Genomic DNA, 56,968 nt, shown 5'->3' with positions numbered 1-56,968 from the left:
TGATATTGTTGCTGCAACTTTAAAAACTCTGCTTTTAAAGTGGCTAAATCAATATCGAGTGCTACAGGAAGATTGAACAACTCAAAATGATTCATGGGAGATAGAGTCCGCGATTAATATGCAAAAATGATTAAGCTTGATGACAATTAAAATAACTGCCTAAATGCAATTAAAACAGTGTATTTCACACTGTTTTAATGCTGAAAAAAGAGAATTATTGCTGCAATCAGACAGTGAATGACTCACCACAACCACATTCGCCTTTTTTATTTGGATTGTTAAATTCGAAGCCTTCGTTCAAGCCGTTTTTTACGTAGTCCATTTCTAGACCTTCGAGATACACCAGACTTTTTGGATCTACGAAAACTTTAACACCAAACTGTTCAAAGACCTGGTCATGAGTATCGACTTCGTCGACAAACTCAAGAACATAAGCAAGACCAGAACAGCCTGAAGTTTTCACACCAACACGAATGCCTTCACCCTTACCGCGACTTTTGAGGTAATTGCTGATATGAGTTGCTGCATTTTCAGTTAAGTGGATCATGAAAACTCCGTGAATCTTTCTTCAAAAAACGAATGATTAAGCTTTAGACTTCTTGTTGCGGTAGTCTTCAACAGCCGCTTTAATTGCATCTTCAGCCAGTACAGAGCAGTGTACTTTTACTGGTGGAAGAGCCAATTCATTTGCGATATCAATGTTTTTGATCGCTTGTGCTTGGTCTAAGGTTTTACCTTTTAACCATTCAGTCACTAATGAACTTGATGCAATTGCAGAACCGCAACCATAAGTTTTAAAACGTGCTTCTTCAATCACGCCTTCATCATTTACTTGGATCTGTAAACGCATTACGTCACCACAAGCAGGTGCACCGACCATACCAGTACCAACGTTTTCTGCATTTTTGTCTAAAACACCAACGTTACGTGGGTTTTCGTAATGATCAATTACTTTTTCGCTATAAGCCATGTTGCTTCTCCAAAACTCGGGGTCAGCCTTAATATAAATATGGGGATTAAAAATTTTTTATCAATGAGATAGCAGTGTAAATACAGCTATCTCAGAGTCAAAAATTAGTGCTCAGCCCATTCAACTGTAGAAAGGTCGATACCTTCTTTGTACATATCCCAAAGCGGAGAAAGTTCACGTAATTTCTCAACAGCAGCTTTAGTGATATTTAAAACGTGATCGATATCTTCTTCAGTGGTGTACTTACCAAAGCTGAAGCGAATCGAACTGTGTGCAAGCTCATCAGAAAGACCTAATGCACGAAGTACATAAGATGGTTCAAGTGTTGCAGATGTACATGCTGAACCTGAAGATACCGCTGCATCTTTCAGTGCCATCATCAATGATTCACCTTCAACAAAGTTGAAACTTACGTTTAAGTAGTTTGCAACGTTTTGAGTTGGGTGACCGTTCAAGAATACCTGTTCAAGATCTTGTAAGCCATTCCAAAGCTTGTCACGAAGTACACGTAAACGAGCTTGTTCAGACTGTAAATTTTTGCCTGCAAGTTCAAATGCTTCACCCATACCAACGATCTGGTGAGTTGCAAGAGTACCTGAACGCATACCACGTTCATGACCGCCACCATGCATTTGTGCTTTTAGACGTACACGTGGTGAACGACGTACGAACAGGGCACCAATACCTTTAGGACCATAGATTTTATGTGCAGAGAAGCTCATCAAATCGACTTTCAATTGAGAAAGATCGATTTCAACTTTACCCGCAGCCTGTGCAGCATCAACGTGGAAGAAAATCTTTTTCGCGCGGGTGATTTCACCAATCGCAGCAACATCAGTTGTCGTACCGATTTCGTTGTTTACCATCATCAGGGAAACAAGAATGGTATCCGGACGAATCGCTGCTTCAACCATTTCTGGGGTAATTAAGCCAGTTTTTGGTTGCGGCTCAAGATAAGTAATCTCAAAACCTTCAGACTCTAGCTCACGACAAGTATCCAAAATTGCTTTATGTTCAATTTTAGAAGTGATGATGTGTTTGCCTTTAGATGCATAGAACTGAGCCACACCTTTTAATGCAAGGTTGTCAGATTCAGTTGCACCTGAAGTCCATACGATTTCACGCGGATCAGCTTTTACTAAATTCGCCACTTGTTCACGGGCGTATTCAACTTTTTCTTCCGCTTGCCAGCCATAAGCATGTGAACGAGATGCTGCATTACCGAAGGTGCCTTCGAAAGTTAAGCATTCCATCATACGTTCTGCAACTTGAGGATCTACCGGAGTTGTTGCTGCATAGTCAAGATAAATCGGACGTTTCATGTCAAATACCTGTAACCGATAAAAGGGCTGAATCAATGTTTGCTGAATTTTGGCGTAATGACACGGTTTGAACGTTGTCACGGGCTACAAGGTCAGCAAGGGTGATTTTTGCGAGATAATCGGCAATGTGGTGGGAGAGTTCTTGCCATAAATCATGAGTCAAGCACATCGCGCCATTTTGGCAGTTGCCTTTATGGTCACAGCGAGTCGCATCGACTGTTTCGTTTACAGCTTCAATAATTGCTAACACAGTAATTTCATCTGCGCTGCGTGCTAAATGGTATCCACCATTGGCACCGCGAACACTCGAAACTAGACCATGACGTTTTAGTTTCGCAAATAACTGCTCGAGATAGGCAACAGAAATAGTTTGACGTGCTGCAATTTCAGCAAGCGTGATCGTTTGTTCAGATGGCTGCAAAGCTAAATCAAGTAGAGCAGTCACTGCGTAGCGACCGCGAGTGGTTAGGCGCATGATTCGATACACATGGTTAGACTAGATGTGTAGATTTTATGAATCCCGACTAAATTAGTCAAGTTATTTTTGTGAATGGCGAGCGTATTTAATTTTCTGAAAATGAAAGAATTACGCGCTGATCCAATTATACACTAATAACGCAATCAAAAGTACTGTGATTATACTAAAGACCATATTGATCCGCTTTTGACGGCGTTCCATACGTTTAATGCGGTTGCGATACTGTTTAACTTCAACTTGCAGGCTATTAATTTTAGAACGTTGATCTTCAATTTTCTTTAATAAAGGCGCAATACGTTTTCTTGATGAAACAATATCGGTCTCATCTGCTGGTGGTTCAGATAACCAGTGCTTCCAGTCGGACAATACTTTAGGTAAGGCAAATAAAGTCAGTAAATCCCGGAACTCGTCTTTTAAAACCTGATTACCGTCAATACGCATCGCACGAATGCTTCTGCGATTACCAAAGATAAAGATCTTAATCAGATCCATTAAAGTGGTACGAACATCCAGATCAATAACTCTGCCTGGTGCTTTATAGTCAAATAACAGCCCGTCTTTGGTAAATTGAACATAGAAATCAAAATAGGGAATATAACTATTGATTTTTATTGTAATATTCTCATCTACAAACTTCTTCGCCTGAAGAGCAACAACACGGTCATGTTTGAGAATGAACGTGAATATTGTTTCTAAAACGATCAAAGTCATCGTAAGCAACAAATGTGGTTGATTTTGACTTTGTTGCGATTCACTCATATATAAAACCAATCCTTACCTGAAAATTAAAATGAAAAAGCATCCTGCTGAGTAAAAGATTTCAGGGTTAAATCAAATTAGACTTGAAATAAAGTGCTTTGTAGAACAGTTTAGCAAATCTATCAAGCCCTTAATTTGCTATTATGCGGTGATTTTGTAGATAATTTTATGATATTTGCATAGAAAATAAGCAGGAGTCGTGTACATGGATAAAACAAAAACGACACAAGATACAGATCAGGAATTGATTGAAAAACCAGTGAAGAGTAAGTCAAAGTCTGCTTCAGAGCGACGTTCAATGCTGGACTTTCGTAAATATACCAAGCAGATCTGGTTGGCTGGTCTTGGGGCATTTTCCCGGGCAGAGGAAGAAGGCAATAAACTGTTTGACTCGCTGGTCAAGGTCGGAGAAGAGCTAGAATCCAAAACAGTCGATATTGCAGATCAAACTGTGGAAAAAGTCTCCGAAAAAGCACGCGAATCTGTGACAGATACCAAAGATAAGGTTGAAAAACTGATCGACAACTCTGTTCATCATTCCTTGAATCGTATAGGATTAGTCACACTGAAGGATGTACAACATTTGGAGCGTTTAATTCTTCAGTTGCATGCCAAGGTTGATGAATTGACCTTGCAGCAAGAAAAAATACAGAAAGAATTATCGGAAAAAATACACACAAAATGATTTTCTTCATAATTCAATGTTTTTTTCGCATATATTTTGAAAAAAAAGAGGTTTATAAGTATTGCGTTTATACCTAAAGCATTGCTATAAAGGCGTTATGGTAGTTTAAACAAATTCTTGGACCTTAAATAAACGATATTAAGAGGACGTAGTTTTCATGAATAAATCAGAATTAATTGATGCAATTGCAGAGAAAGGGGGATTATCTAAGGCTGACGCAGGTAAAGCTTTAGATGCTACAATTGCTTCTGTTACTGAAGCTTTAAAAGCGGGTGATACAGTAACTCTAGTTGGTTTCGGTACTTTCGGCGTTAAAGAGCGTGCTGCACGTACTGGCCGTAATCCACAAACTGGTGCTACTCTTGAAATTAAAGCAAGCAAAGTACCTAGCTTCAAAGCAGGTAAAGGCTTAAAAGACGCTGTTGCTTAAGCTGCTTCAATCCTAAAACGCGCCTTCTTTGGCGCGTTTTTTATTGATAGATTTAATTGTTTTGATTAACACATTCATTCAATGGGTTTTTTCGGTTAAAATCCTCTGCAAATAAAATATTGGAATACTTATGGAATCTTTTCGTAAAGTTATTAAGGGTTGGTTGGGCAAGGTCTTGCTCGTTCTGTTTTTAACCCCTTTAGCGCTTGTAGGTATTGAAGGATATTTTAGCGGCGGGAATTCTGATGCAGCAAAATCAGTCAATGGAACTGATATCTCTAAACAAGAATTAGAGTCACTGACAAAATCATTCAAACAACAATACTTAAGTTATGCCAATGGTGATGAAACCTTATTAAATCAAAGCTTCATCGATCAAAAAGCGATGGATACTCTGGTTGCGCGTACCTTGCTCTTGCAACAGGCTGAAAAACTGGGGATTAGCCTGAGTGACCAGCAAATTGCACAAATGATTTCACAGCAGCCTTCTTTTCAGGAGAATGGCAAATTTTCTAATGCTTTATATGAAAATTACCTGAAATCAATTGGCATGACCAACAATGCTTTAGTAGAAAGTTTACGTAAAGACCATGCATTGAAAATGCTGTCTTCTACTTTTATGGATTATCCACTAGTTAGTCCGGTTGAAATGCAGCAAATTGCAGATCTGCAAACTGAACAGCGTCATATTCATATCGCTAGCGTGAATCTGGACAGCTATAAAAAAGCAGTAAAAGTATCAGAAGCTGATATTGCAGCATATTATGAAAAGCACAAATCCCAATTCAAGCAACCAAGTAGCGTTGATGTGGATTATGTGGTGATCAAGCCGAGCAATATTGATACTGCCAATGTAGCGGTCACTGATGCAGAATTGCAGGAAGCCTATAATAAATTTGTGGCTGACCAGAAGCAGAATGTAAAACCAGAGGTTAAACATATTCTGGTGACTGCAGATAGTCGTAGCGATGCTGAGGCCAAAAAATTGGCAAGCGAAATTGCAGCTAAAATCAAAGCCGGTACCACTTTTGCACAAGCAGCAGCTCAATACTCTGAGGATCCTGAATCTAAATCTAAAGGCGGTGCTATTGCTGTCTATGAAAAAGGCGTGTTCGGTACTACATTTGATCAGACTGTTGCATCCTTAAAATCTGGTCAAGTTTCAGCGCCTGTTAAAACAGATTATGGCTACCATATTATTTCAGTCCAATTGCCTGATGTAGCAGTTCCATCTTTTGAATCTCAAAAAGCACGTTTATCTGAAGAAGTATTGGCAGCGAAAAAATCTAATGCATTCTCTGATACGGTAAACAGTCTGAATGACATGGTCGTAAGTGCGGACTCGCTAGATGTCGTTGCTCAGGAAGTGAAGGGTATTCAGGTTCAGAAAGCAAATGGTGTGACACTTGCGACACGTGATCCATTGCTAAGTGATGCAGCTGTCAAAATTAAACTGTTTAATGATGACGTGAAAAATGGCGACCGTAATGCATCTTCAAGCATTCAGTTAGCCAATGGTGATGTGGCTTGGGTAAAAGTTCGCAATTATCATGCAGCGGGTGAGCAGACACTGGCAGAAGCTAAACCAGCAGTAAAAGCGGAACTGATTCAAGATAAAGCATTTGCTGCGGCCAAAGCTGAAGTTCAAACTGCATTGAATGAGTTTAAAACCAAGCCTGCAGCATCCGTTGCGAAAGGTAAACTGGTATTTGAAGATGCAGGCATCTATACACGCGCAGAAGGTCTGCTTAAGCGTGATGTACAACGTGCAGCATTTAGCGTGCCAGCGCCTAAAGCAGGTCACTGGTCAGTAACGACAGTAAATATGCCAAATGAATTGGTGGTTGTGGCAGTTTCTGAAGTGAAGAAAAATCCGATCGATGTTTTAAGTGCAGAGCAACGTAGTGAGCTGGTGAAATTGTATCAACAGCTTCGTGGTCAACAAGAATTTGATGATTATACGCGTTACTTAAAATCTCACGCAAAAATCAAATAAGATTCGCTTTTAAAAAACCAGCCTACGGGCTGGTTTTTTATTTTCTTAAGTAAGAAATAATATCCAAAATAAGAAGAGAGCATATAACTCTCTTCTGAAATCCGGTCATTTTATTCCGCTCTAAAAATTAGCTCATAACCTGTATATTTACGGATATTAATCACACCAGTATCCAGAATCAGATATTGGCCTTTAATCCCTTGTAGTTTGCCTCGGATCACTGGAGTTTTATCTAAATTGTGAGATTTGATTTTTTCTGGATATTGCTCTATCGGATAGATGAACTCACGTGGTAATTCCTTATCCAAAACTTCAATATTCTCATTAAACTGCAAATTCTGATTAAACTCTTCACGGATAGTTTGGATTTTCGGTGCAAATTCTTCAATCAGCTGATCGCGAACCTCAATCAGATTTAAAGGTTCCGCTTCACTTTTGAGTAATTTACGCCAGTCGGTTTTATCTGCGACCTGAGTACCAAACATCACTTCCAGTTTACCGGAAAGACGGCGAGAACCCACTTTCATGATAGGAAGGGCTTGAGTTGCACCCTGATCCAGCCAGCGAGTCGGCATTTGATTGATCCGGGTAATTCCGACTTTCAATGCACTAGAATTGGCCAGATAAACAATATGTGGCTGGAAGCAGACATTCTGTGCAAACTCATCTTCCCGGCAAGTGCCTAAATGATAATGGCAGGTTTCCGGTTTCATGATACACATATCACATGAAGCTTTAGTTTTAAAACATTTAAAACAGTGGCCTTGTGAGAATGATTTAGAAGTTTTTTTGCCGCAAGAAACACAATAGATATTTCCTGTCCATTCAATCTCGATTTCCTGACCTAACTGGAATGGAAGGTTAATTTCTGATCCATCTAATATTAATTTGTATTCAACATTTGCCCGCTGGGTATTTTGATCAGTTACACTAAGGTCTGTAAGACCGACGTGCATTTTATGGCAAATGCCCTGAAGTTCCATAAAAAATTACTCACTTAAATCATAAGGATGCAGTCATGGCTGAACAGAATGTCATCACTTCAATGCTAGACGATTTCGCCAAGGAACAGCCAATTCATACTGCTATTTGTATCGGGCAGGATTTGACCCAATCTCAGTTTCAGCAATCTATTCAATGGCACTATTTTAACGTATCTGAGGTTTTAAATCTGCCTTTTCAACAGCGTTATGACCTGGCAGTAATGATGCTGGACACTCCTGAAACCTTAGCATTGTCAGAACAGCAGAAGAGTCAAATTCTGGTTAAAATGCGTGATTTATTTGCAAAACGTCTGGTTGTGGTGAGTCGCTTGCAGGATGAAAAACTGCTCAGGTCTCTAGGTCTGACCCAGTTGATTGACAAGACAGTTCATGAGGCAGATTTTGCACTCTGGCAATTCAATATTTTGACTTATAAACATGTGCCAGACTGGTTTAACTCTAAATTCTGGGCTAACCCTGAAAACTGGGATAAATATCGCTGGTAAAATTGGAAAGCTAGGAAGGACTTATATCAGTATTGCAAATATTAACAAAATCCTGCATGGAAAATATAAGCCCAGACTCTATTCTGTAGAGAAGGCGTATACAGGAATGAGTTATGACCAATCTTAGTAGTATTGTGGAAATGCTGGCCAAGCAAGCCTTGGGAAATAACCAGTCGCAATCCCAGCAGCGTTCATCCCAGCAAGGGGGATTGGCAGATATTCTGGGATCAGTATTGGGTCATATCAATAATGCCAGTCAGCAAAACCAGAATCCAAATCAGCAGCATCAAAACTCACAACAGCAAAACAAGCAAAATGGTCTAGGTGCAATTTTAGGTTCTGTACTCAGTCAGCTCGGAGGTGGGAGCCAATCTTCCGCTCGACCGAGTTCTGGACCGGGTGGCAGTTCAACGACAAAGACTTTATTGATTGCTGTCTTGCCCCTGGTCTTGGCCTGGATTCAGAAACAGGGCGGTTTGCAAGGAGCCTTGGACAAACTCAAAGGACAAGGTTTAAATAGCCAGGTCGATGACTGGGTCTCTACTGGCCCGGGTGAAAATGCCAATGTTGATCCGCAGCAGGTACAAAACCTGTTTGATGACCAGGAAGTAGAACAGGTCGCAGAACAGACCCATGTGCCTAAACAGGATGTCTATAGCGCCATTTCTCAGGTCTTGCCGCAGATTATTGATTCACTGACACCACAAGGTGAGCAAACCAGCAAGCAGGAAGCCAATAATGATATTCAGAATGTATTGAATATGGTCTCAGGCTTGTTTAAAAAATAAATAAATCTATCCAATAAAAAATCCCGACTTTTAGCCGGGATTTTTTCTATTGAATTCTTTAAGCTTCTTCCAGATTCAAGCTAAAGAGTCGGTTGGATTTACAGATCTTCTTGGCCACATAATGCGATTTTCTAAGACGGATTAAAATAATCTGAGACTGAAATTCCAGTTCGCCAAATTCAGGTTCGACCTGAACATAATGCAATTGACCATACTCATCCCGAACTCGCGCTTGGGCAGAAAAACCGGGACGGGCATTGCCGCTCGAAATTGTGGCTAAACGGCCTAGCAGGTTTACATCATTCTTTTTATATTTAGGTGGAATAACCTGATCCAGACAATGAATCATAAATACGGTAAAGAAAATCGCAATGATCAATGCCGGTAGAATGATGTAATAGGCAGGTAAGAAATGATATTCCTGTGAATAGATCAGAAACTGAAGAAAATAGCCGGAAAAGCTAAAATTCATCAGGAAGAAAAAAACAATCAGGGTTTTGGAAAATTTGACATTTAGCCATTCAACATTCTGAAAGTCATATGGAGAAATGCGTTCCAGGAGTTGACTGGGTTTAAGCTTAAAATAGAAGGCAACTGTTTTTGCCACGCCAAGCAGAATGATGAACAATAAACTGAGATGAAATGGCATCAGGTTATAGTCAAGTAAAAACTCAGGCATGGCAAAATCCGTTTTAGCTATTATTCTGAAAGATAAATTCCGCCATCAGAATGCACGGTAATATCAACTTTTTCAAGTGATTGGCCTTGACAAGGTCCAGAAATACATTCACCGCTTTCGACTACGAACAGCGCGCCATGAGTAGAGCATTCAATAAATTCCTGATCACGGTCCAGAAACTGGTTTTCCAGAAATTCCAGTTCTACCTGTAAATGTGGACAAATATTTTGGTAAGCATAAAACGAACCATCACGCTGGGTAATAAAAATTGTATCCCCATTCGGAAGTTCAAAAGAGCGTGCTTCACGCTCTGGAATATCGTCAGTCATGCAAATTTTAAACATTAAGCACATTCCTTAAGAACATCTTTTAATAATGCGGTGTATTCTGAAACCGCCAGTCGTGGCCCAAATTGCGCTACCACTTGACTAGACACCAAAATTGCCAGTTCTGCTGCTGTTTTTAAGCCAAGACCCGCATTAAGCGCATATAAAAAAGCACCCGCGAAAGCATCGCCAGCCCCATTGGCATCCACTGCAGTTACAGCACGGCCCGGCACAGTAAAGGTTTCACCATTATTGGAAATAAGCGCACCATCAGCTGACATTGTAATGACAACGTATTGACTTAATTCCTTGAGTTTAGCCAGAGCTGCTTCGATGGTATCTGTTTCGGTATACATCAATGCTTCTTGCTGGTTGCAGAACAAGAGATCAACGCCATCTGCAATCATTTCATCCAGACCGGCACGGGCATATTGCACCATGGCAGGATCAGAAAGGGTAAATGCGATTTTAACCCCATTGGCTCTGGCAATTTCACGCGCCTGTTTTACGGCCTGACGTGCTGTTTCTGAAGTGGACAGATAACCTTCGATATAGAGCCATTTAGCAGTTGTTAAAGGCTGGAAGTCAATCTGTTCATCTGTCAGTTCAGCAGTAATACCTAAATAGGTATGCATGGTACGTTCAGAATCTGGGCTGACCAGAACCATACAGGTGCCGGTTACGCCTTCACTAATCGATTGGGTTGTAGTTTTAATGCCAGCTTCATTTAAGCCATGCAGATAGATATGACCCAAATCATCATTACCGACACGGCAGGCATAGAATGCAGAGCCGCCCAAAGCTGCAAATGCAACTGTAGTATTGGCTGCTGAACCGCCTGAAGCCTGACCTTTATAAGTTTGAGTTGCTTTTAAGTTTTGATACAGAGTAGCCTGAGCTTCACCATCCGCAAGTTGCATGGTGCCTTTTTGCAAGTGATGTGCAGTTAAAAACTCATCAGAAACTTTAAATTCCTGGTCAATCAGCGCATTGCCAATCGCAAAAAGGTCAACAGTAGACATATCCAAATATCACATTAAAAATGAAAGTGCTAAGTTTACACGATTGCTCGGGTTTGCTGTAGTTCACTGAAACATTTTCAGAATACTTTAAAAAATACTGTAACTTATTCAGCTTGAATCTTTGGTCTAAGAATTGGTTTATTTTTAAACGGTAGCGAGTGCAGCCATTGATTTAAAGGTTGGATTTTATTTATAAGATTAGAGTACCAAGCAGTTATACTGGTGCGACATTTGAACAATCATCTAAAACAGTGTGGGTATATGGATATTAAGATTGTAACAGCCGAGCAGCTCCCTGATCAGATTGACACTTTAGCGACACTGGCGCGTAAAGAAGGTTATGACCTGATTGATAAGTTAATTGAAGAATACCGCACTGGAAAAAACTGTTTCAGTCAAAATAATGAATTTCTGGCCTGTGCCTATGATGGCAATAAACTGATTGCCTGTGGCGGCTTAAACCAGCAATGGGGCGATAACGGCATTGAAGAAAGAATTGGCCGGGTACGTCGCTTCTATGTGCATCCAAAATATCGTCAACATGGTGTAGGTAAGCAGCTTCTGGCTTATCTGGAGCAGTTGGCACGACCATTTTATTCAGCACTTTGTTTACAGACCGATACCAAACTGGCCGCCAGTTTCTATCAAAAACAGAACTATGTCTTTGTTGAAAACCACCCGAGTTATAACTATTTCAAGTATATGATCTAGAGATCATTGCCAAACCTGATCATTTAAAAATCAGATGATCAGGTTTACTTAATTCGATCAAAATCCTCGGTTTTCTGCGTGAATAATTCAAACAACTACAGCTATAATGCGAATAATAATTTTTTAATTTAAGCATTAGGAGATCGCATGACTGTAGATGTCACTGAAACCATTTCTCAAACTGTACATCCTGCGTTTCAGTTGGTACGTCAACAACATGTTGAAGCTTTAGACATTTTAGTGTCTGAATATAAGCATAAAGTGACTGGCGCCACCCATTATCATCTGGCGACCAATCATGATGAAAATGTTTTTCTTGTTGCGTTTCGCACCCAGCCAATGGATTCGAAAGGTGAAGCGCACATTCTGGAACATACTGCACTGTGCGGCTCAGAAAAATTCCCGGTACGTGATCCGTTCTTCTTGATGATTCGCCGTTCGCTTAATACTTTTATGAATGCCTTTACAGCGGCAGACTGGACGGCTTATCCATTCGCAACTCAAAATGATAAAGACTTCCAGAACTTATTAGAAGTTTATATGGATGCGGCCTTTGCTGCGAACCTGAATCCGCTGGATTTTGCTCAGGAAGGTATCCGTATTGAGCTGGAAAATGGCGAGCCAGTGTATAAAGGCGTGGTATTTAATGAAATGAAAGGGGCAATGAGTTCACCTTCAGATCAGCTTTATCATACTTTGGCGCATCACTTATTCCCGGACACCACTTATCACTACAACTCAGGCGGCGATCCTAAAGATATTCCAGACCTGACTTATGAAGAGCTGGTGAACTTCTATAAAACGCATTATCACCCAAGTAATGCAGTATTTATGACCTTTGGTAATAAATCTGCTGCTGAGTTACAGGAACAGTTTGAAAATCTGGCACTGTCTAAATTTGGAAAAGGTGAAACACTTTATTCAACGCCAGAAACCCGTTTAACTGCGCCACTCAATGTAACAGAAACCTATGCAGTTGATGGGGAAGATCTGAAGGACAAGACTTATCACGTATTGTCATGGTTATTGCCAGAAGCGAGTGATATCAAGTTACGTTTAGGCTTGCGTCTCGTAGAAGGGATTTTGCTGGAAGATTCAGCATCTCCCTTACGTCATTACTTGGAAACCTGTGGTTATGCACAGTCAACTGGCCCATTCATGGGCGTAGATGATTCCAACTTTGAAATGACCTTCTACTGCGCGGTTCAAGGTTCAAACCCTGAACATGCTGAAGAATTCAAAAACGGAGTTTTCAAAGTTCTGGAAGAAGTTGCCTCTAAACCTGTTGATCAACAGGCAGTAGATGCGATCCTACATCAGATCGAATTGCATCAGCGTGAAATCAATGGTGATGGTACACCGTATGGTCTAAGCCTGATTTTAAGCGGCTTAAGCAGTGCAATTCACCATCGTGATCCAGTTGAAGTCTGGGATGTGGACTCTGCAATTGCTTCAGTAAAAGAAGAGTTGCAAGATCCAATGTGGCTGTCGAATCTGATTAAAGATCATCTTTTAGATAACCCGCACCGTGTTCAACTGACTCTGGTTCCGGATGCAAGCAAATCTACCAAAGAAGCGGAAGAAGAAAAAGCACGTCTAGCTGAAATTGGTAAAGCTTTAACTGAAGAACAAAAAGCAGAGATCAATGCCCAAACTGAAGCATTAAAGATCCGTCAAGATACCCCAGACGATTTGAATCTGTTACCTAAAGTTGGTCTGGAAGATGTGCCTGCGGAATTGCAGATTGTTCAAGGCCAGTTGCGTGAGATTATCTGTAACCGCGTAGATACGCCGTTGAATCTTTATCATGCAGGTACTAATGGGATTTATTACCAACAGGTATTGGTGAAAATTCCAGATGAAGTGGTGCAATCACCGTATTTCAACCTGTTGTCTATTTTAATGGGTGAAGTTGGTGCGGGTGAATATGATTACCTGCAATTCCAGCAACTGCAAACAGCAGTCAGTGGTGGTCTGGGCATGGGCGCTTCATTGCGTTCTAAAGTGGATGACAAAAACAAGATCAGTGCGTGGTTAACTTTAACGACTAAATCTTTGGCTAGCCATCTGGATGCGATCCGTCTGTTAAAGATCGGTTTTGAGCAGCTACGCTTTGATGAAAAAGGCCGTATTATTGAGTTATTACAACAGCGTAAAACTCGCTGGCAATCACGTATTTCCGGTTCGGGTCATAGCTATGCGATGCAAGTGGCATCACGTCAGCATAGCGCTCTAGCCTTGCGTGATTATCATAATACCGGTCTGGGTGCTTTGAACTGGCTGATTAACTTGGTCAATCAGGCTGAAAAAGATCCAGCAGCTTATGACGCCATGATTGATGAATTAAAACGCATTCATGCAGTCTTGCTGCAAGCACCAAAACAATTCCTGTTGGTGTGTGAAGAACAGCAGTCTGAGCGTCTGATTGAAGAAATTCAAAATGTCTGGGATAAGCTGGAAGTGAATACTGCACCTGCAGAATTGACTCAGGTTGAAAAAGTTAATCACAGCAATGATGAAGCCTGGTTGATTCAGACCAATGTGCAGTTCTGTGCAGCAGCTTATCCTGCGGTAGAAGTTTCACATCCTGATGCTGCTGCCTTGATGGTATTGGCAGGCTACTTGCGTAATGGTTATCTGCATAGCGCAATCCGTGAAAAAGGCGGTGCTTATGGTGGTGGCGCAAGCTATGACGGAAATGCATGTTCTTTCCGCTTCTATAGTTATCGCGATCCACGCTTAGCAGAGACTTTCCAGGACTTTGATGCAAGTATCCAATGGTTGCTTAACGCACCTCAACAACCGCATCAGCTGGAAGAAGCCATCTTGGGTTTAATTGCCAGTATGGACAAACCGGGGTCACCAGCAGGTGAAGCGATTACTGCCTGTTATGCCTACCTGCATCAACGTACGCCAGCATTCCGTAAACAGCTTCGGGAACGTTTGTTGCATGTCACTCTAGATGATTTGAAACGTGTCGCACAGACTTATCTGGTTGAACAGCAAGCTTCAAAAGCGGTGGTTGCGCCATTTGCCAAACGAGAAACTTTAGAACAACTCGGCTTTACAATTCAGCAAGTTCAATAAATAAAAACAATGAGGATAGAGGATGGCGCTTAATTCTATTAAGCGCTCAACTTTGCAGCTGGGCGTTTTGCTTGGCTGTGTAGTTGGGACGCAAGTTAATGCGGAAGATAAAACTGTAGCGAGTAGTCCGATGCCGGCAACGGCGGAGGCTTGCTCTGCGGTTGAAACCAATTCAGAACGCTTGGCCTGTTATGATGCGGTATTTAAAATACCGGCCGATAGTAAGCCAGATATTGTTTCTGAACGGCGTGCAGCCATAGAAATTGCGCCCGAACCTGATAACCTCAAAGCAAAAATTGAACAAACCGTTTCCAATATCTATGCTTCAGAAGGATCAAAGCTGACTCCGACTTTATCCTTGCTGGATAGTCGTTGGGAATTGTCGCCGGAAAGTAAACTGGGTACCTGGAATATCCGTTCCTATCAGCCGATTTATCTGATGCCAGGATTCTGGACTTCCAAGAAAAACGAGTTTCCGCAAAGCGAAAACCCAAATAACACGGTTAAAGAAGACCAGAATTTGACCTCGATTGAAGGGAAATTCCAGTTATCTTTAAAAACCAAGGCGGTTGAAAATATTCTGGGTGATAACGGTGATCTCTGGCTGGGTTATACCCAGTCTTCACGCTGGCAGGTATATAACTCGGAAGAGTCCAGACCATTTCGTGAAACCAATTATGAGCCTGAAGCAAGCCTGATCTTCCGTACCAATTATGATCTGTTTGGTTTGAACTGGCGTATGCTGGGACTAACCCTGAATCATCAATCTAATGGCCGTTCCGATCCATTATCTCGTAGCTGGAACCGGGTAATGCTGAATCTCGGTTTCGAAAAAGACAACTTCGCCATAATGCTGCGCCCTTGGTATCGTATCGAAGAAGATCGTGCAGATGACAATAATCCCGAGATTAAAAACTATATCGGGCGTGGAGATTTAACTGCATTTTATCGTCATAATGCCCACGATTTTTCCCTGATGTTGCGTCATACACTTAAAGGTGGTGATGATAACCGTGGTGCGGTACAGTTCGACTGGTCATTTCCGATCAGTGGGCGTCTACGCGGTCAATTCCAGCTCTTTGATGGTTATGGTGAAAGTCTGATTGATTATAATCACCGTGCAACTTATGTGGGCTTGGGTGTATCCTTAATGAATTGGTACTAATCTGTTTCATGTAAAAAACCACGCTTATGCGTGGTTTTTTGCTTATGTGAATTCATTTAAATCTTAACCAATCTGAATTTCTGAAGGCGGATGTTTAAGACGGCTCTTTTTCGGTGTTGCAATTAAATAGGCAAGGGTCAAAGGTCCTAGACGACCCGCATACATCATCAGCATCAGAATGATTAAACTCGCTGGTTGCAATTCTCCAGTAACACCACGCGTTAATCCGACCGTACAGGCGGCAGAAACCGCCTCAAACAGTAAATCTAAAAAATCATGATCGGGTTCTAGAATGAGTAAACTCATAAAACCGGTCATGACCAGACCTGCGGTAATACACACAACCGCTAAAGCCTTAAAAGTGGTTTTTTCAGAAATAGAATGATTGAACAAGCGAATTTCATCTTCACGGCGTAGAAAACTGATTACGCTGATCACCACAATAATAAAGGTGCCAACTTTAATTCCACCCGCCGTACTTAAGGAGCCGCCACCAATAAACATTAAAAAAATGGTGACTAGACTAGAGGCATCGCTCATCTGGTCCATGGGCAGACTATAAAAACCCGAAGAGCGGGGAACTGTGGCATGGAACCAGGCATTGAGTGCCTGATCACCCACGCTCATCAGCGCTAAAGTTTGTGGATTAGAGGCCTCTAATAGCCAGAGTACAATAAAAGCACTCAGGTTAAGACCCATAATCGTAGTCAGAATCAGCTTGCTATTCGGACTGAGTTTGCGCCAGCTTTTATTCTGTTTTACATCCATCAGAACCAGAAAACCGATCCCGCCAATGATATACAGCATACTGATCGTAAAGGTCACAAAATACTGGCCGGAAAAGCTCATCAAGCTATTGGGGAAAAGGGAAAATCCGCCATTATTAAACGCAGAAACACTATAGAAAGCCGCATAAAACAGTGCTTCACCAAAAGGATAATCTTCCAGCCAAGCCAAGGTTAAAATCAGGGTGCCAATCGCTTCGAAAAACAGGGAATATAGGAAAACTGCTTTAATGGTAAAACTGACTTTCTTCAAACTGGTCTGGCCAATAGCTTCCTGTGCCATCACTTGCTGTCTTAAACCAAGTTTAGGAGACAGGCTCATGAAGGCGAGTATGGCAAAGGTCATAAAACCGAGACCACCACATTGCAGCAGGAACATAATCACGACCTGCCCAAAGGGTGTATAAGCTTCACCAACATTGACCACAGACAGTCCGGTAATTGTCACTGCAGAAGTCGCTGTAAAAATCGCCTCTAACCAGCTGATTTCAGTTTGATGGGCAAAGGGCAGCATCAGTAATAAAGAACCAATAAAAATCAGTCCGAGAAAACCTAAGGCCAGCAGACTCGGTGGACTGAGATTAACAATCCTATTCTGGTTTAAATTTGAGCTTTTCATATGGCCTTAAAATGCTTGGACAAACGGCGTAGAGGCTCCAGCAATCCTTCCACTACCAGAATGTCACCTTCTTTAAGTAACAGCTCAAGATCTACGATATGTTGTATTTCAGTGCCGCGTTTATGTAAAAGAACTTTAATTTCGGGAACCTGACTCATTAACTGGTGTAAGGGAGTGTCATGATGATCGGCATGAATCTCGATCTTGACAATATAATGATCATCTTCAAGTGACATATAACGGCTAACCATCGGATAGCTGAGTGATTGTGCCACACGGACGCCCATATCTTCTTCAGGATGAATAATTTTTTCGACATTCAGATGAGTCAAAATCATATGGTGGGCTTTGGATTTGGCTTTGGCCCAGATTTTCTTTACACCCATATTTTTCAGATGCAGTACACACAGAATACTGGCTTCAATATCTTCACCAATTGCGACTACGACTGCTTCACAGCGCTGGATATCCAGTTCATCCAGAACATGCTCATCGGTTGCATCGGCAATGACCGCATGGGTGAGCTGATCGGAAATATTTTCCACATATTTTTTATCGAGGTCGATTCCAATCACATCATGTTTCAGGCTGATCAGTTGAGTCGCTACTGTTGCACCGAAGCTACCCAGCCCAATGACTGCAAATAAAGCCATGCATATTTCCCTAAATCTTTTTATTTCAAATCAGTTCATGTCTAAGTACGTATCTTAAAGATTTTTATAGTTTTCAGCTATCTGGCCTTACATAAATACTTCATACATTTTCTTTCAGCCGGATATAAAAAAACCGCCTCGAAAGGCGGTTTATATTAAACTGATTATTTCAAGAAACGCTGATAACCCAGGTTATTGGTGATTTCTTCATATGGATAAGTGATGCTTTCCAATGTCTCAATCAAACCATCTGGATTCTGTTTTGCATCTTCCGCTTCCAAGCCGACCAGTACGCGACCTTCAGCTGCGCCGTGGTTGCGGTAGTGGAACAGGGTGATGTTATGAGTTGGGCCTAGACGTTCAAGGAAAGTCAATAACGCACCTGGACGTTCCGGGAATTCCACGCGGAACAGGCGTTCATTTTCAATATCGGCATGACCGCCAATCAGGTAACGAATATGCAGTTTTGCGACTTCATCATCAGACAGATCATCAACGTCATAGTCGAATTTCAGGTTTTCATAGATTTCCTGACGTTCTTTTTCGCCATTTTTTAGGCTGATGCCGACAAAAACCTGAGCTGCAGAAGCATCACTAGAGCGGTAATTAAACTCGGTGATATTACGGCCTTGAAGGGCACGACAGAATTTCAGGAATGAGCCTTTTTCTTCTGGAATAGTTACGGCAAAGATGGCCTCTTTGCGTTCGCCCAGCTCGGTGCGTTCGGCAATATAGCGCAGACGGTCGAAGTTCATGTTCGCACCGCAAACAATCGATACGATATTCTTGCCTTCAATGCCGTGTTCCGCTACATATTTTTTGATACCAGCCAACGCCATTGCACCAGATGGTTCTACAATACTACGGCATTCGTCATAGGTATCTTTAATTGCTGCACAGACTTCATCAGTATTGACCAGTACCACATCAGGTTCAACAATTGGACCAGAGTTATCTGATTTTTGCAGGCGGATGACCTCAAAAGGTTTTTCACCAATTTGTGCCACTGCAGTACCATCGGCAAATAAACCGACAGATGGAAGAATCACACGTTCATTGGCTTCTAAGGCCGCTTTTAAGCACGCGGATTCATCATATTCCACAGGAATAACTTTGACATGCGGAGCAACATCTCCCAAGTACGCTGCAACACCGGCAATCAGACCACCACCACCAACAGCAACGAAGACATATTCTACATCACGCCATTGACGCAAAATTTCATTGGCAATGGTGCCTTGACCGGCCATCACCAGTTCATCGTCATAAGGTGGAATAAAGGTCATGCCATCTTCTTGGGCACGTTGAATCGCATATTTATTGGCAACATCAAATGAATCACCGTGCAATACGACTTCGCCACCTAAGCGTTTTACCGCCTGAACCTTGATATCAGGGGTGGTTTTTGGCATTACGATAATCGCGCGAATCCCCAGCTTTTTCCCTGACAGCGCCACGCCTTGGGCATGGTTGCCTGCTGAAGCTGTGATAACGCCACGTTCGAGTTGTGATTTCGGTAATTGACTAATACGGTTATAGGCACCGCGTAGCTTGAATGAAAAAACCGGTTGTAAATCTTCACGTTTAAAGCGAATGTTATTATTTAAGCGCTCGCTAATTCGTGGCGCTGCTTCGAGTGGGGTTTCGATTGCAACATCGTAAACAGTTGCTTGTAAAATTTGTCGAACCAAACGAGACAGCATGTTAATTTTCCATCTAACAGTTTAAAATAAGCACTTATTGTAACAAACCACGCGGCTTTGCGGTTTAAAAATACTGCGAAAGTCCAAAATAGTTGAGTGATGTCATGAGTCTATATGCAACCCAAGATGAGAAAAAGCAAGCTGCAGCAAAAGCTGCGTTAAAGCACTTACCAAAAGGGGGCATTTTAGGCGTCGGTACTGGGAGTACTGTTAACTTCTTAATCGAACTTTTGCCTGAACTTCAATTGGAAGCAGCAGTTGCAAGTTCTGAAGCCACTGCACAACGCCTTAAAAAATTAGGCATTGAAGTTGTCGATATGAATAGCGTGGGCGGTCTGGATGCTTATGTCGATGGTGCGGATGAAATTGACCGTCATATGCACATGATCAAAGGTGGTGGTGCTGCGCTTACACGTGAAAAAATCGTGGCGTCGATTGCGAAAAAATTCGTATGTATCGTGGATGATTCGAAATGGGTAGAGCAGTTGGGTCGTGATTTCCCACTACCTGTTGAAGTGATTCCAATGGCACGTTCAGCAGTCGCACGTAAGTTGGTGGCATTAGGTGGTGATCCTGCTTACCGTGAAGGTGTAGTGACTGATAATGGAAATGTTATTTTGGATGTGCATAACCTGAATATTCTGAATGCGCTTGAGCTGGAAAAAACCATTAATGACATTCCAGGCGTCGTATGTAACGGTATTTTTGCGATCAACAAGGCGGATATAGCGATTGTTGCGACCAATAACGGCATTGAAGAACGTACTGCGGTTTAATTTTAACTCATTGAAGAGCTAATCTCCCCAAACCCCTCTTTAAAAAAGAGGGGCTTTCTCCCTCCTTTGAAAAGGTGAGCAGCACTGCTGCGCAAGGAGGAGGATTTAAATAACGATTAAATATAAAAAATGACCCTAAACGACCTACCTGAAATTCAAATTACTCGAAATGTTCGCTCAACACGTCTCAGACTGCGTGTAGAAGGTGATCAAATCCGTTTAACCGCACCTGTATTTTGTAGCAAAAAACAGATTCAGAATTTTATTGATCAAGCTGAAAGCTGGCTACTGAAAACATGGAAATTGCAGCAGGAAAAAAATCAAAGTATTGATAGATCTTTACCAGCAGAATTGCAGCTTTTCGATCAGGCTCAGTCAATCCAGATCGTGTATCAAAGTCAAAAGCAGAACTTTGTTTTTGATGCTAAATTATTACAGCTATCGATCAGTGACCGTCATCCTGAAACCTATTTAAAAGCCTTTGCCATTTCTTATGCTAAAGAACAGTTGCCTGTTTATCTGGACAAAGTAAGCCAAGAAACAGGATTATCATTTAACATTTGTAATGTTCGCCAACCGAAAACACGATGGGGCAGTTGTTCTGCCAAACATGACATCATGCTAAATAGTGGCATCATTCTGTTTCCTGAAAATATCGTGCGTTATTTATGTGTGCATGAATTAGCCCATACCCGGCATTTTGACCATAGTCCTCGTTTCTGGGCGGAAGTGGCAAAGCATGATCCAAACTATTTAACTCACCGCAAAATTCTGAAAAATACTGTCATGCCATATTGGTGGGCAGCTTAAGAATATCTTTAGAGGAACGAAGATAGTATTTACTTACTTCTAAATAGCCTAAGCAAAAGATATAATTCTCTTAAAGTTTTTAAAAACACTCAAAATAGAAGCGTAAATAAAAAACCATCAATCCCTAGTGAAACAGTTTAGAAAACCTCAAGTTCCTGTCATACTACAGCCCATAAAGGAAACATCTAGTTTGAGGTAATCATCGTGATTTCAGTGGGTATTGTGGGTGGTACAGGTTATACAGGCGTTGAACTTTTACGTCTATTACTGCGACATCCGAATGTAGAAGTTAAAGCACTGACATCACGTACTGAAGCAGGCCGTCGTGTTGACGATATGTTCCCGAGTCTGCGTGGACATACGGATCTTCAATTTTCTGACCTTAGCCTTGATCTTTTAAAATCATGTGATGTGGTATTTTTCGCGACACCACATGGCGTTGCCATGAAACATGCTGAAGAACTTATTGCAGCTAATACCAAGGTAATTGACCTTGCAGCGGATTTCCGTTTGCAAAATCTGGAACAATTCGCAAAATGGTATGGCATGGAACATGCTTGCCCAGAAGTATTAAAAGATTCTGTTTATGGTCTGTCTGAACTTAATCGTGAACAGATCAAACAGGCGAGTGTGATTGGTAATCCGGGCTGTTATCCAACGACAGTTCAGCTTGGTCTGGCACCCGTATTGAAATCAAACGAAGCCTTGGTAAAACCAGAAAGCATTATTATCGATGCGAAATCAGGCGTATCAGGTGCAGGTCGTAAAGCAAGCCTGGGCATGATCTATTCTGAAAATGCTGATAATTTTAAGGCTTATGGCGTTGCAGGCCATCGTCACCATCCTGAAATCGTAGAAGCATTGGAAAACATTTCAGGTCAAAAAGGCGTATTTGACCATATCCTGTTTGTGCCGCATCTGGTGCCGATGATTCGTGGCATGTTATCAACGATTTATATCGACTTGACTGAAGCAGGCCAGGAAGCTGACTTGCAGTCACTGTACGAGCAATTCTATGCCAATGAACAGTTTGTTGATGTGATGCCAGCAGGCAGTTCGCCAGAAACCCGTTCGGTGCGTGGTGCTAACCAGTTGCGTATCGCACTGTATAAGCCACAACCAACCAAACTGGTGATTCTGGTGGCCCAGGACAATCTGGTCAAAGGTGCAGCTGGTCAGGCAGTACAAAACATGAATCTGATGTTTGGCTTTGCAGAAAATGCAGGCTTGAATAATATTGGTTTATTACCATAAAAAACGTATTAGAACTTCACACACATTTAGATTTGGATTTAAATGTGTGTCTTGAACAAAGTATACAGAGATCAAAATGCCGAATAATGAGTCAAACATGACGATCCAGGAACCCTCTACAAAGAAACCATTGATGAAAGGCAATACACCTTTGGTAATCGGTGCTGCTGTGTTGATTCTGGGTAGTGGCTTGCTGGGCTATACGGTCGGGCATCGGCAAGGTTTGACTGCGGTGGGTTTTGAGGCGGATGCGGAACAACTGGTTGAAGTAGTACAAAAACAGAAAACCAGTTTGGAAACACTGAATAAATCTCTGAATACAGCGGTACAAGAACGTGATCTGGCCGTTAGTAATGCCAATGATCTTTATCTTGCAGCAAATAAGGCGCGTGATGCCCAGGAGCAGGCTGAAAGCGTTGGTACGATCTACCGCGAGATTTTGCGTCAACGCGGTGGTTTAGCATTAACAGTTCAACATCTGGGGATCAAAGCTTTACCTGATAATGCCTTTGAATACCAGATTGATCTGGTTCAGGTCAGTCCGGGCAAAAATCGCGCCTCTGGTACAGTGGAACTGCGCTTGATTAAGGGCACTGAAATTCTGGTCGTGCCGCTTGAAGATAAAAACTTTAATTTCGACAATTACGAACGTTTGACTGGTCGCTGGACCATGCCTAAAGGCTTTAAACCAGAATTTATTGAAGTGCGTCTCTCAGGTGCTAAGCCTGTAATTCGCCGTTTTAGCTGGGATCAAGGGAAAGCTGTTGAAAGCCAGTCAACAGTCCTGTCAGAGATTCCAAAAACTGAAGCAAATGCAAATTAAGTGTGAAATAGAAATCGTATGCCAAGCAATAAACGTCCAAAATGTTTAAGTGAGATCAAAAATTCTTTTTACGAATCCGGCATGGTTGATTGGCATATTAGCCCGCGTTTAACAGACGAGCCTTTTCACGATGATGACGCTGACCTTGCAGTCCAGACTGCACCTCCTGAACTGAAGCGTCCACCGATGTATGCAGTGGTGTTATTGAATGACGACTACACTCCAATGGAGTTTGTAATTGAAATTTTACAACAATACTTTGCAATGAATCTTGACCAAGCTACACAAGTAATGCTAACTGTACATTATGAAGGAAAAGGTGTAGCTGGGGTCTATCCTCGAGACATTGCGGAAACCAAAGCGAACCAAGTCAATAATTACGCTCGATCTCAAGGTCATCCTTTACTTTGCCAGATTGAGCCGAAAGATTAAGGGGGTTGCATGCTCAGTCGTCAATTAGAAGTATCACTACGTTTGGCTGTCAGCATGGCTCGTCAAAAGAGACATGAGTTCCTGACCGTAGAACATTTATTATTAGCTTTACTCGACAATGATTCTGCCGTGAATGCCTTAAAAGCATGTGGTGCAGATATTATCGTTTTGCGTAAAGAATTAGAAGAGTATGTAGAACAACATACCCCTAAACTCGGTGAAAATAGTGATCAGGCACCTCATCCTACAGAAAGTTTTGACCGGATTTTGCAACGTGCAATTTTCCATGTTCAATCCAGTGGCGGTGATCGTACTGTAGAAGGCGCCGATATTCTGGTTGCGATGTATTCTGAGCGTGATTCTTTTGCGGTTTATCTGCTTAAACGTCATCAGATTAACCGTCTGACTTTAACTCAGTACCTTTCTCATGGTACGCGTAAAGACGAAGTACAGTCTGAAGAAGAAATTGAAGAGCTGGATGGTGAATCGGCTTCTTCCAATAATTCTGGTCCGCTAGAGCTGTATACGACCAATTTGAATCTGGAAGCTCAACGCGGCAAGACAGATCCATTGATTGGCCGTGAAAAAGAAATTGAGCGGGCAGCGCAAATTTTATGCCGTCGCCGTAAAAATAACCCATTGCTGGTCGGTGATCCAGGCGTGGGTAAAACGTCGATTGCTGAAGGTCTGGCTTGGTTGATCGTAAATGGTAAGGCACCAAAACCGCTAGAAAATGCTGAAATCTATAGCCTAGATATCGGTGCGCTGGTGGCGGGAACTAAATACCGTGGTGATTTCGAAAAGCGTTTAAAACAACTATTAAATGCCTTGAAGAAAAAACCGGATGCAGTGCTGTTCATTGATGAAATTCATATGATCATCGGTGCAGGTTCAAGCATGGGCAGCACTATGGATGCATCGAACCTGATCAAACCAGCATTAGCGAACGGATCTTTACGTTGCATCGGTTCAACCACATTCCAGGAATATCGTCAGGTCTTTGAAAAAGATCATGCCTTGTCACGTCGGTTCCAAAAAATAGATGTGAATGAACCTTCGATTACAGAAACGATTGATATCTTGCGTGGCCTGAAATCTAAATTTGAAGATTTCCATCATGTACAGTATGACGATCAGGCACTGGTTTCTGCGGTTGAGCTGTCAGCGAAATTTATTAATGACCGATTCTTGCCAGATAAAGCGATTGACGTGATTGATGAAGCCGGCGCACAACGACGTTTGAAAGCTGAGCAAGATGACAGCCTGATTACGGTTGAAAACATCGAAGACATTGTGTCCAAGATTGCCCGTATTCCACCGAAAACCGTCTCTAAAGATGATAAGTCTGTACTGGAGAACCTTGAGCGTGATCTGAAACGTGTGGTCTTCGGCCAGGATGAAGCAATTGAAGCTTTGGCTTCTGCGATCAAACTGTCTCGTGCAGGTTTGAAATCTCCAGATAAGCCAGTCGGTAGTTTTGTCTTCGCTGGTCCTACCGGTGTGGGTAAAACTGAAGTTACCAAGCAATTGGCGAAAATTTTGGGTGTAGAGCTGGTACGTTTCGATATGTCTGAATATATGGAACGTCACGCAGTCTCTCGTCTGATCGGTGCGCCTCCTGGCTATGTTGGTTTTGACCAAGGTGGTTTGTTGACCGATGCAATTCACAAAAATCCGCACTGTGTATTGCTGCTGGATGAGATTGAAAAAGCCCATCCAGATGTATTTAACTTGCTATTACAAATCATGGATCATGGTTCATTAACGGATAATAATGGTCGTAAGTCCGATTTCCGTAATGTGGTGCTGGTTCTAACGACTAATATTGGTGCGGAAAGTATTTCTCGTGTCAGCATTGGTTTCATGGAACAGGACAACAGTAATGACAACCAGGAAGCAATGAAGAAAGCGTTCTCGCCAGAATTCCGTAACCGTCTAGATGGCGTGATTCAGTTCAAGGCGTTGCCGAATACCATTATTGAAAATGTCGTGGATAAATTCCTGACTGAACTTCAAGCACAACTGGATGAGAAGAAAGTGGTGCTGGAGGTGGATCAAAGCGCACGTGAGTGGATGGCTGAAAATGGCTATGATCGCTTGATGGGTGCTCGACCAATGCAACGTCTGATTCAGGAACATCTGAAAAAACCATTGGCTGAAATGATCCTGTTTGGTGAACTGGCCGAAAATGGTGGTAACGTTTCAGTTTCTGTGAAGAAAGAAAATGGTAGGTCTGTCGGTCTGAAACTTGAAGTCTTCGAAGACCAGACTGCTGAACCAGCTTAATCATTGAATAGATCATCATCAGACCCGTGTTCGCACGGGTTTTGTTGTTTTATTTACCCTTAATTTATGTACTCTTGGTTTAAAGAGTTTCTGATTTAGAGAAATATATGGATATTCAGATTAGCAAGCTTTTAACTACGTTTTTTCTGTTTTTATTAACGGCATTGATGGAAATTTTGGGCTGTTATTTTCCTTACCTGATTTTAAATCAGGCTAAGAGTCAGTGGTTGTGGGTTCCGGCGGCATTAGCCTTAGCTGCGTTCGTCTGGCTTTTGACTTTGCATCCAGCCGCTTCTGGGCGTGTTTATGCCGCCTATGGGGGAATTTATATTTTCTCAGCGTTGATGTGGCTGAGATTCGTGGATCAGGTCAGCCTTTCACGTTGGGATCTGCTGGGTGGAGTGGTGGTCATTCTAGGTGCGCTGATTATTATTTTACAGCCACAAGGTTTGATTCGTTAATCGTCTAGGTGTGTTTAGCAATTAGAACTAATCTAAATATAAAAGGCAGCTATAGCTGCCTTTATTGATTCTAGACAAGATTATTTTACATTACAGTCTTTCTGGGAGAGATCTACATTATAAGTATGCGTTTGGGAGCTAAGGCTAAGTTCGATTTTATAAGGATTGACGATTTGATAGCGATGTTCAAAAAAGATCTGACAGTTATTTAGAAGATTATTACGAATCACCTTAAGGACTTCTTTACGACCTAGGTCTTTCTCAAACTGGCTAAAGTCGGGTGTAGTGATCATGCCTTTAAGTGTGGTTTTATTGGCAGTAAGTTGTAACTGTTCTATGATTGTATTCTGATCGATCTGTAGCGGCAAAGTCTTGGAATCTTCTGCACTCAGGACAGTAAGCAGCTCGTTCAGCTCAGCTTTTTTCTCAATTTTAAACTTGCTGTCTAGAATGCCTTTTCCTTGGAGATACTGGTCGAATTCAGAAGCATACACCGGTAAAGCAGCACTACTAAAACCTGCCAGGAGTGCCAAAACCCAATATTTTTTTTGCATTGTATCGCATCACTTTTTATGTCGTTTCAATTCTGATTATAAGAGCTGAAACAAAAAAAGCACCAGAGATTGGTGCTTAATTTGTGAAGATTTTTTTTGAGAAAATCAGTCTTTTTTCAGGTTTTCATTCAACAGAAATTCAACCAGTGCTTTTTGTGCATGAAGACGGTTTTCTGCTTCATCCCAAACCACAGCATTTTTGTGATCCAGCATGTTTTCAGAAATTTCTTCACCACGATGCGCAGGCAGGCAATGCATGAACAGGCAGTCTGGATGTGCAAGATCCATTAGGCGTTCATTCACCTGATAGTCCGCAAAAGCTTTCTCACGGATTTTCTGTTCTTCTTCCTGGCCCATACTTGCCCAAACGTCAGTTACGATCAGGTCGGCATTGACTGCTGCATCTTCAGCAGTATCGACTAGTTCTACACAATGTGCGAATTCAGACAGGAACTGTTCTTGAGGTTCATAGCCTTTCGGTGCTGCAACTTTTAGCTTGAAGCCCCACATGTGCGCTGCTTCAATATAAGAGTTACACATGTTATTGCCATCGCCAATCCAGGCAACAGTTTTACCTTCGATCGAACCACGATGTTCCAGATAAGTCTGCATGTCAGCAAGTAACTGGCAAGGGTGATGATCATCAGTCAAAGCGTTGATCACTGGAACTTTTGAATAAGAAGCAAAGCGTTCTACGATATCGTGACCGAAAGTACGGATCATCACAATATCCAGCATGCTGGAAATCACACGTGCAGAATCTTCAATTGGCTCACCGCGACCCAGCTGGGTATCACGTGAAGACAGGAAGATGGCACTACCACCGAACTGGCTCATGCCTGCTTCAAACGAAACACGCGTACGGGTACTCGATTTTTCAAAAATCATGCCCATGACTTTACCAACAAAGGGTTGGAACACTTCATTATTGTGCTGTTTGCGCTTAAGCTCGATTGCGCGCTGTAAAATCTGGTTCAGTTCTAAAGTTGATAAATCGCGTAAGGTGAGAAAGTGACGGAGAGCCATTCGTTACTCCACAATAATTGCCGAAAACTCGATCAACAATCAGTTGTTGGTTGGTTTAAGAAAAAAATACGGAATCGGCTAATATACTATATGAACAGGAAATTGCAAAAAAACTAGGGTGTGTTGACACTTTTAGCTTAAAAAAATAGCGAAGTAGTAAAATCAAATCGCCAAACCCAATTTTACTATTCGCTATGCCTCGTACCATGCTGACAGATCAACACTGGCAAAAGTTGAAAACTATTTTGCGTAATTTATCTATTCATCACAACTCAAACTTACGTAATTTTATTGAAGCTATTCTCTATAGAATTAGAACAAGCTGTCCGTGGCGAGATATTCCTTCCTATTTCGGTCAATCAAACTCTATTTTCAAACGTTTTAATCGTTGGTTAAGCAGTGGTAAGTTGCTTAGATTATTCAAATTATTAGCATCATGCCCCGATATGGAGTGGATTTTTATTGATGGCTCTCACGTACGTGCTCATCAACATTCTGCCGGTATAGCGAATCAATCCATTTCTAAAAGTGTAGGAGGAAACTCCTCAAAAATACATTTGATTGTTGATGCAAATGGCAATCCTGTTGATTTCATGATTACTGATGGAACCACACATGACGTCAAAGTTGCACCTGATTTAATATCAACATTAGACTTAAAAGAGACAAAAGTGGTCTGCGCAGATAAAGGCTATGATTCAGAACCACTGCGTGAACAGATCAGAAAAACAGGAACAAAAGCGAATATACCAAAGAAAATAAGTAGCCAATCGAACAATGATCATATGGGCTGGTATTTATATAAAATCAGGCATTTAGTTGAAAATATGTTTTGTAGATTAAAGCAATTTAGAGGAATAGCTACTCGATATGACAAGCTCAAAAGAAATTATCAAAGTGCTGTTGCCTTAGCCTGTATATTTTATGGCTACCTTTATAGGTTTAATTATGAACAGTAAATGTCAACAGACCCTAGACTTTTTGATGACCGTCTAAAAATCGATCCACGCAATAACTGATGTATTTGTCGATCTCTTGATCATCTTCTTCTATGGTAATCCCCATTAGAATCCGCCATTCCAGATTACGCAAAATACCAAAATATAACTGGGCAGAATATTGCGGATTTTCACAATATAGCAAACCTTGTTCATGGGCCTGTTTCAGTGCGGTAGCAATGGAACTTTGTACCTGAACCGGGCCGCGTTCATGAATATGGCGGGCCAGTTGAGGATTACGCTGACTTTGTTCCAGTACCAAACGCATAAAGGCTGCATTTTCCGGCTGCATGATTTGGCGGTAGAAGGTCAATAATGTCTGTACCAAATAACTACGAAAATCTAGCGCCATCAGTTCAATCGGAATGCTGATATCTTCAAAAAACTTGGTACGTCGATAATCACAAATAGCTTCAAACAGGCCTTCTTTATTGCCAAAGTACTTGTAAATGGAAGCTTTGGAACCGCCTGCATGCTGGACAATATCATCTAGAGAAACTGCCTCATAACCATGTTCCAGAAACAGTTCGGTCGCAGAGACCAACAGCGCAACGCAGCGCTCATGACCACGTTTGGTTTGAGGCAGATCTTTGGCGAGTGGTTCCAGATGAACAAGGTTTTGCATAGAGGATGGTATATCAACAGGTTATATAAACTTGGTAGTTCATCATAACAAATATATCCGCAGATTTCACAATCACACCGAATGAAGGCGGAATTTATTCAGTGAATCAAGTAAAACTTAAAAGTTTGACTAAAGTTTTAGAGTTTTTATTCTATTGGCTTATAGCATCATGGTTTCAAATCAGTATACTCAAATCTCAATAATTATAGCCAAGACTGTGGAAAGGAAGATGACAGAACAAATGTCTGCAGGTTTAAAGTTTAGACAAGCGCTTGAAGTCGAAAAACCATTACAAATTATGGGCACAGTGAATGCCTATGCTGCCATGATGGCCAAACAGGTCGGCTATAAAGCTATTTATCTCTCTGGTGCCGGTGTTGCAAACTATTCTTATGGTCTACCTGATCTAGGCATGACGAGTCTGGATAATGTTCTGGAAGATGTGCGTCGCATTACTGAACGTGTAGATACACCCTTACTGGTTGATATAGATACAGGCTGGGGCGGTGCATTTAATATCGCACGTAGCATCAAGCAGATGATTGCTGCTGGCGCTGCTGCTGTGCATATCGAAGATCAGGTTGCACAAAAACGTTGTGGTCATCGTCCGAATAAGGAAATTGTGACCCAACAGGAAATGGTTGACCGGATCAAGGCGGCAGTCGATGCTAAAACCGATTCAAACTTTGTGGTGATGGCACGTACCGACGCACTTCAGAAAGAAGGTCTGCAGGCAGTGATTGACCGCGCTTGTGCCTGTGTCGAAGCAGGTGCAGATGCCATTTTTGCTGAAGCGATGACAGACATTACCATGTATCGTACTGTATGCGATGCAGTTGGTGTACCGGTTTTGGCCAATATTACCGAATTTGGTGACACACCATATTATACCACTGAAGAACTGGCTGAGCAGGGTATTCGCATGGTACTTTACCCGCTATCAGCTACCCGTGCGATGCAAAAGGCGGCACTGGAAGTGATGCGCTCAGTGCGTGAAAATGGTACACAGGTGCATGTACTGGATAAAATGCAACCGCGTAAAGAATTATACGAATTTTTAGATTATCACAGCTTTGAAAACACATTAGATAAACTGTTCAAGCAGGAGAATTAAAACAATGGCTGAAGGAAAAGTACTCACTGGCGCAGGATTGCGCGGACAAGTTGCAGGAAAAACTGCACTTTCAACAGTAGGCAAAAGTGGTGCAGGCCTGACCTATCGCGGCTATGACGTACAGGATCTGGCAGAAAACTGTCAGTTTGAAGAAGTCGCTTACCTGATTTTCTTTGGTGAATTACCAACTTCAGAACAGTTGGCTGCCTATAAAGCAAAACTGAAATCTTTGCGTGTACTACCACAAGCGCTGAAAGAAGTACTTGAGCGTATTCCTGCTGATTCACATCCAATGGATGTGATGCGTACTGGCGTATCGATGCTGGGCAACCTTGAGACTGAACAGTCTTTTGATCAGCAACAGGATATCGCAGACCGTATTCTGGCGACGTTGCCAGCAATTATCTGCTACTGGTATCGCTATAGCCATGACGGCGTACGCATTGATGAAAATACCGATGATGATTCAATAGGTGCTCAGTTCCTTCATTTGCTACATGGCAAGAAACCGAATCAGCTACATGAGCAAGTGATGAATGTATCCCTGATCCTGTACGCAGAGCATGAATTTAATGCTTCAACCTTCACAGCGCGTGTTTGTGCATCAACTTTGTCTGACTTGCATTCATGTATTACCGGTGCAATTGGTTCACTACGTGGCCCATTACACGGTGGTGCCAATGAAGCGGCAATGGATATGATTGAAAACTGGAAATCTCCAGAAGAAGCTGAGCGCGAAATGCTGGGCATGCTGGAGCGTAAAGAAAAAATCATGGGCTTTGGTCATGCGATTTATAAAGACAATGATCCGCGTAATGGCATTATCAAGCAATGGTCTGAAAAACTGGCAAAAGATGTAGGTGATACTGTGCTCTACCCAGTATCAGTGCGTTGTGAAGAAGTCATGTGGCGCGAGAAAAAACTGTTCTGTAATGCGGACTTTTTCCATGCTTCTGCTTATCACTTTATGGGTATTCCAACCAAACTGTTTACGCCAATCTTTGTAATGTCACGCGTCACAGGTTGGGCGGCGCATGTGATGGAACAACGTGCAGATAACCGTATTATCCGTCCGAGCGCGGATTATACTGGTCCAGAGTTGCGTAAAGTGGTTCCAATTGCTGAGCGCACTTCTGCTGCGTAAGCCAGAGATATTCTAAATATGAAAATAAGGTCTCCATGAGGCCTTATTTTTTGCTAATTGTTGATTGACATTGGTTTACCGACTTAATAATGCTGGATCTTCAATGTGATAACCGGTTTCAAATGGGATGCCTAAGTATTTTACTGTCACCAGTATTTTATTCTGTTTCGGTACTTGATAAGTTTGGCTTAATCTTAAATCTGCTTTATAACTGACTGCTTGTTGAACAGGACTTTTATACTGGCTAGATTGCACCTGATATTGATAAGTCCATTTTGGAACTTTCTGTTTAGGATCATGCCATGCAGGGGCAGTACCTTTGCTGGTCTTTAATAGCTTGAGCTGAATGTTTTGCTTTTGCAAAGGTACTAACGGAATCAGACGCTTTTTAATTTTGGCAATTTCCTGGACAAACTTACGGCTGTCCTGATCGTAGTCAATCTGCTTGGTTTTTGGATTGATATACAGGGAGTTCACCTGAATTAGCTGATTCGGAGTTTTGGATTTAAAATGATAATAATACAGTTGAGGTAGGCGTCCGCGACCATCGAGATAATGCCGCAACAGATAAAGTTTCTGGTCTTTGACTTCATACCCCAAAACTTCAATATTCTGTGGGCCACCGACAGTGGCGAAAGCGGATACAGGAATGCCAAGTGCGAGCAAAAGGGCTGCAAATCTTATTTTCATCACTGATCAGGCCTCATTAAAACAACGTGCTTTTATAAGAAATAATTTAACTATAAATACAGTAGAAATAATGAAGTTTGATCAGCATTTTATATAAACAGTTTTGGTTTTAGGTGTTGAGTAGATTAATCATGTCATGTGCGATGACGGCTGCCAGTTTATTAAGACGTTCCTGTGGTGTGCCTTTAATATAATACTGGAACTGGTGAGTCTGAAGACCATCATAAACAGCGGTGAAGAAAGTACCTTCCGGTTTATCAGGTGTTGCACTACCGCCTGGTTTAAGCAAGCCTGTACAAGCAATAATCCAGTCCGCCTCCTGAAACATTTTTTTACCTGCCTCAGCCAGAGCAACCGTTACAGGCATAGATTCGGCTGAATGGGTGCTAATTAGATTCGGAGAAATTCCCAAAACATTGATCTTCACGGACGGATCGTAGCATACCAGACCTCCCAACAAGATTTCAGCACCTTCATTTTTGCAAATTGAAAACTGACTGGTTAAATAGCCAGAACTTGCACTTTCAATAAAAGCAATCTTGATGTTTCTTTGTTCCAGCAGGCCACAACATGTTTTAATCATAATGTCTATTTTTTCTTAGAAGGTAATCTTTATTCCAATGTAGTCCCATTTTGCTTTTGTATCAACTGTGAGATTATTCCTTTATTATGATGAAAGGTAAAATATTTTTGTAATTTTAGTATTCCAAACGTAAGTTTGGCAGTTGTTAAACTGATTGCTTAATGCTTGGACAATATTTGAAATTAATGGTTTTAACTTGCTCTGATCAGTGGTAAAAATAAAAATAAAGTGCGTAAGGAAAGTAGGTTGTAAGAATGAAAACCACAGTAAAGTATTCCGTATTAAAAAGTCTAGATTATCAACTGGGTACTCCTTTATTTCAGGAAGAAATTGAGGCAGATGGTCAATATTTTGATCAGATCCCAAGCATCATTCATTACCAGAATTTAAAGTTTAAAGTTAAAAGCAAAGAATTAAAGCGTTTATATCTGGCCGAAGAGCAAGAAGAAAACCAAACCATTATTGTAAAAGTGGTCGCAATCTAAAAATAACTTATTGAAAATAAGCCTCTTAAAATAAGAGGCTTATTTATTAGATAAAGGTCATTAAAATAGAATTTGATTAGATTTAATAAAAAAATCTAATAATAATTTTAAAAATATAAAGTCAAGGTAAATTGGTAACTGAAAAGGCCTTATTTGTGATTCTATGTAATATAGTCTGCTATTCAAAAATGGTTTTTTCGTTTTTATATTTAATGATCTAATTTTTAGAAAATTAGGTTAAACATGGCAGAGTAAAACTTGAAGTGCGACATAAACCACCTAATTAATTTAAAGGGTTTATGGAGTATATAAAATTGTCATACCATCATCTTAACTTTGAAGATCGTACTGCATTAATGCTTGAGTCAAGAAAAGAAGGCTTTTCAGCCAGAAAATTTGCTGAACTCATTAAAAGACATCCTAGTACGATCTATCGTGAGCTTAAAAGAAATAGCATCAATGACGTTTATCAAGCTCAATATGCTTCTGATAACACCTTCGCTAGACGTAGACGTGGTCACAGAAAACTCAAAATCGATTCAATCCTCTGGAAATTTATTGTTGAAGCGATCCGTTGTTTATGGTCTCCTCAGCAAATAGCAAAGCGTTTAAAGACATTTCCTGATTTGGATCAAACAATGAATGTAAGCCATACAACGATTTATTCAACGATACGAGCATTACCAAAGGGTGAGTTGAAAAAAGACTTATTATCCTGTCTGCGTCATGAAAATAAAAAGCGAAAAGCTAACGGTGAACCTAAAAAAGATTCTATATTACAGGATATTAAAACTATTCATGAGCGCCCAGCCGAAGTTCAAGAAAGAAAAATACCGGGTCATTGGGAAGCTGATTTAATTAAAGGTAAAGACAATAAAAGTTCGATAGCAACACTTATTGAACGAAATACACGGCTCTGTATCTTGGCAACATTACCTGATGCAAAGGCAGAATCAGTGCGCAAGGCTTTAACTGAAGCTCTGAAATATTTACCTGCAGAACTGCGTAAAACGTTGACCTATGACCGTGGACGCGAGATGGCAGAACATAAAATACTTGAAGAAGATTTAGGCATAGATGTATATTTCTGTGACCCACATTCACCCTGGCAAAAAGGCACATGCGAAAATATGAATGGTTTAATTAGGCAATATTTACCTAAAGGGATTGATTTAAATCAGGCAGATCAGCATTATTTAAATCAAGTTGCCATGTCACTGAATACTCGTCCTAGAAAAGCGTTAGATTGGCTTACACCATTAGAGAAATTTGCTCAGCTTGTTGATTATCATAAGACTTTTCAAACTGTCGCACCTCATGTTTGAATTCGCCCATGTATAAGAAATTATAATTTTAAATAATTAATAAAATTCAATATCTTATAAATATAATCATATTTTATACAAGTATCAAAATGTATTTCTAAATTTTATTTTAAATTTAAGTTTACATACAATTTTTTGATTAAGTTATGACTTTAAATGAAAAATAAAATTTATAAAAGATAGAAAGCTTTCAATATGTGTTCATTCTATTATTAAAAGTAATTTATGTTTCTTATAAATCCAGACTTCAATTACTTAACTTACCTTTTTTTACATTGAATTAATATGTAACAGGTAACAACTTGGCGAATTTTTAAAAATAGGTAGAGTAAATATTAAGTCGAAACCTAATCATCGGCGATTTAAAGCAAATAGTAAGGAGTTACATCATGGCTAATAACCAACAGCAAAATCAGCAAGACCAACAGAACCAACAACAACAGCAACAGCAAGACCAACAACATCAGCAAAACCAGAATCAAAATCAGCAACAGCCGAACCAGCAACAACAACAGCCGCAAGGACAGCAAAACCAACAGCGTCAGCAGGGCCAACAGGACCAGCAACGCAATCAGCAACAACAGCAACAGCCACAACAAGATAACCAGCAGCAAAATTTGCGTAATCAATAAGATTAGTCAAAGCTGCAGCACTCATATCTAAGCTGTGTAATCTCTACAAAAAACCGCCTTTTTTAAGGCGGTTTTTTATTGTTCAGAATAAATCAGCATTGAATATTAGCTTTTACTTTATAAAAGTCGAGCGCATTTTTCAGATCTTTCAGTAGTTCCTGCTCATCATATGCTTGTGGCATCAGTTTTATTAGGGCCGGCATATAATGAGTTTTATATTCTTTAGGATAATCCTCACATAAAATATGTGTTCTTTCCTCAAGACTAATAGTAGAAGAATCTAATTTATCTAAATAAGCACTCAATCGGGCATCGGATTTTTCAAATTGAGCTTTCACTGCTGGATCAGGTTCAGCTGATACATCTGCCTGTTGTTTCTGGCAGCCTGTGATGGCCAATGCCAATAGGGCAATTATGAATAATGATATTTTCATGGCAACAATATATTGTTATCAGTCATTGGAAAAATTATAAAGAGAAATGAGTGAAAGAGCACCTGCCTTTAAACTCATTGACAGCTGAGAAAATAAAAAATGAAAAGGACTTTGATAAAATAAGTAAAATATCTACCAATATGTATAAGTTGCATATCTGCTTTTATGACCCACTTGATTGAATGAAAGCTGAATGAATCAAAGTTTTTTGTATTTAATTGCATCTAAGTTGATGAAAAATAGCCAATAAAATATAAAACATAACCTATATTCAACATTTGGTAAAAAAGCCTCTATATTTCATATACATATTAGATGCATGACAAGTGGTACTTTATCATCACTATAACAACTCAGATAAAATAATTTAAAATCAGCAAGTTAAAAAGCCCTGCTTAATCCAGACAGTTAAGCAGGGCTCATTTTTTAGATCATAAATATGCCAAAAAGTAATGATTCTTCGACATTTATCCTTCACATAAGTTTTCATATACAACATAAAACCTGAAAATACGTTCAAGTGTGAAACATGAATAGATGTTATTTATATATCTCTTTTCATGAAAAGATAGGTTAGAGCTATGATGAGATGTATCTGTGCATTTGGTATGGGTGTCATGGTGGGATGTTGCTTTAAATCTTGCAAAGAAAAAATGTGCCGGATGATGAGCAAGGATCACGGTACCAAAGACCAAGCGCCAAAACATGAAGAGAGTGTACAAATTTAGAGGCTATAGCTTGCCTGTGCAATCGCAGTACAGGTGAGTGATTCAATCGTTTCAAGGTAAATAAATCGTGGAACTGTAAGCCATTATCTTTAAAGCAACAAAGCTCGATCCATGATCGAGCTGTTCACAGTCAGGAGAAACATATGTTCCAATTTATATGTTGTTTATTTGGTCTTCATGGTGCGACTGAAATTGATTATACAGTCGATGATTTCGAAGTCAAAAAGTGTCGTGATTGCTTGAAAGATTTAAATTAACTCTCTAGACCTTCGTGGTTTAGATGGATGTTGAACCCCCGTTCGATTTTAGATTGACGGGGGTTTTCATTTTTTTATCATTGCTATTTGAAAATAGAACCAACATATCCACGCTAATTTATAAATATTGATAGTTAATAGGACTTACGCACTATTACTTATAGATTCTCTGTGGTAGCAGATGATTTTTATCGAGAATAAAGTCATCAATGAAGTTTTTGATAACTGGTCTAAATAATTTCTTCTGCCAACGATATACATTTTCAAAGATCCGCTCAAACTGGTTCTTTTGTATCTCAACGTAGGCCATCAAGGCTGAAAAAATATGATTCAAAATCAGTTTAGATCGTCTTACTTGAAACTTTTCAATATGACAAACCTGTTTAATCACCCGGTGATATTGCTCTATTTTCCAATGACTTGAATGTAATTCATGAAAACCCTCAAAGGACAATAAATCATCTTCATCTTGATGCACAATATAAAACCTCTGCTGTTCTTTTAACTGAGTCTTAAATAATTGTACAAAGCCAAAATCTTTGAGCCAGACCACTTGACCCTGATGGAAATCTGGCAATAAACGCAGTTGAAACCATTGTCCTTTTTCTGGGGAAACCTTACGGTTACAGTCGATACCAAACATAAATCGAATACCATATTTTCTTATGGTTTTTAGATTTCCAGTCGATGAATACCAACTATCACCTGTAATAAATTGAATCTTTGCACCCCAACTGAGTACTTCACTTAACATATCCATAAAGTAATCATTCTTGGTTTTACTTTCAGATTTGTCATAAATTCGGAAATTAATTGGAATATTTTGACCATTTTGATCTGTCGCATACAAGGTAATGAGATTAATACCCTTGACGGATCGGTGGTGTTTGCCTGACCAAAAATAGCTAACCAAGTCCATATGTTGACTATATGGTTTATCTAAAACAGTATCATCAATACTGACTATAAGTTTATTATTATCAATATGTTGAATTGATTCTTGATATAGGTCGTGAGGTGTGTAGTCTTCACGCTCTAGAAAGCGATTTACACTATCATGCGAGATATTATAAGTCTCGGCAAGTTGTGTGCAGCTAATAGAGTTCGGTTCTGTCATGAGAAAGCCCATATAAATGGGTAATGTACAAGTTGCTGTAGAAGCATGTTTAATTCGTCTGATCACAGATACTTTATAAAGTATTTTAATACTTTTTTGAATCCGTCAATGCGTAAGTCCTAGTTAATTAATAAAGATTATTAAAAATAAGGGTTTATTTAATTTTAACTTGTGATTTGATCATAACAATACTCATCTCAACTAAATTCATCCTTTAAGCGTTATTGCAATATGCGATATTTAGGTTATACTTTCAATATAGCAAAATGCGATAAATAATCATGCATGTGATCACTCACGCTCGGATTCTGGAAGCAATGCAAAAGTGGCCACACGCTGAAACTGCATTGGATGGTTGGTATCGACTTATCAAGGCCAATGATCCTAAGGATTTTGCCGACATGAAGCGATTATTTCCCGCAGTCGATAAAGTCGGGAAATTTCATGTCTTTGATATTGGTGGCAACAAGATCAGGTTGATCGCAGTTGTGATGTATCAGGCAAAACGTGTCTATATTCGCCATGTCTTATCCCATCAGGAATATGACAAAGGTCATTGGAAGGAGGCTTAATATGAATGCAATGATTAAACAGGCCGTTGATCACTGGCGTTATGTTGCACCATTGCTTAGCAAGCCAGAAACTGAAGAAGACTTTAATACCCTTACTGAAGCTTTAGATGAACTTCTGGATATTGTAGGTGATGATGAGTCGCATCCCTTAATGGGGCTGATTCTTCAACTGGGTGACTTAGTCTCAGCTTACGAGCATGAGCATTTGCCGATGCCAGAAGGCGATGGACGTACTGCATTGGCTTTCCTGATGGAACAGCATGGCCTAAGCCAATCAGACCTATCTGATATAGCTACCCAGTCGGTCATTTCAGAAATCCTGAACGGTAAACGTCAGCTCAATATCCGTCATATTAAAGCTTTGTCTGAACGTTTTAATGTTTCTGCAGATACTTTCTTTTAAGTAATAAGAAACCAAATTTTAAGATATATGAGCTGTGTTTCCTGAAAGCAGGTTGCACAGCCAGACAGATTTAGATTAGAACAAGAAGTCTATATAAGCTCGGATTAGAAGAATATATGTTTATTAAAATGTATGGAAAACATAAATATTATTGATGTTTAACCTTATATGTCCTAATAATTTTCTAAGCATCTAGAGAAAAGGGAATATATATGACAACTCATGCAGACCACCAAACAGAGCAAGAAGATAATCCGCAAAAAGAATCTAATGATGATAAAGGCAATCAAGCAACCTATAAGGGTGTAAAGCCTGAGAAAAAGCCTAATGCAGAGCCTGAGCATCCGCTGAGGGAGCAAAAGTAAGATATGAATATCAGAAAGCCCTAATTAAATTTAGGGCTTTTTAGATTTTGATTTAAGTCTCGGAAAATTTCTGCTTCACCTTACTGGGAAGATGAAATTAATGATCAATCTTTAACAGTCCATCCCAACTAAAATAATTCTGGCTTAGATGCTGTTGAGACATGGCCCAGCTCCGGTCAGGCATTTTAGTTGCTCCAATTGCCAGCTTTTGATCGCCAAATTTTTCTTTTACTTTTTCTAGCGCTTGTTGAAGCTTCTCATTTCTCTCGATCTGAGCATGATCAGAGAGTAAGTCATAGACATAGGCCGATTTAGGTTCAAGCGCCGTTAAAATAACCCCGCATTTTTTAAACTCTACACCTTCTGAAAACAGCTCATGCATCTGTTGCATCAATGCCCGGTTCATTACAACAGCGGAATCAGTGGGTTCAGGAAAAGCGATATTGATAGATTTATGATAAAAGGATCTGTTCTTGTCAAAAAGATTGGATTGCGCGAAAGCAATGATGCAACCACATAAGGATTGATCTTCTCTTAAGCGTTTGACAGCATTTTGCAGGTAATCACTCATAGCTTCCGTTAAAGCTTCAAGATCCGTCACTCGGGAACCAAATGAGCGTGAAGAAATAATCTGCTTCTTGGGCTGGCACGTCTGTTCAAGTTCAATACAGCAAACTCCCTGTAATTCCATCACAGTTCTTTGCATAACAACTGGAAATAATTTTCCGATTCGATGACAATTAGCCTGAGCTAAATCAAGAACGGTATGTATACCTAAGTTCTTTAACTTTTTACTCTGCTGGCGCCCAACCCCCCAGACTTCAGCAACATCAATCAAGCTCCAGAAGTAATTTCTATATTTTTGATTCATAGAAGAAAGATCGCAAACCCCATCAAAGCGTTTGGCTTTCTTGGCCATATAGTTGGCTAATTTAGCTTCGGTTTTGGAACGGCCAATGCCTACACAAACGGGTAGGCCAATCCATTGCAAAATACGCCGTCGCATATCCTGACCATATTCTGTTAAATCATGATTTTTTGCATAAGCTGTAATTTTCAGAAAGCATTCATCTATGGAATAAACTTCCTGTTCACCAGGTGCTACATATTCAGATAGAATGGAATGAAAGCGTTTGGACATTTCTGCATATAGCGCATAGTTACTGGATACCACCTGAACTTGATGCTGTTCGACAATATCGCGAATCTGGAAGAGTGGAACAGCCATTTTAATGCCGAGATCTTTTGCTTCCTGCGAACGTGAAACTACACAGCCGTCGTTATTTGATAACACGATCACAGGTACATGATTCAGTTTCGGACTGAATAGGCGCTCGCAACTGACATAGCAGTTATTGACATCAATCAGCGCATAGATTTCCTGCTGATATTTCATCTGAATTTTTTAATGACGTTGGTGACCACACCCCAGATTTCAAATTGCTGACCTTCTACAGGATGAATATCGGGATAGTCGTCATTCTCGGCTTTTAGCCAGCAACCTTTTACATCGACAATCAGCCGTTTGACCGTAAACTCGCTATCTACACAGGCAATCACAATATCTCGGTGTTGCGCTTCAATGCTACGATCTACAATCAGAGCATCATTGATATCAATACCTGCATTCAGCATCGACAGCGAATTGGCACGAACAATGAAAGTGGCATTGGCGTTATTGATCAGGAATTCATTCAGATCGAGTTTTTTATCAATATAGTCTTGTGCGGGTGAGGGAAAACCAGCCTGAACACGTTCAGTAACTAAAGGAATTTCCATTTGAGTAACGGGATCAAACTGGCGAATATCACTGATTTCATTTTCTTTTTTAAGTGATTTTAAGTATGCTTTGATATCTAGGACTTTAGATTCAGGTACACGAATTACTTTGGTTTCTTCGACCTTTTTTCTGCCTGCACCAATTCTAAAGCCCCCATGCGAATTTGTCATAAATCTGCTACTTCTTGATTGTTGTTACATTAATCAAGATTGTAATGATTGCTTTATTTTTATACAAACAAATTAAATGCTTTAAAATCAGATATGAGTGATTAAATTGCTTTTATATTTCAATTTTCCGACAAACGGGGATCTCGCGGCTTTGCAATAAATTCATCCCGCATTTCGAAGAAAAACTCACTTGCTTCCTCATGATCGCAGTGCAGCCAATCCTGTCTTGACTCTTCCGGTATCACAATAATCGAGCGTTTTTCATCATTCGGATTATGGAATTGTTTCATAAAAGGATGCTGATTTGCATTAATCGTAAGCATTGAAAAAGACCGAACTTTTTCACCCTCAATGATTGCATCATCATAAATGGCTGCAACAGTAAAAGGATCGCCGTCTTCACGAGATATTGCATACCAATGAGATTTGCCATCAATGTATTTGGGTTCATAGAACGTATCTACAGGTACCAAGGCAAACTGATTGTTTTTCCAGGCATGCCGAAAACTTGCTTTTGAGGCAACCGTTTCAGTCCGGGTATTATAAGTATGCCGACCAAATTTTAATTCTTTGGCCCAGGAAGGGATAAGTCCGAAACGTGCGATATCCAGTTCAAACTCGTCAGCACCGCGCATAATGATGGGAGCGGGAGCCAAAGGATATACATGCGTTTTCATATCTAGTTCAAGTTGCTCTTCATGAATGTCTAATAAAGAGAGACGATGTTTTGAGGGAAATTCATAGTTTGAACACATGGGAGAACGCTCTCATGATGATCTATCATGAGAATTAAAATATAAGAGAAATAAGTTCAAAACAATTTGAATATCGTAAGTTGAATTTTAATCAGCAAGCAGGATTTTTATTTTATAAGTATATATTTAGAGCCTAAAAATATTTAACTCAAGAATATTTTAAGTAAATTTAATATTATGAAAAGATTAAAATTTTATTTGATCTATATAGATATACATAATTTAACTTTTTATTTAAAAAAACACTCTAAATGGCTTTGGAAAGCTACAAATATAGATGTTAGTTATATAGGCTTGCAATTATGAGCATGAGGTGAAAAATGAAGTTATTAACGTTAATTGGTGCCGGTGTACTTGCAGGTTATTGTTATAAAAAAATGAAATACAAAAAGGACAGTTCAAACAATGCTGCTCCTCAGAATGAACAGGTAGACAGTCAAGCACCAAATTCTGTTGAATAATCGCTTGAAAGGACCTCACCACTAGCAAGAGAAGGTTGTGAGGTCTCCTATTCTTTCAGTAGAGCCATCTCTGGCAAGTCTTATATAATTTTCAGAACTTTGCTATTTTCAGAGACACAGCAAGCTATTTTAGCTATTATTCCTTTTCATCTATTCTAAATTTTCCTGATTAAATTTATTGATAAAGTTGAATGGTTTACAAAACTATTCATTTTAATAATAGCCATACTTTAAAAATAATGTGATCCTCTTTCTCAGGAGGACAGCTTATGAAAAAACTAATTATCTTGCCTCTTGTAGCTTTAATACTTCTGGGGTGTAGTCAACCAAATACACAGCAAGAAGCTGACTCTAAGATCCTACAGGATGAGGATCTAAAAAAATTTAGGGAAATGGTAAGGAATGCTTTACCGAATTCAGATCTGGTTCAATTTCATCAACAAGAGGGAGAATGTGGTGAGCTTAGTTTCAGAGATAAATCTACGAATGAAATGAAACATCGGAGGTTTATTGTAGTAAATAAAAATATTGTGCTGATTGAAAGACGGCAGATAGATCAGGAATATTTTGACCTTTCATGGAGGAATGCATGTCGAGATTATTTCGGGTAAAGAAAGAATATTTATTAAAATTTTTATTTGAAAATAGTGACCGCTATAATCGAATATCAATAAAAACATTTAATCATTGAGCCACTCTTTAGGGTGGCTTTTTAATGTCTAAATTTCTGAATTTTGTTCGAAATATGATTACTGAGTAGATCGGTATTTCATATACTAGCTTCGTACCAATAAATAGAATATTGATCAATTTATATAGATAATAAACATAAAAATTATTTAAAAAAGGAGCAAAAATTGCTTCTTGAAAGCATAGCTTTTGCTTTAGGTTGTGGATATGTATCTCTTTAAAATATGCGGCATTATTTTCCTTGTCATCCTTGCTGTTTCTCTCATGGTTTTAGGTCTTATTTATCAGGATCCTTTATTTGCTTTGATCGGGCTATTGTTCACGGTTTGCGCAGTATTATTATTTTCCATGATCAAGGAAAGTCTTGCTGACTTTTAGATCACTCATTTCGTTTAAAAGTTTAAAGATTTGGACTAGAGATCAAGGTGAATAGCAGGATGATAGCGATCAATATTATGCACCGAGATGGAGTCAATAATTTGGAAAAGTAATCTTATGAAAGAGTATTCAGATCAATAAGTGGAATAAGGAAGACTTATACAGGCAACCAGTCATGTGGATTAGATTGATAAGATGATCTGAACCGTACCGGGTTTGTCGGAGACTTTTTTATTTAAGTTAGGCCACCTGACCTAACGGGTTAATCTTATCATAGTACATTGCTTCAAACTCAAAAGGCGATACATAACCCAGTGCACTGTGTACACGCTTTTTATTGAACCAATCTACCCAGTTTAGTGTCGCAAGTTATACATCTGCTAAACCTTGCCAATCTGCTTTTAAATATTCAATCACCTCTGTTTTGTATAAGCCATTCACCGTTTCAGCCAGAACATTATCGTATGAATCACCAGTTGTACCGACTGATGCTCGTAAATTTGCAGCTTCTAAACGATTGGTATAGCGAATAGAAAGATATTGAACACCTCTATCGGAATGATGAATCACATTCTTTGGCATACCTCGATCGTGCAATGCTTGCTCTAATGCATCGAGCACCATATCTGTATTCATCCGTGTAGATACTTTCCATCCAACAATTGCTCGTGAGAACACATCAATAATAAAGGCGGTCTAGACCCAGCCTGAATGAGTTTGAATATACGTAAAGTCACTTACCCACAGTTAGTCAAGTCGATCAGCATTAAAATTACGTTTCACTAAATCATCTGCTCGTTTTTGGTCATCTCGGCTACGGGCGGTTTGTTTATTCTTACCATGCCAAACACCTTGTATACCTAGCTTCTGCATCAATCGAGCAACTGTACAACGTGCGATAACATAACCTTCACGTTTCAATTGTTGCTAGACCTTACGCACACCATATCGATCTTTATTGTTATGGATGAAATCCACCATTATTTGTGTGGGCGGTCGAGCTCCGCCTGGGCGAAAAAAGCGGCTGCTTTACGTAGAATTTCATTGGCACGCTTTGATTCTTTAATTTCACGTTCCATTTGCTTCATTTTTTCTTGATCAGATATCTGTTGTACTTTAATAGGATTTTGCTGATCTAAATGCTTTTGATGCCAGGCACGAAGTGTTTCAGGAGTACAACCAATCTTAGGCGCAATTGCTGTGATTGCAGACCAATTCGATGGATAATCTTTTTCAGATTCAATCAATAATTGAACCGTTCTTTCTCTGATTTCAGGGGTGTATTTTAATTTTGTCATCGAACTTTGCGAAGCAGTGCTTCTAACTCAGAATATTGACTCTCCGACAAACCCGGTACGGTTCATTTCTTATTGGTGATATCCATGACAGACAAGCCCAAGCAAAACAAAACTTAGAATTTCGCAGTGTTGAGCTGTCTAAATGTCATAACCTCAGTCATTTTAATTCTTAGATCCATCAAATGATTACGATTGATAAGCTCATATGTGAACTAGCAGAATAAATTAAGAATTTAGCTAATGTATTAAGTTAAAATCTAACTTTTCTCAAATTAGTTAAAGAACTTTGAAGAATCTATAGATGATTATCTTATAGATTATCGAGATCCAACCGAGACCCATTCAATGCAACTCAGCGCAACTTATATTTATTTTAAGTTATCAGAAATGAAAGAGTATCTAGTCTGATGCAATCTCTAGCTATTCATTACAGACTCAGTTTTTTCTACTTTTTCTATTATGCGATTGTGGGCGCATTCATGCCTTTCTGGAGTCTATATCTGGAAGATCAAGGCTTTAATTATCAGGAAATTGGGATTTTATCTTCGATTGCGATTGTCACCCGATTTTTTGCGCCATTTATTTGGGGGTGGATTGCAGACAAATCCGGGAAACGCATGTTACTGGTACGTATAGCTACCTGGATGGAAGCTTGTATCTGGTTCATGATTTTTATCATTCCAAATAGCTTCCAGTCAGTCGCTTTGCTCATGCTGATTTTCAGTTTCTTTCAAAATGCAATTTTGGCTCAGTTTGAAGGCGTGACTTTATTCTGGTTAGGTGAAAAAAGGGCAGAGCTCTATGGCAAAGTGCGTAAGTGGGGTTCTATTGGATTTATTATTGGCGTATTTGGTTTAGGGGCCATTTTTGAGATTATTAGCATTAGTATGCTACCAGTCTTATTACTCTGTATCTCATTTCTGGCTTTTCTCTGGTCGTTCACTATCAAAGAACCAACAGCAGCACCGACAGCACAGAAAAAACTCGAAGCTTTATGGCCGATTTTCAAGCGTCCGGTGGTATACAGTTTTTTTCTGATTGAACTGATCATGCTGTTTTCACATGCGCCGTTTTATAGTTTTTATAGTAACTATCTCAGCCAGAATGGATTCAGTACCAGTCAGATCGGATTGCTTTGGTCGGTTGGGGTTATTGCTGAAATCATTATGTTTGCCTATGCCACATTTTTTCTGACACGCTGGTCATGGCGTCATCTGGTGATGCTATGCCTGTTAATGACTGGTTTAAGATGGCTAACAGTCGGCATATTTCCATCGTCATTTCTGGCACAGTTTTTTGCCCAGACCATTCATGCTTTAAGTTTTGGCTTATTTCATATGATTGCTATGCGGGTTATTTTTCAGAACTTTTCGGCCGGACAACAAGGCCGTGGGCAGGCACTGTATAGCACCATGTGGGGCTTAGGCGTGGCGAGTGGCAGCATTCTAGCCGGTCGTTATTGGGATCAGGTCGGTGGAACATCAATCTTTATTGCTGCTGCGCTGTCGACCTTGCTGGGCCTATTGCTGGTATTTGGCTTACCCAGCAAAGTCGAACTGCAAAAGCAGGTTTAAGATACGATTGAATGATTAAATGCGGATTTTGGAATATTGATCAAACCAGGGCTGAGCCTGTTCTAATTGAGCGGCTAGTTGTAACAGCAAATCTTCACGGGCAAATGGTGCAATAAACTGTGAGCCCAAAGGCAGGTTATCTTCATTCCAGTAAAGTGGTACTGACATTGCCGGAAGGCCGGTAATATTGGCTAATTGGGTGAATGGCACCCATTGCAGGTTTTCTTTTACAATCTGATCGACCAGCTTACCTTGTGCCAATAGATGTGCCTTATTCATTTTTAATAAAGCTTTAAGAATCGGCTTCTGCCAGTTTGGTGTCTTGACTTCGCCATTTTTGGGTGCAACAGTGGCCGTGGCTGGCGTCAGGTAGAGATCATAATCATCAAAGAAATGATTCATCTGGGTTACATATTGTCCCCAATTAGTCAGATTCTGGATATATTCAATCGCCGTTGTTTTGGCACCAAAAGCAGCCAGAGCCAGAGAATCCAGTTCAAAATCGCCTGATCTGGATGGATAGCCTTTCTGGATTTCGTTCAGCATATAAGAAAACTGGCTAAACCACGTCGTAATAAAATCTTTAGCCAGTTGCATGCCATCAATCTGCGGTTGATCCTCAACGACTTCATGACCTAAAGATTCCAGTAAACGGGCAGTTTGTTCTACCGCTTTAATAGCATCTTGAGAAACAGGCGTATCGATGCTGGAACGCGTATTAAATGCGATTTTTAATTTTTTTGGTGGTTGCTGAATCACTTCCAGATAATGTGTATGCGGACGTTGAATCGTAAACAGTGAACTGCGATCTTCACCATGGGTGGCATCCAGCATTGCTGCACTATCCCGAACAGTTTTAGTGAGTACATGTTGAATGGCAGCACCATGCATTGCTTCACTCATTTGCGGCCCCCACGGTGTACGTCCACGGCTTGGTTTTAAACCAAACAGACCACAGTAGGAAGCCGGAATACGAATTGAGCCACCACCATCACCTGCACCAGCAATTGGCACAATGCCGGCTGCCACAGCAGAAGCAGAACCGCCTGATGAGCCACCGCTGTTATGTCTTAAATTCCACGGATTTTTACAGCTACCCCAGGCATCTGGCTCGGTAATGCCTTTAATTCCGAATTCAGGAGTGTTGGTACGGCCAAAGGTCACGATACCTGCCTGTTCCCAACGGTTAACAATCTCGGCATTGGTATCAGCTATATACCCAATGCGCTTTAAACCCTGACATCCATAAGACGTCGGATAACCTGCATATTCCTGAAACAGGTCTTTGACTAGAAATGGAACACCGGCAAAGGGACCTGACAGATCTTGCCGGGTACGCTGCAAGGCATGCTCATGCATGGGAATAATAATGGCATTGATTTCAGGATTAATATTCGCACTACGTTCTAAAGCGACTGATAAAAGTTCACTTGAATGTATCTGTTTATTTTTAACCAGTTCAGCCAGTCCTAATCCATCGTATTGTAAGTATTCTTCAAATTTCATCTGCATTCCCTAGCGTTGATATTGTTATAAGGTTGTAGAGGGTTTCAGTTCAGGATGCAAGCACCACCTGATTACGTCCCAAGTGTTTGGCCTGATATAAGGCCTGATCTGCGGTATTGACCAGTTGCTGTAAATCTTGAGAAAGTGGCGCATGTTGATGCGTAATCCCGAGACTCACGGTAATCGATAAAGGTGAGCCATCAGGTTGATACATTGGCGTTTTAGCTACCAGTTCACGAATACGCTCAGCAATAAATTGGGCTTTAGAAGGTTTAGTATCCCAAAGCAAAATGACAAATTCCTCACCACCAATACGCGCAAACAGATCTTGAGAACGTAAATTAGAACGGATGATTTCAGCAAAGTGTTGCAGTACTTTATCGCCCACATGATGGCCAAAATGATCGTTTAAACGTTTGAAATGATCAATATCCAGCATAATCAGGGAGAACTGCACACTCTTGGAATGTTGTAGTAAATATTCACCTTTCTGGAAGAAAAAATGCCGGTTCATGGTCCGCGTCAGACAGTCATGATGGGCCAAATACAATACGCATTTAAATAGGTCGTTACGGTTCTGACTGATAATACACAGGATCAGCGGCGACAATGCCAGCATAAACAGTCCGATCCTTAATGAGATATAAATGGTCGAGTCTGCCAGCGTATCATGTGTAGTGGTATAGAACTGGGTCAGGCTGTAATACATCAAAATGATTACAAAGGCATTAATAATTGCAATCGTAAAGATGCGATAGGTCAGTGCTGCCCAGATTAAAGCTGCTAAAGGATAAAGCAGGGCACCTGGACCGACAAAAATATTGCTCAGGATAATACACAGGATTACCGTGCCTGCTGGCAGTAAATAACTCAATGAGTTCTGCTTCTTTCTGCGGTTTTTAAATAAATATTTGAGATCTTTGGTTCTAGGAAAGGCCAGAAAAAGCGGCAGGACAATAATGTAATTTACCATTTCGCCTGTCCACCACAGCCCAAAATCTATCCATAAATTTTCCTTGGTCATAAAGGAATGGGGAAGATTGGGTAAGGTCGCAACGGCAAACACTGCACTGGCCAGGCATCCTGCGAATGCACAGATGCTGAACATATGCACGAAAGTGAAGCCAGTATTGTAGTACTTATAATTGATCTGGAAATATCGGATAAAAAACAGCGATACAATCGTACTAATCAAGTTGGCAAGCGTTAGAAACAGACTCTGTAAAAGATTATTACCTGTCGCCAGATCAGCAAGCATGAACGCACAGAAAGCACCTAGCCACCCGCCCATATTGTTTAAATGGGGGAATATGGCCAGTAAGGCAGCATTGGCAGGCCAGAGTATGGCTAAGTAATCCTGTGTCCTGGTCATAATGCTAATCAAACAAGTCACTAAAATAATGAAAAGAATGACCAAGTAGGCATATGTTTCAGGATTCAAGTTCCGGTCTGTGATTCGAGGTATTCGCAAATCTAAGTCCTGTATCTAATTCTTATTTGTGAAATATCACTTTGTTTGGGAAATGCTTTTTACCCAAAAGTACAACTTTATTCTTGGAATAATCTGTTTTTACTTACGTTATCAATATACGTTTGTATACGAAATATATACAAAAAAAAATTAAAAAAGGAAATCCATGTTTTTAAACTATAATGATAAAAATTTGTTTTATTTCGGTATTTAAACTGATGCAGAGCAGAATATGATCCCGAAAAATATGATAAGTTAAAATTAATTATTAGGATTGAAACGAAGCCTGTGAATATGAAAAAAACCTGTCTTAGCCTTGTCTTGCTCATGAGCTCATCTTGGCTAATGGCAACAGAAAATAATAATCAAACTGCAAATAGTATTGCGAAACCTATCGAAGTTCCGAATACTTTTACCATTAATACCCGTCCTGAAATTGTTGGACTATGGGGAATGGAAATTCCAGATAATAAAAAATGTGTTGAATACTATAATTTTAAAGGTAATAACAATGTAGTCATTAAAAGTGGTTCAGAATGGACCACAGGGCTGTATGACTATCAGCCTTCACAAGATCCGGCTGCACAGATACCAGCGTTGATTATGCAGGTTAAATACGATAATAATGAAAAAGACTGTTCCGGCAATCAGGTAGATCAGTCAGGTGAGATTTCGCAGTATTTTGTGAAGTGGCAGAATTCCAATACCATTAATTTCTGTGCCAATGAAAAAGCAGAACAATGTTTTGCTGTGCTTCGACGCATTTTGCCTTGATTGAAGGCTAGAAAAACCGCTGACTTCAGCGGTTTTTTATTAGATCATGTCTCAAATCAAGCTTTTTCTTTGTCTTCAGCACCTTCAAGCTGCTTTAACAAATGTTTTTCCAGATAGTGAATATCCATTGCATGTTCACAGAAATTTTCATCCTGAAGAATCAGATCTTTGTGTAATGGAATATTGGTTTTCACGCCTGTCAGAATCATTTCATCCAAGGCCTGTTTCATGCGCGCAATTGCAGTTTCACGATCTTTACCATGGGCAATCAGTTTGGCAATCATAGAATCATAATACGGCGGGATGCTATAGCCTGGATAGATATGAGAGTCTAAACGGATACCTGCGCCACCTGGCGCATAGAAGGTCTCGATTTTGCCCGGAGATGGCATAAAGTTCGATGGATCTTCTGCGTTGATACGACATTCGATCGCATGACCTTGAACACGTACATCTTCTTGCTGGATATCCAGACCTAAGCCAGCTGCAATACGTAACTGCTGTTCAATGATGTCGATACCGGTGACCATTTCAGTCACAGGGTGTTCCACCTGAACACGGGTGTTCATTTCAATAAAGAAGAATTCACCTTCTTCAAACAAGAACTCGAATGTACCGGCGCCACGATATTGCATCAATTTACAAGCATTGACACAGGCTTCAAGAATGTCAGCTCGAGCCTGTTCTGGCAGGTTAGGCGCTGGCGCTTCTTCAAGTACTTTCTGGTGACGACGCTGTAAAGAACAGTCACGGTCATATAAATGAATCGCATGACCATTACCGTCGCCTAGAACCTGTACTTCGACGTGACGCGGTTTTTGCAGGAAACGTTCCATATAAACCGTATCATCGCCAAACCACATTTCAGCATCACGCTGCGCGGCTTGTACTGATTCAAGCAGGGTATCTACACGTTCTACGATACGCATACCACGACCACCGCCGCCGGAAGCTGCTTTCACGATGAGCGGGAAACCAATTTCTTTGGCTTCAGCAAGCGCATTGTGAATTGTCACGGCATGATCGCAACCAGGTACAGTTGGTACCCCCGCTTTTTTCATGGCAATAATCGCAGAAACCTTATTCCCCATCAGGCGAATATGTTCTGGACGTGGACCAATGAAGATAAAACCAGAACTTTCTACGATTTCAGCAAATTCAGCATTTTCAGATAAAAAGCCATAACCAGGGTGGATGGCATCTGCACTGGTGATTTCAGCGGCTGTAATCAAGGCTGGAATATTCAGGTAACTGTCGCTGCTCGCGCCAGGACCGATACACACGGCTTCATCACAAAAGCGTAAGTGCATCAGGTCTTTGTCAGCATCTGAATAGACACCGACGGTTTTAATTCCTAAAGTTTTGCAAGCTCGGGCGATGCGCAGGGCAATCTCACCTCGGTTTGCAATTAAAACTTTTTGCAACATTATGAATCCCCGAAGTGATTAGGCGCGGTAACGGAAAAGTGGCTGACCAAACTGAATCACTTCACCATTTTTCACCAGAATTTCTTCAATCACGCCGCTTTGAGTTGCTTCAATCGGGTTCATGATTTTCATTGCTTCAATGATACCCAGTGTTTCGCCAGCAGAAACAGTTTGGCCAATTTTTACAAAAGGTGCTTCACCTGGGCTTGGAGCTGCATAGAACACGCCAACCATTGGAGATTTTTCAACTGCACCACGAGGAGATTTAGCTGCAGGGACGTCAGCTGCAGGTGCAGGCATTGCAGGAACAGCTGCTGCAACTACTGGATTACGACGAGTCAGAGCGATCGACTGATCACCTTCCTTAACTTCAATCGCCTGTAAGTCAGATTCAATCATCAAATCGATGAGCTTCTTGATTTTACGGATATCCATGAGACAGTATTCCTAATTAAGATTGTTTAGAAGATTGTATTTTTTCAATGACATAGTCGAGTGCGGCAGCATAGCCTTTTGCACCTAGACCACAGATCACGCCAATAGCTTTATCGGATAGATATGAATGATGTCGGAATGCCTCACGTGCATGGACGTTAGACAGGTGGACTTCAATAAACGGGATTGCCACGCCAAGAAGTGCATCACGAACTGCAACTGAGGTATGCGTCAGGGCAGCAGGATTAATAATGATATATTGCACGCCGTCTTGTTGGGCTTGATGAATTCGGTCAACAATTGCGCCTTCCCAGTTGCTCTGGAAAGTGTCAAGTTGTAAAGTAGCTTTTTCAGCCTGAGCAGTGAGCTGCTGATTAATATCTTCTAGAGTTAAATAACCATAAACTTCGGGTTCGCGCTTTCCAAGCAAATTTAAATTCGGTCCATGAATAACCAAAATGGTCGAAGTCATCTATGGTACTCCAGTTAAAAAGTTTCAGGATAGGTTTGCAAGATGTCTACAAACTTCGCCTATTATGGCATGAATTCCTACATTATTTTTATAATTTCTTTGAATTGACATAGAAAAGCATGTACCACGCAGTGGCCATATAATGAAAACTTTGCAAGTATTTAGCAATGTTCAAAACTACCAAATCTTCGTCTTTTACATCATTTTTATATTTTAGATGAATTGGCTGAATTGTTACATTTATGCTGTGTAAGTTAGACCTCAATGTTTATTCATAATTCTTTTAAATTGTGTGTTTATTCGGCAATGTCTTGTCAAAAATAAAAAATATCAGTCGAAGTCTCTGCTCATATCAAAAATTATGGTGATCGGTAAAAGACCGGGTTTTCATTATATTTTTGGATGAATCAAAATTTTATTCTATTCATTATTCTGCAAATTAAAATATCAAACTTGGAATAAAAATCAAAAAGTTATTTGATAAATGGTATGAACTGAAGTTTAGTATTAAATAGATTTTATTTCGCTAGTAAAGCAAGTAACACATTATCTTTCTGCAAAAAAAGATAGGCTCATTGCTACTGAGCATTGGCTAAATGATACTGATCACAAACGTAAAATTAAAATCTTATGATTCTTCATTAATCTTTTACTAGTCTCATCTAATATTGACGAATGTGCTCAATTTTTTAAGTCTTACCTTGATTTGTCATTCTTTATATACGCTCAATAACATTGGCAAAATGGCACTTCATGTATAGGCGTTGTTATTCATCTGAATGTTGCCTAGGTTTTTAAATGATGAATTTTTAAGCTTAAGACTGAGATGGTATGCGGAATTAGAAGGATAAATTGGATAGCTAAGTTCAGTGAAAGTGCAATATGAATAGATATTCTGGATTAAAAGCTAATAGTATCTGATTGTATTTTGAACATATATTAATTGTATTGGCTATGCAGAATCACAGAATAAAACCCAAGCAGAATTGATAAGCTATAATGAAGATCCCGTCAAAATACTATCGAAGCTGTTATGACACCTGCATGCAAATTATTAAAATCTCAAAAAATTGAATATAGCATTCACGAATACGAACATGATGCCAATGCTAAAAGCTTTGGTTTGGAAGCAGCAGAAAAGTTAGGGCTAGCAGTAGAAGAAGTATTTAAAACATTATTGGTCACGGATGAGAAGCAGTATTTTGTAGCAGTTCTTCCAGTCAACCATCAGTTAAACCTAAAAAAAGCAGCATCAGCCTTTGGTTGTAAAAAGCTACAAATGGCTGACCCTAAACAGGCAGAACGTCTAACGGGTTATCTCGTCGGTGGGATTAGTCCGGTCGGGCAGAAAAAACGCCTGAAAACTGTCATTGATGCATCAGCGGAACAGCTGAATAAAATTTATGTCAGTGGGGGTAAACGCGGGCTGGATATTGGTTTAAGACCTGCGGATCTGGCTAAGGTTCTAGATGCAAAATTTGTGGATGTATTAGATATCTAAAATTTTCAGTATTCTTCAATAAAACTATCTTACTGAGAAGCGTTCATACCAATGGACGCTTCAACTTTTCTGGGTTCCCATATTTTTATTCTGTCGGAAAATTCAGCATGGTTTTTTCTTCATTGTATAGTGGATGATTGAGATCCACGACCTGACTGTGGATTGAACAAAAATAAAAATAATAAAATAGAAAATATGGAGCATACCGCATGGAAATCCAGAAAAAACGATTATCACGGTTCTGTATGAGCTTGTCCGCGATGGCCATGCTCTCAGTCTTTTCAACTGCACAGGCAGACTCGTCTACCTAGCCTCAGCCACCCAATTCCCAGCAAGTTTTCTTTGTGGGGAATAACTGGGATGGAACAGTTACAGTGATTGGATCTTCAGGTGACTTTGGCAAGGTTGGTGTGATTAACATGATTCCTGATCGAAAGGAGCGTCTGAAGAGATTTACCTCAATCCAATCAAATTGATTGCCTATACCTATATTCAAACTACTGCGGGTGAAAGTAATGATCAGCTGGTCGACGATATGTATTCCACGCCAGATGGACAGTCAGTGGTCGCATCCCGTCCAAGTTTTGCCGATGTGGTCTCGATTAACATCAAGACCGACAAGATGAACTGGCGTACTCCAGTTGAAGGCTTCAGTGCGGATCACATGGCAGTTTCACCAGATGGCCAGCGTGTCGCGGTTTCTGCATCATCCGGAAATGTGGTGCATGTACTGGATATTCATACTGGTAAGGAACATGGTCGATTTGCGACAGGTGATAAACCGCATGAAAATATATACTTTGATAATGGCAGAAAAATTCTGAACTCGGCCATTGGTAATGTAGAAACCTCACTGGATGCTCAGTGGCAGGATTTCACCAAAGGTAAACGCTATATCACTATTGCAGATGGCAATACCCATCAGGTGCTTAAGAAAATTGACTTTAGACCGGCATTGGATGCGTTTGGTCGAAAGGATTTATCTAATTCAGTACGGCCGATGGTCTTTAGCAAAGATGAAAGCAAACTCTATGCTCAGGTATCATTTTTTAATGGTTTGATTGAGTATGACTTAAACTAGAATAAAGTGACCCGTATTGGTCAGTTGCCAGGTAGCGATAGCATTCCCAAAGATCGTACCAAATGGGTGAATGATTCCCGGCATCATGGTTTATCCATCAGCGCAGACGGTGAAAAACTCTGTGTTGCGGGCATGATGGATAATTATGCCACTATTGTGGATCGTCAGAGTCTGACTGCCGGAAATTAATTCCTGCAGGTAAACCATACTGGGCTACCAGAAGTCCGGATGGCCGTAGCTGTATCATTTCAGAAAGTGAAACGGATGTGGTGACCGTAATTGATTTCGCGACAGGAAATAAAGTGACCAGTGTGCCTGTAGGAAATCATCCACAGCGTGTCCGGATCGGTTATGCCCCAGCAGACTGGTCTACGCCGTAGCAAATAACGGCTTAAAAAGAGCAATGTGTTATGGACGTTGCTCTAAGCATTGTAGGTGGCATATATGAGGAACAAAACACTTACTTTATATCTGCTGGCGGGATTGTTATTAACCGGTATTCTGGTTGGGATTGCTTATCAGGTTCATAAGGATATCTATAAGGCAGAATTCAATATACTGAAACCTGATGATCAGATGACTTTTCCAGCAAAGTCACTGATTATTTCTAGTTTAAATCCTAAAGCAGCTGTACCGGCAAGAACGGCTGGGCACCCGGAAATGGATTCTGAACAGCAAGTTTTATTACAACAGAGAAACCAGCTTTATCTGGATTTTACCCAAATGATGAATGGCTTAAGTCAAGGTGAAAAGCCAGACGAACGTCAGCTAGATCGTTTGCTGGTACAACAGCAGCATCTGGTGAATGCCCAGGTCGTTGCTCCAGAAGAAGCGAGAGCTCAAATAGAATTTTTACAGAAAGTTCTGCCTGAAATCTCTCCACAGCTGGATCAAGCCTTAAATGCATTGGATCAGAAAAGTTTTTAATTTTCCTGTTTAAAGCTTTATTTAGTTGTGAATACAGATCATAGATAAGCTTAATAAGAAAAAGCCCGTTTTTACGGGCTTTTTCTTCATTCATGTTTTAGATTAAAACTTATAAGCAGTTCGCGGGTTTCGGGATGCCAGCCAGTCGGCTTAAATGACGTGCCACCAGACCCGTATTAAACTTTTCCTGTAATAAGGCATTGTTAATTTCCGGGCTAACTGTCTTCATCAAAAACTTAATCAACGGACGGGTTGCAGGAGAATGCCCAAACTGATGATAAAACTGACGAACAGCCTGTAGCACTTCAAAATGCCAAGGAGTAAGTTGAAGTTCTAGTGTATCTGCCAGTACTTGGGCAACGTCTTCATTCCAAATGGTGTAATCGACTAAATGACCATCTTGGTCCAGTTCTAGATTCATATTTGACTCATGGATTATTTCATTGAGATGCAGCGACTAAATTTCAGACATAGATCTGCAAATTCGGAATAGTCGAGTAAAGCAACATTTTCCGATAAAGGTGAGATCAGAATTTCTGCATCATTTCTTAGGATGTAAACTTGCGGTAGTTGCTGTACGAAGGCATGGTCCAGATACAGCACAGATTCTCCCATCAGGACCACCTGATCATCTGAAGCATGGAGCTGTGCTAACTGATCAAGGACCGACGCTGTCGCTGCATAATCTGACTGGATCAGGTAAAGGG

The 56,968-nt window shown here is 40.3% G+C and carries 60 protein-coding genes, 2 pseudogenes and 1 other annotated feature (2 of these 63 running past the window's edge); of the genes and pseudogenes, 31 read left to right on the top strand and 31 right to left on the bottom strand.

Annotation, left to right across the window (positions count from 1 at the left end; all coding sequences use genetic code 11):
* The 6 genes from hscB to C3F22_RS07380 form a co-directional block, all read right to left on the bottom strand.
* Window positions 1-95, bottom strand: partial view of a Fe-S protein assembly co-chaperone HscB gene (hscB, locus tag C3F22_RS07405; protein ID WP_104426170.1) — the 5' end (the start) only. The gene continues 421 nt to the left of window position 1, outside the view; 95 of the gene's 516 nt are visible here — the first part of the coding sequence; its start codon is at window positions 93-95; the stop codon falls past the left edge of the window.
* Between the two features lie 131 nt (window positions 96-226).
* Window positions 227-547 carry an iron-sulfur cluster assembly protein IscA gene (gene iscA, locus C3F22_RS07400; protein ID WP_004786063.1) on the bottom strand — a complete coding sequence of 107 codons (321 nt, stop codon included), beginning with the start codon at window positions 545-547 and terminating at the stop codon, window positions 227-229.
* A gap of 36 nt (window positions 548-583) precedes the next feature.
* The gene (gene iscU / locus C3F22_RS07395; protein ID WP_004786061.1) at window positions 584-970 is read right to left on the bottom strand and encodes a Fe-S cluster assembly scaffold IscU; all 387 of its coding nucleotides are present in this window, start codon (window positions 968-970) and stop codon (window positions 584-586) included.
* Window positions 971-1,074: 104 nt separating this feature from the next.
* Entirely contained in the window at window positions 1,075-2,292 is a 1,218-nt protein-coding gene (locus C3F22_RS07390) for an IscS subfamily cysteine desulfurase (protein WP_104426169.1), read from the bottom strand.
* 1 nt (window position 2,293) lies between these two features.
* The gene (locus C3F22_RS07385) at window positions 2,294-2,767 is read right to left on the bottom strand and encodes an Rrf2 family transcriptional regulator (protein ID WP_004786058.1); all 474 of its coding nucleotides are present in this window, start codon (window positions 2,765-2,767) and stop codon (window positions 2,294-2,296) included.
* Between the two features lie 111 nt (window positions 2,768-2,878).
* A complete protein-coding gene (locus tag C3F22_RS07380) occupies window positions 2,879-3,529 on the bottom strand; it encodes a hypothetical protein (protein WP_104426168.1) in 651 nt (216 codons plus the stop codon).
* A 205-nt stretch (window positions 3,530-3,734) separates the two neighbouring features.
* On the opposite strand from C3F22_RS07380, the gene C3F22_RS07375 reads away from it, so the two are divergent.
* The 3 genes from C3F22_RS07375 to C3F22_RS07365 all read left to right on the top strand — a co-directional run bounded on the left by C3F22_RS07375 (window position 3,735) and on the right by C3F22_RS07365 (window position 6,640).
* Entirely contained in the window at window positions 3,735-4,214 is a 480-nt protein-coding gene (locus C3F22_RS07375) for a phasin family protein (protein WP_034170344.1), read from the top strand.
* A gap of 157 nt (window positions 4,215-4,371) precedes the next feature.
* Window positions 4,372-4,644: an HU family DNA-binding protein gene (locus C3F22_RS07370; RefSeq protein WP_004786051.1), complete on the top strand. Its 273-nt coding sequence runs from the start codon at window positions 4,372-4,374 to the stop codon at window positions 4,642-4,644.
* Window positions 4,645-4,774: 130 nt separating this feature from the next.
* The gene (locus C3F22_RS07365) at window positions 4,775-6,640 is read left to right on the top strand and encodes a SurA N-terminal domain-containing protein (RefSeq protein ID WP_104426167.1); all 1,866 of its coding nucleotides are present in this window, start codon (window positions 4,775-4,777) and stop codon (window positions 6,638-6,640) included.
* Between the two features lie 110 nt (window positions 6,641-6,750).
* Here C3F22_RS07365 and C3F22_RS07360 read toward each other — a convergent pair whose 3' ends face one another.
* On the bottom strand, window positions 6,751-7,623 hold the full coding sequence (locus tag C3F22_RS07360; RefSeq protein WP_104426166.1) for a DUF2797 domain-containing protein: 873 nt from the start codon (window positions 7,621-7,623) through the stop codon (window positions 6,751-6,753).
* Window positions 7,624-7,658: 35 nt separating this feature from the next.
* Here C3F22_RS07360 and C3F22_RS07355 point away from each other — a divergent pair, with 35 nt between their 5' ends.
* Both C3F22_RS07355 and C3F22_RS07350 read left to right on the top strand, forming a co-directional pair.
* The gene (locus C3F22_RS07355; protein ID WP_104426165.1) at window positions 7,659-8,129 is read left to right on the top strand and encodes a DUF6231 family protein; all 471 of its coding nucleotides are present in this window, start codon (window positions 7,659-7,661) and stop codon (window positions 8,127-8,129) included.
* Between the two features lie 113 nt (window positions 8,130-8,242).
* Complete coding sequence (locus C3F22_RS07350; protein WP_104426164.1) at window positions 8,243-8,917, top strand: YidB family protein; 675 nt, start codon at window positions 8,243-8,245, stop codon at window positions 8,915-8,917.
* Between the two features lie 58 nt (window positions 8,918-8,975).
* Here C3F22_RS07350 and C3F22_RS07345 read toward each other — a convergent pair whose 3' ends face one another.
* The 3 genes from C3F22_RS07345 to C3F22_RS07335 are packed head-to-tail and all read right to left on the bottom strand — an operon-like array spanning window position 8,976 to window position 10,944.
* Window positions 8,976-9,596 (bottom strand): OB-fold-containig protein, encoded by a 621-nt coding sequence (locus tag C3F22_RS07345; protein WP_034702547.1) that lies wholly within the window; start codon window positions 9,594-9,596, stop codon window positions 8,976-8,978.
* 20 nt (window positions 9,597-9,616) lie between these two features.
* Entirely contained in the window at window positions 9,617-9,925 is a 309-nt protein-coding gene (locus tag C3F22_RS07340; protein WP_373684488.1) for a Rieske (2Fe-2S) protein, read from the bottom strand.
* A gap of 14 nt (window positions 9,926-9,939) precedes the next feature.
* Window positions 9,940-10,944, bottom strand: coding sequence for an adenosine kinase (locus C3F22_RS07335; protein WP_104426163.1), 1,005 nt, complete (start codon window positions 10,942-10,944; stop codon window positions 9,940-9,942).
* A 261-nt stretch (window positions 10,945-11,205) separates the two neighbouring features.
* Between C3F22_RS07335 and C3F22_RS07330 the strand changes: the two genes are divergently transcribed.
* The 3 genes from C3F22_RS07330 to C3F22_RS07320 all read left to right on the top strand — a co-directional run bounded on the left by C3F22_RS07330 (window position 11,206) and on the right by C3F22_RS07320 (window position 15,907).
* The gene (locus C3F22_RS07330) at window positions 11,206-11,655 is read left to right on the top strand and encodes a GNAT family N-acetyltransferase (protein WP_034170350.1); all 450 of its coding nucleotides are present in this window, start codon (window positions 11,206-11,208) and stop codon (window positions 11,653-11,655) included.
* A gap of 147 nt (window positions 11,656-11,802) precedes the next feature.
* Window positions 11,803-14,742, top strand: coding sequence for an insulinase family protein (locus C3F22_RS07325; RefSeq protein WP_104426162.1), 2,940 nt, complete (start codon window positions 11,803-11,805; stop codon window positions 14,740-14,742).
* A gap of 22 nt (window positions 14,743-14,764) precedes the next feature.
* On the top strand, window positions 14,765-15,907 hold the full coding sequence (locus tag C3F22_RS07320) for a phospholipase A (protein WP_104426161.1): 1,143 nt from the start codon (window positions 14,765-14,767) through the stop codon (window positions 15,905-15,907).
* Window positions 15,908-15,970: 63 nt separating this feature from the next.
* Here the strand turns inward: C3F22_RS07320 and C3F22_RS07315 are convergent, their stop codons facing one another.
* The 3 genes from C3F22_RS07315 to ilvA all read right to left on the bottom strand — a co-directional run bounded on the left by C3F22_RS07315 (window position 15,971) and on the right by ilvA (window position 19,667).
* Window positions 15,971-17,311, bottom strand: a complete 1,341-nt coding sequence (locus C3F22_RS07315) for a TrkH family potassium uptake protein (protein ID WP_034170353.1) — start codon at window positions 17,309-17,311, stop codon at window positions 15,971-15,973.
* On the bottom strand, window positions 17,308-17,964 hold the full coding sequence (locus C3F22_RS07310) for a potassium channel family protein (RefSeq protein ID WP_104426160.1): 657 nt from the start codon (window positions 17,962-17,964) through the stop codon (window positions 17,308-17,310). Before C3F22_RS07310 ends, C3F22_RS07315 begins: the two co-directional genes overlap by 4 nt.
* A 164-nt stretch (window positions 17,965-18,128) precedes the next feature.
* Window positions 18,129-19,667 carry a threonine ammonia-lyase, biosynthetic gene (gene ilvA / locus C3F22_RS07305; RefSeq protein WP_104426159.1) on the bottom strand — a complete coding sequence of 513 codons (1,539 nt, stop codon included), beginning with the start codon at window positions 19,665-19,667 and terminating at the stop codon, window positions 18,129-18,131.
* 104 nt (window positions 19,668-19,771) lie between these two features.
* Between ilvA and rpiA the strand changes: the two genes are divergently transcribed.
* The 7 genes from rpiA to C3F22_RS07270 all read left to right on the top strand — a co-directional run bounded on the left by rpiA (window position 19,772) and on the right by C3F22_RS07270 (window position 26,509).
* Window positions 19,772-20,443, top strand: a complete 672-nt coding sequence (rpiA, locus tag C3F22_RS07300; protein ID WP_004786020.1) for a ribose-5-phosphate isomerase RpiA — start codon at window positions 19,772-19,774, stop codon at window positions 20,441-20,443.
* Window positions 20,444-20,572: 129 nt separating this feature from the next.
* Window positions 20,573-21,253 carry a M48 family metallopeptidase gene (locus C3F22_RS07295; RefSeq protein WP_104426158.1) on the top strand — a complete coding sequence of 227 codons (681 nt, stop codon included), beginning with the start codon at window positions 20,573-20,575 and terminating at the stop codon, window positions 21,251-21,253.
* Between the two features lie 198 nt (window positions 21,254-21,451).
* Window positions 21,452-22,507, top strand: a complete 1,056-nt coding sequence (argC, locus tag C3F22_RS07290) for an N-acetyl-gamma-glutamyl-phosphate reductase (protein ID WP_171064832.1) — start codon at window positions 21,452-21,454, stop codon at window positions 22,505-22,507.
* 76 nt (window positions 22,508-22,583) lie between these two features.
* Complete coding sequence (locus tag C3F22_RS07285) at window positions 22,584-23,330, top strand: DUF6776 family protein (protein ID WP_004786014.1); 747 nt, start codon at window positions 22,584-22,586, stop codon at window positions 23,328-23,330.
* Window positions 23,331-23,348: 18 nt separating this feature from the next.
* Window positions 23,349-23,762, top strand: a complete 414-nt coding sequence (clpS, locus tag C3F22_RS07280; RefSeq protein ID WP_034170359.1) for an ATP-dependent Clp protease adapter ClpS — start codon at window positions 23,349-23,351, stop codon at window positions 23,760-23,762.
* 9 nt (window positions 23,763-23,771) lie between these two features.
* Complete coding sequence (clpA, locus tag C3F22_RS07275; RefSeq protein WP_004786010.1) at window positions 23,772-26,048, top strand: ATP-dependent Clp protease ATP-binding subunit ClpA; 2,277 nt, start codon at window positions 23,772-23,774, stop codon at window positions 26,046-26,048.
* Between the two features lie 107 nt (window positions 26,049-26,155).
* On the top strand, window positions 26,156-26,509 hold the full coding sequence (locus C3F22_RS07270) for a YnfA family protein (protein WP_004786008.1): 354 nt from the start codon (window positions 26,156-26,158) through the stop codon (window positions 26,507-26,509).
* Window positions 26,510-26,589: 80 nt separating this feature from the next.
* Here the strand turns inward: C3F22_RS07270 and C3F22_RS07265 are convergent, their stop codons facing one another.
* On the bottom strand, window positions 26,590-27,063 hold the full coding sequence (locus C3F22_RS07265; protein WP_004786005.1) for a hypothetical protein: 474 nt from the start codon (window positions 27,061-27,063) through the stop codon (window positions 26,590-26,592).
* A 105-nt stretch (window positions 27,064-27,168) separates the two neighbouring features.
* A complete protein-coding gene (gene argF / locus C3F22_RS07260) occupies window positions 27,169-28,089 on the bottom strand; it encodes an ornithine carbamoyltransferase (RefSeq protein ID WP_004786004.1) in 921 nt (306 codons plus the stop codon).
* A gap of 194 nt (window positions 28,090-28,283) precedes the next feature.
* On the opposite strand from argF, the gene C3F22_RS07255 reads away from it, so the two are divergent.
* Window positions 28,284-29,029, top strand: a protein-coding gene (locus C3F22_RS07255) for an IS5 family transposase (RefSeq protein WP_228203583.1) whose coding sequence is annotated in 2 segments (ribosomal slippage) — window positions 28,284-29,007 and window positions 29,007-29,029 — 747 coding nt in all. Because the reading frame shifts where the segments join, the coding sequence is not laid out codon by codon here.
* A gap of 32 nt (window positions 29,030-29,061) precedes the next feature.
* Here C3F22_RS07255 and C3F22_RS07250 read toward each other — a convergent pair.
* Complete coding sequence (locus C3F22_RS07250; RefSeq protein ID WP_104426156.1) at window positions 29,062-29,712, bottom strand: TetR/AcrR family transcriptional regulator; 651 nt, start codon at window positions 29,710-29,712, stop codon at window positions 29,062-29,064.
* 229 nt (window positions 29,713-29,941) lie between these two features.
* Here C3F22_RS07250 and prpB point away from each other — a divergent pair, with 229 nt between their 5' ends.
* Window positions 29,942-30,826 (top strand): methylisocitrate lyase, encoded by an 885-nt coding sequence (gene prpB / locus C3F22_RS07245; protein ID WP_004785998.1) that lies wholly within the window; start codon window positions 29,942-29,944, stop codon window positions 30,824-30,826.
* 4 nt (window positions 30,827-30,830) lie between these two features.
* The gene (gene prpC, locus C3F22_RS07240; protein WP_004785996.1) at window positions 30,831-31,970 is read left to right on the top strand and encodes a 2-methylcitrate synthase; all 1,140 of its coding nucleotides are present in this window, start codon (window positions 30,831-30,833) and stop codon (window positions 31,968-31,970) included.
* Between the two features lie 75 nt (window positions 31,971-32,045).
* Here prpC and C3F22_RS07235 read toward each other — a convergent pair whose 3' ends face one another.
* Window positions 32,046-32,660, bottom strand: coding sequence for a hypothetical protein (locus tag C3F22_RS07235; protein WP_004785994.1), 615 nt, complete (start codon window positions 32,658-32,660; stop codon window positions 32,046-32,048).
* Window positions 32,661-32,769: 109 nt separating this feature from the next.
* A complete protein-coding gene (locus C3F22_RS07230; protein WP_004785993.1) occupies window positions 32,770-33,243 on the bottom strand; it encodes a CinA family protein in 474 nt (157 codons plus the stop codon).
* 254 nt (window positions 33,244-33,497) lie between these two features.
* Between C3F22_RS07230 and C3F22_RS07225 the strand changes: the two genes are divergently transcribed.
* The 3 genes from C3F22_RS07225 to C3F22_RS07215 all read left to right on the top strand — a co-directional run bounded on the left by C3F22_RS07225 (window position 33,498) and on the right by C3F22_RS07215 (window position 35,685).
* Entirely contained in the window at window positions 33,498-33,728 is a 231-nt protein-coding gene (locus C3F22_RS07225; RefSeq protein ID WP_004785991.1) for a hypothetical protein, read from the top strand.
* 356 nt (window positions 33,729-34,084) lie between these two features.
* Window positions 34,085-35,053: an IS30 family transposase gene (locus C3F22_RS07220; RefSeq protein ID WP_081398964.1), complete on the top strand. Its 969-nt coding sequence runs from the start codon at window positions 34,085-34,087 to the stop codon at window positions 35,051-35,053.
* A gap of 389 nt (window positions 35,054-35,442) precedes the next feature.
* The gene (locus tag C3F22_RS07215) at window positions 35,443-35,685 is read left to right on the top strand and encodes a hypothetical protein (protein ID WP_004785989.1); all 243 of its coding nucleotides are present in this window, start codon (window positions 35,443-35,445) and stop codon (window positions 35,683-35,685) included.
* Window positions 35,686-35,777: 92 nt separating this feature from the next.
* On the opposite strand, the gene C3F22_RS07210 is transcribed toward C3F22_RS07215, so the two are convergent.
* Both C3F22_RS07210 and C3F22_RS07205 read right to left on the bottom strand, forming a co-directional pair.
* Window positions 35,778-36,119 carry a hypothetical protein gene (locus C3F22_RS07210; protein ID WP_104426155.1) on the bottom strand — a complete coding sequence of 114 codons (342 nt, stop codon included), beginning with the start codon at window positions 36,117-36,119 and terminating at the stop codon, window positions 35,778-35,780.
* Window positions 36,120-37,258: 1,139 nt separating this feature from the next.
* Window positions 37,259-38,287 (bottom strand): transposase, encoded by a 1,029-nt coding sequence (locus C3F22_RS07205; protein ID WP_079255106.1) that lies wholly within the window; start codon window positions 38,285-38,287, stop codon window positions 37,259-37,261.
* Window positions 38,288-38,502: 215 nt separating this feature from the next.
* Between C3F22_RS07205 and C3F22_RS07200 the strand changes: the two genes are divergently transcribed.
* From C3F22_RS07200 to C3F22_RS18355, 3 genes are all read left to right on the top strand, one after another.
* Window positions 38,503-38,793, top strand: coding sequence for a type II toxin-antitoxin system HigB family toxin (locus tag C3F22_RS07200; RefSeq protein WP_004785981.1), 291 nt, complete (start codon window positions 38,503-38,505; stop codon window positions 38,791-38,793).
* Between the two features lies 1 nt (window position 38,794).
* On the top strand, window positions 38,795-39,196 hold the full coding sequence (locus C3F22_RS07195) for a helix-turn-helix domain-containing protein (protein ID WP_004785978.1): 402 nt from the start codon (window positions 38,795-38,797) through the stop codon (window positions 39,194-39,196).
* Between the two features lie 212 nt (window positions 39,197-39,408).
* Window positions 39,409-39,561: a hypothetical protein gene (locus C3F22_RS18355; RefSeq protein WP_004785976.1), complete on the top strand. Its 153-nt coding sequence runs from the start codon at window positions 39,409-39,411 to the stop codon at window positions 39,559-39,561.
* A 97-nt stretch (window positions 39,562-39,658) separates the two neighbouring features.
* Here the strand turns inward: C3F22_RS18355 and C3F22_RS07190 are convergent, their stop codons facing one another.
* From C3F22_RS07190 to C3F22_RS07180, 3 genes are all read right to left on the bottom strand, one after another.
* On the bottom strand, window positions 39,659-40,957 hold the full coding sequence (locus C3F22_RS07190; protein ID WP_004785974.1) for a Y-family DNA polymerase: 1,299 nt from the start codon (window positions 40,955-40,957) through the stop codon (window positions 39,659-39,661).
* Entirely contained in the window at window positions 40,954-41,511 is a 558-nt protein-coding gene (locus C3F22_RS07185) for a LexA family protein (RefSeq protein ID WP_004785972.1), read from the bottom strand. Before C3F22_RS07185 ends, C3F22_RS07190 begins: the two co-directional genes overlap by 4 nt.
* Window positions 41,512-41,630: 119 nt before the next feature.
* Window positions 41,631-42,266, bottom strand: a complete 636-nt coding sequence (locus C3F22_RS07180; protein ID WP_004785971.1) for an SOS response-associated peptidase — start codon at window positions 42,264-42,266, stop codon at window positions 41,631-41,633.
* Window positions 42,267-42,586: 320 nt separating this feature from the next.
* On the opposite strand from C3F22_RS07180, the gene C3F22_RS18350 reads away from it, so the two are divergent.
* On the top strand, window positions 42,587-42,727 hold the full coding sequence (locus C3F22_RS18350; protein WP_004785968.1) for a hypothetical protein: 141 nt from the start codon (window positions 42,587-42,589) through the stop codon (window positions 42,725-42,727).
* Between the two features lie 269 nt (window positions 42,728-42,996).
* Window positions 42,997-43,338 (top strand): hypothetical protein, encoded by a 342-nt coding sequence (locus tag C3F22_RS07175; RefSeq protein WP_004785967.1) that lies wholly within the window; start codon window positions 42,997-42,999, stop codon window positions 43,336-43,338.
* Between the two features lie 697 nt (window positions 43,339-44,035).
* Here the strand turns inward: C3F22_RS07175 and C3F22_RS07170 are convergent.
* Window positions 44,036-45,093, bottom strand: a pseudogene (locus C3F22_RS07170) (IS3 family transposase).
* Window positions 44,718-44,818, bottom strand: a sequence feature (AL1L pseudoknot). It overlaps the preceding pseudogene by 101 nt.
* 407 nt (window positions 45,094-45,500) lie before the next feature.
* On the opposite strand from C3F22_RS07170, the gene C3F22_RS07165 reads away from it, so the two are divergent.
* Window positions 45,501-46,667: an MFS transporter gene (locus C3F22_RS07165; protein WP_004785963.1), complete on the top strand. Its 1,167-nt coding sequence runs from the start codon at window positions 45,501-45,503 to the stop codon at window positions 46,665-46,667.
* Between the two features lie 15 nt (window positions 46,668-46,682).
* Here the strand turns inward: C3F22_RS07165 and C3F22_RS07160 are convergent, their stop codons facing one another.
* The gene (locus C3F22_RS07160; protein WP_004785962.1) at window positions 46,683-48,173 is read right to left on the bottom strand and encodes an amidase; all 1,491 of its coding nucleotides are present in this window, start codon (window positions 48,171-48,173) and stop codon (window positions 46,683-46,685) included.
* 49 nt (window positions 48,174-48,222) lie between these two features.
* Complete coding sequence (locus tag C3F22_RS07155) at window positions 48,223-49,644, bottom strand: GGDEF domain-containing protein (protein WP_004785959.1); 1,422 nt, start codon at window positions 49,642-49,644, stop codon at window positions 48,223-48,225.
* Between the two features lie 327 nt (window positions 49,645-49,971).
* Between C3F22_RS07155 and C3F22_RS07150 the strand changes: the two genes are divergently transcribed.
* Complete coding sequence (locus C3F22_RS07150) at window positions 49,972-50,418, top strand: hypothetical protein (protein WP_034171190.1); 447 nt, start codon at window positions 49,972-49,974, stop codon at window positions 50,416-50,418.
* Window positions 50,419-50,474: 56 nt separating this feature from the next.
* On the opposite strand, the gene accC is transcribed toward C3F22_RS07150, so the two are convergent.
* From accC to aroQ, 3 genes are read right to left on the bottom strand one after another with little or no spacing between them, the layout of a single operon-like run.
* The gene (gene accC / locus C3F22_RS07145) at window positions 50,475-51,845 is read right to left on the bottom strand and encodes an acetyl-CoA carboxylase biotin carboxylase subunit (RefSeq protein WP_004785955.1); all 1,371 of its coding nucleotides are present in this window, start codon (window positions 51,843-51,845) and stop codon (window positions 50,475-50,477) included.
* A gap of 18 nt (window positions 51,846-51,863) precedes the next feature.
* Window positions 51,864-52,280, bottom strand: coding sequence for an acetyl-CoA carboxylase biotin carboxyl carrier protein (gene accB / locus C3F22_RS07140; protein WP_004785952.1), 417 nt, complete (start codon window positions 52,278-52,280; stop codon window positions 51,864-51,866).
* Window positions 52,281-52,296: 16 nt separating this feature from the next.
* Entirely contained in the window at window positions 52,297-52,752 is a 456-nt protein-coding gene (aroQ, locus tag C3F22_RS07135; protein ID WP_004785950.1) for a type II 3-dehydroquinate dehydratase, read from the bottom strand.
* Between the two features lie 1,033 nt (window positions 52,753-53,785).
* Between aroQ and ybaK the strand changes: the two genes are divergently transcribed.
* The 3 genes and pseudogenes from ybaK to C3F22_RS07115 all read left to right on the top strand — a co-directional run bounded on the left by ybaK (window position 53,786) and on the right by C3F22_RS07115 (window position 56,261).
* The gene (ybaK, locus tag C3F22_RS07130; RefSeq protein ID WP_004785947.1) at window positions 53,786-54,253 is read left to right on the top strand and encodes a Cys-tRNA(Pro) deacylase; all 468 of its coding nucleotides are present in this window, start codon (window positions 53,786-53,788) and stop codon (window positions 54,251-54,253) included.
* Between the two features lie 311 nt (window positions 54,254-54,564).
* Window positions 54,565-55,714, top strand: a pseudogene (locus tag C3F22_RS07120) (YncE family protein); the annotation flags it as partial.
* Window positions 55,715-55,778: 64 nt separating this feature from the next.
* Window positions 55,779-56,261: a hypothetical protein gene (locus tag C3F22_RS07115; RefSeq protein ID WP_004785943.1), complete on the top strand. Its 483-nt coding sequence runs from the start codon at window positions 55,779-55,781 to the stop codon at window positions 56,259-56,261.
* 109 nt (window positions 56,262-56,370) lie between these two features.
* On the opposite strand, the gene C3F22_RS07110 is transcribed toward C3F22_RS07115, so the two are convergent.
* Together C3F22_RS07110 and C3F22_RS07105 are read right to left on the bottom strand one after the other, a co-directional pair.
* Window positions 56,371-56,682 (bottom strand): TusE/DsrC/DsvC family sulfur relay protein, encoded by a 312-nt coding sequence (locus C3F22_RS07110; protein ID WP_004785942.1) that lies wholly within the window; start codon window positions 56,680-56,682, stop codon window positions 56,371-56,373.
* A gap of 14 nt (window positions 56,683-56,696) precedes the next feature.
* A protein-coding gene (locus C3F22_RS07105) for a DsrH/TusB family sulfur metabolism protein (RefSeq protein ID WP_004785940.1) crosses the window boundary here: on the bottom strand, window positions 56,697-56,968 show its 3' portion. It continues 13 nt past the right edge of the window; only the last 272 of its 285 coding nucleotides appear in the window; its start codon lies off the right edge, out of view; the stop codon is at window positions 56,697-56,699.

Source organism: Acinetobacter sp. ACNIH1, assembly GCF_002934695.1.
GTDB lineage: Bacteria > Pseudomonadota > Gammaproteobacteria > Pseudomonadales > Moraxellaceae > Acinetobacter > Acinetobacter variabilis.
Note: the sequence above shows the minus strand (reverse complement) of the source record. Positions and strands in the feature narration are given on the sequence as shown.

Coding starts and splice junctions, on each gene's coding strand:
- C3F22_RS07335 (WP_104426163.1), bottom strand. CDS start 10,944: ATGTCTACTGTTGACCTTTTTGCGATTGGCAATGCGCTGATTGACCAG.
- C3F22_RS07215 (WP_004785989.1), top strand. CDS start 35,443: ATGGCTAATAACCAACAGCAAAATCAGCAAGACCAACAGAACCAACAA.
- C3F22_RS07315 (WP_034170353.1), bottom strand. CDS start 17,311: ATGAAAAGCTCAAATTTAAACCAGAATAGGATTGTTAATCTCAGTCCA.
- C3F22_RS07325 (WP_104426162.1), top strand. CDS start 11,803: ATGACTGTAGATGTCACTGAAACCATTTCTCAAACTGTACATCCTGCG.
- C3F22_RS07165 (WP_004785963.1), top strand. CDS start 45,501: ATGCAATCTCTAGCTATTCATTACAGACTCAGTTTTTTCTACTTTTTC.
- C3F22_RS07270 (WP_004786008.1), top strand. CDS start 26,156: ATGGATATTCAGATTAGCAAGCTTTTAACTACGTTTTTTCTGTTTTTA.
- ilvA (WP_104426159.1), bottom strand. CDS start 19,667: ATGCTGTCTCGTTTGGTTCGACAAATTTTACAAGCAACTGTTTACGAT.
- C3F22_RS07285 (WP_004786014.1), top strand. CDS start 22,584: ATGCCGAATAATGAGTCAAACATGACGATCCAGGAACCCTCTACAAAG.
- C3F22_RS07390 (WP_104426169.1), bottom strand. CDS start 2,292: ATGAAACGTCCGATTTATCTTGACTATGCAGCAACAACTCCGGTAGAT.
- C3F22_RS18355 (WP_004785976.1), top strand. CDS start 39,409: ATGACAACTCATGCAGACCACCAAACAGAGCAAGAAGATAATCCGCAA.
- iscU (WP_004786061.1), bottom strand. CDS start 970: ATGGCTTATAGCGAAAAAGTAATTGATCATTACGAAAACCCACGTAAC.
- C3F22_RS07190 (WP_004785974.1), bottom strand. CDS start 40,957: ATGAAATATCAGCAGGAAATCTATGCGCTGATTGATGTCAATAACTGC.
- C3F22_RS07320 (WP_104426161.1), top strand. CDS start 14,765: ATGGCGCTTAATTCTATTAAGCGCTCAACTTTGCAGCTGGGCGTTTTG.
- C3F22_RS07265 (WP_004786005.1), bottom strand. CDS start 27,063: ATGCAAAAAAAATATTGGGTTTTGGCACTCCTGGCAGGTTTTAGTAGT.
- C3F22_RS07340 (WP_373684488.1), bottom strand. CDS start 9,925: ATGACTGACGATATTCCAGAGCGTGAAGCACGCTCTTTTGAACTTCCG.
- C3F22_RS07175 (WP_004785967.1), top strand. CDS start 42,997: ATGAAAAAACTAATTATCTTGCCTCTTGTAGCTTTAATACTTCTGGGG.
- clpS (WP_034170359.1), top strand. CDS start 23,349: ATGCCAAGCAATAAACGTCCAAAATGTTTAAGTGAGATCAAAAATTCT.
- C3F22_RS07160 (WP_004785962.1), bottom strand. CDS start 48,173: ATGAAATTTGAAGAATACTTACAATACGATGGATTAGGACTGGCTGAA.
- C3F22_RS07250 (WP_104426156.1), bottom strand. CDS start 29,712: ATGCAAAACCTTGTTCATCTGGAACCACTCGCCAAAGATCTGCCTCAA.
- C3F22_RS07195 (WP_004785978.1), top strand. CDS start 38,795: ATGAATGCAATGATTAAACAGGCCGTTGATCACTGGCGTTATGTTGCA.
- clpA (WP_004786010.1), top strand. CDS start 23,772: ATGCTCAGTCGTCAATTAGAAGTATCACTACGTTTGGCTGTCAGCATG.
- C3F22_RS07180 (WP_004785971.1), bottom strand. CDS start 42,266: ATGTGTTCAAACTATGAATTTCCCTCAAAACATCGTCTCTCTTTATTA.
- C3F22_RS07115 (WP_004785943.1), top strand. CDS start 55,779: ATGAGGAACAAAACACTTACTTTATATCTGCTGGCGGGATTGTTATTA.
- C3F22_RS07200 (WP_004785981.1), top strand. CDS start 38,503: ATGCATGTGATCACTCACGCTCGGATTCTGGAAGCAATGCAAAAGTGG.
- C3F22_RS07110 (WP_004785942.1), bottom strand. CDS start 56,682: ATGAATCTAGAACTGGACCAAGATGGTCATTTAGTCGATTACACCATT.
- C3F22_RS07345 (WP_034702547.1), bottom strand. CDS start 9,596: ATGCCTGAGTTTTTACTTGACTATAACCTGATGCCATTTCATCTCAGT.
- C3F22_RS07380 (WP_104426168.1), bottom strand. CDS start 3,529: ATGAGTGAATCGCAACAAAGTCAAAATCAACCACATTTGTTGCTTACG.
- C3F22_RS07355 (WP_104426165.1), top strand. CDS start 7,659: ATGGCTGAACAGAATGTCATCACTTCAATGCTAGACGATTTCGCCAAG.
- C3F22_RS07225 (WP_004785991.1), top strand. CDS start 33,498: ATGAAAACCACAGTAAAGTATTCCGTATTAAAAAGTCTAGATTATCAA.
- C3F22_RS07230 (WP_004785993.1), bottom strand. CDS start 33,243: ATGATTAAAACATGTTGTGGCCTGCTGGAACAAAGAAACATCAAGATT.
- argF (WP_004786004.1), bottom strand. CDS start 28,089: ATGGCTCTCCGTCACTTTCTCACCTTACGCGATTTATCAACTTTAGAA.
- C3F22_RS07150 (WP_034171190.1), top strand. CDS start 49,972: ATGAGCTCATCTTGGCTAATGGCAACAGAAAATAATAATCAAACTGCA.
- iscA (WP_004786063.1), bottom strand. CDS start 547: ATGATCCACTTAACTGAAAATGCAGCAACTCATATCAGCAATTACCTC.
- C3F22_RS07365 (WP_104426167.1), top strand. CDS start 4,775: ATGGAATCTTTTCGTAAAGTTATTAAGGGTTGGTTGGGCAAGGTCTTG.
- C3F22_RS07360 (WP_104426166.1), bottom strand. CDS start 7,623: ATGGAACTTCAGGGCATTTGCCATAAAATGCACGTCGGTCTTACAGAC.
- C3F22_RS07330 (WP_034170350.1), top strand. CDS start 11,206: ATGGATATTAAGATTGTAACAGCCGAGCAGCTCCCTGATCAGATTGAC.
- C3F22_RS07370 (WP_004786051.1), top strand. CDS start 4,372: ATGAATAAATCAGAATTAATTGATGCAATTGCAGAGAAAGGGGGATTA.
- C3F22_RS07220 (WP_081398964.1), top strand. CDS start 34,085: ATGCTTGAGTCAAGAAAAGAAGGCTTTTCAGCCAGAAAATTTGCTGAA.
- C3F22_RS07210 (WP_104426155.1), bottom strand. CDS start 36,119: ATGAAAATATCATTATTCATAATTGCCCTATTGGCATTGGCCATCACA.
- prpC (WP_004785996.1), top strand. CDS start 30,831: ATGGCTGAAGGAAAAGTACTCACTGGCGCAGGATTGCGCGGACAAGTT.
- accB (WP_004785952.1), bottom strand. CDS start 52,280: ATGGATATCCGTAAAATCAAGAAGCTCATCGATTTGATGATTGAATCT.
- prpB (WP_004785998.1), top strand. CDS start 29,942: ATGACAGAACAAATGTCTGCAGGTTTAAAGTTTAGACAAGCGCTTGAA.
- C3F22_RS07375 (WP_034170344.1), top strand. CDS start 3,735: ATGGATAAAACAAAAACGACACAAGATACAGATCAGGAATTGATTGAA.
- C3F22_RS07295 (WP_104426158.1), top strand. CDS start 20,573: ATGACCCTAAACGACCTACCTGAAATTCAAATTACTCGAAATGTTCGC.
- C3F22_RS07385 (WP_004786058.1), bottom strand. CDS start 2,767: ATGCGCCTAACCACTCGCGGTCGCTACGCAGTGACTGCTCTACTTGAT.
- C3F22_RS18350 (WP_004785968.1), top strand. CDS start 42,587: ATGAAGTTATTAACGTTAATTGGTGCCGGTGTACTTGCAGGTTATTGT.
- C3F22_RS07235 (WP_004785994.1), bottom strand. CDS start 32,660: ATGAAAATAAGATTTGCAGCCCTTTTGCTCGCACTTGGCATTCCTGTA.
- C3F22_RS07310 (WP_104426160.1), bottom strand. CDS start 17,964: ATGGCTTTATTTGCAGTCATTGGGCTGGGTAGCTTCGGTGCAACAGTA.
- C3F22_RS07350 (WP_104426164.1), top strand. CDS start 8,243: ATGACCAATCTTAGTAGTATTGTGGAAATGCTGGCCAAGCAAGCCTTG.
- rpiA (WP_004786020.1), top strand. CDS start 19,772: ATGAGTCTATATGCAACCCAAGATGAGAAAAAGCAAGCTGCAGCAAAA.
- accC (WP_004785955.1), bottom strand. CDS start 51,845: ATGTTGCAAAAAGTTTTAATTGCAAACCGAGGTGAGATTGCCCTGCGC.
- aroQ (WP_004785950.1), bottom strand. CDS start 52,752: ATGACTTCGACCATTTTGGTTATTCATGGACCGAATTTAAATTTGCTT.
- ybaK (WP_004785947.1), top strand. CDS start 53,786: ATGACACCTGCATGCAAATTATTAAAATCTCAAAAAATTGAATATAGC.
- C3F22_RS07185 (WP_004785972.1), bottom strand. CDS start 41,511: ATGACAAATTCGCATGGGGGCTTTAGAATTGGTGCAGGCAGAAAAAAG.